This is a genomic window from Dolichospermum sp. UHCC 0352, from assembly GCF_009711925.1.
GTDB lineage: Bacteria > Cyanobacteriota > Cyanobacteriia > Cyanobacteriales > Nostocaceae > Dolichospermum > Dolichospermum lemmermannii.
Genome location: NZ_VIKY01000087.1, coordinates 1 through 41569, shown reverse-complemented (window position 1 = coordinate 41569; position 41569 = coordinate 1). Strand labels below are relative to the sequence as shown.

At 37.8% G+C, this 41569-nt stretch carries 40 protein-coding genes, 1 tRNA gene and 3 pseudogenes; 18 read left to right on the top strand and 26 right to left on the bottom strand.

The window, feature by feature from the left end; genetic code table 11:
- The 3 genes from FJR06_RS05975 to FJR06_RS05965 all read left to right on the top strand — a co-directional run.
- The coding region (locus tag FJR06_RS05975; protein ID WP_168651040.1) for a hypothetical protein at positions 1 to 206 on the top strand (206 nt) is incomplete at its 5' end.
- A gap of 108 nt (positions 207 to 314) precedes the next feature.
- Positions 315 to 1949 (top strand): GUN4 domain-containing protein, encoded by a 1635-nt coding sequence (locus tag FJR06_RS05970; RefSeq protein WP_254434391.1) that lies wholly within the window; start codon positions 315 to 317, stop codon positions 1947 to 1949.
- A 373-nt stretch (positions 1950 to 2322) separates the two neighbouring features.
- Positions 2323 to 3489 carry a pyridoxal phosphate-dependent aminotransferase gene (locus FJR06_RS05965; RefSeq protein ID WP_015078983.1) on the top strand — a complete coding sequence of 389 codons (1167 nt, stop codon included), beginning with the start codon at positions 2323 to 2325 and terminating at the stop codon, positions 3487 to 3489.
- 3 nt (positions 3490 to 3492) lie between these two features.
- On the opposite strand, the gene FJR06_RS05960 is transcribed toward FJR06_RS05965, so the two are convergent.
- From FJR06_RS05960 to FJR06_RS05925, 8 genes are all read right to left on the bottom strand, one after another.
- A complete protein-coding gene (locus FJR06_RS05960) occupies positions 3493 to 4767 on the bottom strand; it encodes a tetratricopeptide repeat protein (protein WP_168651039.1) in 1275 nt (424 codons plus the stop codon).
- Positions 4768 to 4899: 132 nt separating this feature from the next.
- Positions 4900 to 6777, bottom strand: coding sequence for an excinuclease ABC subunit UvrC (gene uvrC, locus FJR06_RS05955; RefSeq protein WP_015078985.1), 1878 nt, complete (start codon positions 6775 to 6777; stop codon positions 4900 to 4902).
- Positions 6778 to 7053: 276 nt separating this feature from the next.
- Positions 7054 to 8676: a TAXI family TRAP transporter solute-binding subunit gene (locus tag FJR06_RS05950; protein WP_168651038.1), complete on the bottom strand. Its 1623-nt coding sequence runs from the start codon at positions 8674 to 8676 to the stop codon at positions 7054 to 7056.
- 492 nt (positions 8677 to 9168) lie between these two features.
- The gene (locus tag FJR06_RS05945) at positions 9169 to 9924 is read right to left on the bottom strand and encodes a YebC/PmpR family DNA-binding transcriptional regulator (protein ID WP_168651037.1); all 756 of its coding nucleotides are present in this window, start codon (positions 9922 to 9924) and stop codon (positions 9169 to 9171) included.
- Positions 9925 to 10042: 118 nt separating this feature from the next.
- Positions 10043 to 10693, bottom strand: a complete 651-nt coding sequence (locus FJR06_RS05940; RefSeq protein ID WP_168651036.1) for a Uma2 family endonuclease — start codon at positions 10691 to 10693, stop codon at positions 10043 to 10045.
- A 37-nt stretch (positions 10694 to 10730) separates the two neighbouring features.
- Positions 10731 to 11756 carry a glucokinase gene (locus FJR06_RS05935; RefSeq protein ID WP_015078988.1) on the bottom strand — a complete coding sequence of 342 codons (1026 nt, stop codon included), beginning with the start codon at positions 11754 to 11756 and terminating at the stop codon, positions 10731 to 10733.
- 174 nt (positions 11757 to 11930) lie between these two features.
- Positions 11931 to 12578 (bottom strand): histidine phosphatase family protein, encoded by a 648-nt coding sequence (locus FJR06_RS05930; protein WP_015078989.1) that lies wholly within the window; start codon positions 12576 to 12578, stop codon positions 11931 to 11933.
- A gap of 33 nt (positions 12579 to 12611) precedes the next feature.
- Positions 12612 to 13778 (bottom strand): pyridoxal phosphate-dependent aminotransferase, encoded by a 1167-nt coding sequence (locus FJR06_RS05925; RefSeq protein ID WP_015078990.1) that lies wholly within the window; start codon positions 13776 to 13778, stop codon positions 12612 to 12614.
- Positions 13779 to 13888: 110 nt separating this feature from the next.
- Between FJR06_RS05925 and FJR06_RS05920 the strand changes: the two are divergent.
- Positions 13889 to 14137, top strand: a pseudogene (locus tag FJR06_RS05920) (DUF4351 domain-containing protein); the annotation flags it as partial.
- A gap of 182 nt (positions 14138 to 14319) precedes the next feature.
- On the opposite strand, the gene FJR06_RS05915 reads toward FJR06_RS05920, so the two are convergent.
- Positions 14320 to 14922 carry a DUF3318 domain-containing protein gene (locus FJR06_RS05915; RefSeq protein ID WP_015078991.1) on the bottom strand — a complete coding sequence of 201 codons (603 nt, stop codon included), beginning with the start codon at positions 14920 to 14922 and terminating at the stop codon, positions 14320 to 14322.
- A gap of 74 nt (positions 14923 to 14996) precedes the next feature.
- Here FJR06_RS05915 and FJR06_RS05910 point away from each other — a divergent pair, with 74 nt between their 5' ends.
- Positions 14997 to 15251: a hypothetical protein gene (locus FJR06_RS05910; protein WP_015078992.1), complete on the top strand. Its 255-nt coding sequence runs from the start codon at positions 14997 to 14999 to the stop codon at positions 15249 to 15251.
- 64 nt (positions 15252 to 15315) lie between these two features.
- On the opposite strand, the gene FJR06_RS05905 is transcribed toward FJR06_RS05910, so the two are convergent.
- The 4 genes from FJR06_RS05905 to FJR06_RS05890 form a co-directional block, all read right to left on the bottom strand.
- Complete coding sequence (locus FJR06_RS05905) at positions 15316 to 16146, bottom strand: Uma2 family endonuclease (RefSeq protein WP_015078993.1); 831 nt, start codon at positions 16144 to 16146, stop codon at positions 15316 to 15318.
- A 144-nt stretch (positions 16147 to 16290) separates the two neighbouring features.
- Positions 16291 to 17472: a pentapeptide repeat-containing protein gene (locus FJR06_RS05900; protein WP_168651035.1), complete on the bottom strand. Its 1182-nt coding sequence runs from the start codon at positions 17470 to 17472 to the stop codon at positions 16291 to 16293.
- A 211-nt stretch (positions 17473 to 17683) separates the two neighbouring features.
- Positions 17684 to 18217, bottom strand: coding sequence for a transposase (locus FJR06_RS05895; RefSeq protein ID WP_015078995.1), 534 nt, complete (start codon positions 18215 to 18217; stop codon positions 17684 to 17686).
- 130 nt (positions 18218 to 18347) lie between these two features.
- Positions 18348 to 19706 (bottom strand): NAD(P)/FAD-dependent oxidoreductase, encoded by a 1359-nt coding sequence (locus FJR06_RS05890; RefSeq protein WP_168651034.1) that lies wholly within the window; start codon positions 19704 to 19706, stop codon positions 18348 to 18350.
- A gap of 220 nt (positions 19707 to 19926) precedes the next feature.
- Between FJR06_RS05890 and ilvC the strand changes: the two genes are divergently transcribed.
- Together ilvC and FJR06_RS05880 are read left to right on the top strand one after the other, a co-directional pair.
- Positions 19927 to 20922 (top strand): ketol-acid reductoisomerase, encoded by a 996-nt coding sequence (ilvC, locus tag FJR06_RS05885; RefSeq protein WP_015078997.1) that lies wholly within the window; start codon positions 19927 to 19929, stop codon positions 20920 to 20922.
- 375 nt (positions 20923 to 21297) lie between these two features.
- Complete coding sequence (locus tag FJR06_RS05880) at positions 21298 to 21783, top strand: hypothetical protein (protein ID WP_015078998.1); 486 nt, start codon at positions 21298 to 21300, stop codon at positions 21781 to 21783.
- A gap of 258 nt (positions 21784 to 22041) precedes the next feature.
- Here FJR06_RS05880 and FJR06_RS05875 read toward each other — a convergent pair whose 3' ends face one another.
- Together FJR06_RS05875 and FJR06_RS05870 are read right to left on the bottom strand one after the other, a co-directional pair.
- A complete protein-coding gene (locus FJR06_RS05875) occupies positions 22042 to 23433 on the bottom strand; it encodes an amidase (protein ID WP_015078999.1) in 1392 nt (463 codons plus the stop codon).
- A gap of 188 nt (positions 23434 to 23621) precedes the next feature.
- Positions 23622 to 23694, bottom strand: a tRNA-His gene (locus tag FJR06_RS05870).
- Between the two features lie 120 nt (positions 23695 to 23814).
- Between FJR06_RS05870 and FJR06_RS05865 the strand changes: the two genes are divergently transcribed.
- Genes FJR06_RS05865 through cobA form a run of 3 tightly spaced genes read left to right on the top strand, consistent with a single transcriptional unit; the run spans position 23815 to position 25739 of the window.
- Positions 23815 to 24195, top strand: a complete 381-nt coding sequence (locus FJR06_RS05865; RefSeq protein ID WP_015079000.1) for a DUF4359 domain-containing protein — start codon at positions 23815 to 23817, stop codon at positions 24193 to 24195.
- Positions 24179 to 24991, top strand: coding sequence for a sirohydrochlorin chelatase (locus FJR06_RS05860; RefSeq protein ID WP_015079001.1), 813 nt, complete (start codon positions 24179 to 24181; stop codon positions 24989 to 24991). Before FJR06_RS05865 ends, FJR06_RS05860 begins: the two co-directional genes overlap by 17 nt.
- Positions 24984 to 25739: a uroporphyrinogen-III C-methyltransferase gene (gene cobA / locus FJR06_RS05855; protein ID WP_015079002.1), complete on the top strand. Its 756-nt coding sequence runs from the start codon at positions 24984 to 24986 to the stop codon at positions 25737 to 25739. The genes FJR06_RS05860 and cobA overlap by 8 nt, the downstream gene beginning before the upstream one ends.
- 204 nt (positions 25740 to 25943) lie before the next feature.
- On the opposite strand, the gene FJR06_RS05850 is transcribed toward cobA, so the two are convergent.
- From FJR06_RS05850 to FJR06_RS05800, 11 genes and pseudogenes are all read right to left on the bottom strand, one after another.
- The gene (locus FJR06_RS05850) at positions 25944 to 26756 is read right to left on the bottom strand and encodes an Rpn family recombination-promoting nuclease/putative transposase (protein ID WP_015079003.1); all 813 of its coding nucleotides are present in this window, start codon (positions 26754 to 26756) and stop codon (positions 25944 to 25946) included.
- Positions 26757 to 26835: 79 nt separating this feature from the next.
- Positions 26836 to 27261, bottom strand: a complete 426-nt coding sequence (locus FJR06_RS05845) for a type II toxin-antitoxin system VapC family toxin (RefSeq protein ID WP_015079004.1) — start codon at positions 27259 to 27261, stop codon at positions 26836 to 26838.
- Positions 27248 to 27487, bottom strand: a complete 240-nt coding sequence (locus FJR06_RS05840) for a hypothetical protein (protein ID WP_015079005.1) — start codon at positions 27485 to 27487, stop codon at positions 27248 to 27250. Before FJR06_RS05840 ends, FJR06_RS05845 begins: the two co-directional genes overlap by 14 nt.
- A 202-nt stretch (positions 27488 to 27689) precedes the next feature.
- Positions 27690 to 28618: pseudogene (locus tag FJR06_RS05835) on the bottom strand (IS982 family transposase).
- Positions 28619 to 29223: 605 nt separating this feature from the next.
- On the bottom strand, positions 29224 to 30240 hold the full coding sequence (locus FJR06_RS05830) for an adenine-specific methyltransferase EcoRI family protein (RefSeq protein ID WP_015079008.1): 1017 nt from the start codon (positions 30238 to 30240) through the stop codon (positions 29224 to 29226).
- A 12-nt stretch (positions 30241 to 30252) separates the two neighbouring features.
- Complete coding sequence (locus tag FJR06_RS05825; RefSeq protein WP_015079009.1) at positions 30253 to 31089, bottom strand: EcoRI family type II restriction endonuclease; 837 nt, start codon at positions 31087 to 31089, stop codon at positions 30253 to 30255.
- A 318-nt stretch (positions 31090 to 31407) separates the two neighbouring features.
- A pseudogene (locus FJR06_RS24245) lies at positions 31408 to 31644 on the bottom strand (site-specific integrase); the annotation flags it as partial.
- A gap of 9 nt (positions 31645 to 31653) precedes the next feature.
- Positions 31654 to 32238: a Uma2 family endonuclease gene (locus FJR06_RS05815; protein ID WP_168651033.1), complete on the bottom strand. Its 585-nt coding sequence runs from the start codon at positions 32236 to 32238 to the stop codon at positions 31654 to 31656.
- A gap of 196 nt (positions 32239 to 32434) precedes the next feature.
- The gene (locus tag FJR06_RS05810; RefSeq protein WP_015079011.1) at positions 32435 to 32827 is read right to left on the bottom strand and encodes a type II toxin-antitoxin system death-on-curing family toxin; all 393 of its coding nucleotides are present in this window, start codon (positions 32825 to 32827) and stop codon (positions 32435 to 32437) included.
- Positions 32824 to 33048 (bottom strand): AbrB/MazE/SpoVT family DNA-binding domain-containing protein, encoded by a 225-nt coding sequence (locus tag FJR06_RS05805; RefSeq protein WP_015079012.1) that lies wholly within the window; start codon positions 33046 to 33048, stop codon positions 32824 to 32826. Before FJR06_RS05805 ends, FJR06_RS05810 begins: the two co-directional genes overlap by 4 nt.
- A gap of 247 nt (positions 33049 to 33295) precedes the next feature.
- Positions 33296 to 34336, bottom strand: a complete 1041-nt coding sequence (locus FJR06_RS05800) for a response regulator (RefSeq protein WP_015079013.1) — start codon at positions 34334 to 34336, stop codon at positions 33296 to 33298.
- A 226-nt stretch (positions 34337 to 34562) separates the two neighbouring features.
- Between FJR06_RS05800 and FJR06_RS05795 the strand changes: the two genes are divergently transcribed.
- From FJR06_RS05795 to FJR06_RS05760, 8 genes are all read left to right on the top strand, one after another.
- Positions 34563 to 35498: an RluA family pseudouridine synthase gene (locus FJR06_RS05795; RefSeq protein WP_015079014.1), complete on the top strand. Its 936-nt coding sequence runs from the start codon at positions 34563 to 34565 to the stop codon at positions 35496 to 35498.
- Positions 35499 to 36115: 617 nt separating this feature from the next.
- On the top strand, positions 36116 to 36637 hold the full coding sequence (locus FJR06_RS05790) for a phycocyanin subunit beta (protein ID WP_015079015.1): 522 nt from the start codon (positions 36116 to 36118) through the stop codon (positions 36635 to 36637).
- Positions 36638 to 36719: 82 nt separating this feature from the next.
- Positions 36720 to 37208, top strand: a complete 489-nt coding sequence (cpcA, locus tag FJR06_RS05785; RefSeq protein WP_015079016.1) for a phycocyanin subunit alpha — start codon at positions 36720 to 36722, stop codon at positions 37206 to 37208.
- Positions 37209 to 37535: 327 nt separating this feature from the next.
- Entirely contained in the window at positions 37536 to 38396 is an 861-nt protein-coding gene (locus FJR06_RS05780; RefSeq protein WP_015079017.1) for a phycobilisome linker polypeptide, read from the top strand.
- 431 nt (positions 38397 to 38827) lie between these two features.
- Positions 38828 to 39067 (top strand): phycobilisome linker polypeptide, encoded by a 240-nt coding sequence (locus tag FJR06_RS05775; protein WP_015079018.1) that lies wholly within the window; start codon positions 38828 to 38830, stop codon positions 39065 to 39067.
- Between the two features lie 16 nt (positions 39068 to 39083).
- A complete protein-coding gene (locus FJR06_RS05770) occupies positions 39084 to 39914 on the top strand; it encodes a HEAT repeat domain-containing protein (RefSeq protein ID WP_168651032.1) in 831 nt (276 codons plus the stop codon).
- Between the two features lie 85 nt (positions 39915 to 39999).
- Positions 40000 to 40599, top strand: coding sequence for a HEAT repeat domain-containing protein (locus FJR06_RS05765; RefSeq protein WP_015079020.1), 600 nt, complete (start codon positions 40000 to 40002; stop codon positions 40597 to 40599).
- A gap of 37 nt (positions 40600 to 40636) precedes the next feature.
- The gene (locus FJR06_RS05760) at positions 40637 to 41473 is read left to right on the top strand and encodes a phycobilisome rod-core linker polypeptide (RefSeq protein WP_015079021.1); all 837 of its coding nucleotides are present in this window, start codon (positions 40637 to 40639) and stop codon (positions 41471 to 41473) included.
- Positions 41474 to 41569 lie beyond the last annotated feature (96 nt).

The following is a 41569-nucleotide window of genomic DNA, read 5'->3' as shown; positions in this document are numbered from 1 at the left end:
TAAATTCTCCCGAAAATCCTCAAATCACGACAGATATAGATAAAATTGTCGGGCTTTCTCATCAGGAAATGCACAAATTAACAACCTATTCATCACTTGGTACTGTTAGAAGTAAAGCCAGCAAAGGTAAATCTATTACTACTCAGGATGGCTCTACCTACCGCTATAATAAAGACTCAAAGGTGTTAAAATGGGTAAAAGATTAACAAATATTCATACTTTTGATAATCAAGCTTATGCGAACTAGACAGCAGAAACAACTAATTACTTACAAAAGTATTTCAATTTACAACCAAAACTATCAAGTACCCGTAATGAAAAATAACGGGGTAAAAATAGTTCAAAAAAAAATCCAAGAACGTCAAACCTTATTTAAAGAGGGTGTGCGATATCATCATCATCTTGGTGGACTAATTAAGCGAAAATCAGAAATTAGCCAGGGAGAAATTCTTGAGGAAATCCAATTATTTATTAATGACTATACACATATTATTGATTTTTTAGAAAATTACAAGAATAGTTATCATGATTTTTTATTAATCCTTACGGAAGATTTGAAAAAATTATTCAAACAAAAATATTTAGAAATAAAAAAAATAGAAGATGAAAGAAGTAATTTAGAACTTAAAAATCATCATAATCCGGCAATACTAGATGAACTAAGATGGGAGAAAAAAGAAAATTTTAAAGCAGTGTTACTCTTGAGTAATGCTTACTTTTTAATGTTGGAAAAAATCAGTTTAATCAGCGTAGGAATTACAAGAATTGCCGAAGATACACAAAATCAAAAAGAAATAGTCAAAAAAATAGTTAAAGACTTAGAAGTCTATCAAGAAATTTACGAATATCAAAGAAAAGCCCAGAAAATTCGTCAAGAAATAGCCAACATTGCCCATACTGCCATCAATCTCGAAACCTCTTTACAAGCATACTTTAGACCCTTTCAATCATTAATAGAAGAAGTCGTCAAAATAGATGAATATTTTTACGCAATTGTCGGAGATATTAAAAATTTAGGAGATAACGTTTTAAAGTATCAGTCAAATTTAGATCACATTGAAGTCAAGGAGGGTATTTCTGATACTTTTCTTGATTTTATGGTAACAAGTTATGAAAGAAAAGCTAGATTAAAAGATGCTTTTATTCAATCTCAATTATTAGATTGGCAAATCCATAATTTTGATTTGAACGAAAATAGTGTCTTTTTGGATCAAGGTATTGATTTAATATCAAACTATATATCTGAGCAATTCACCGACCAAGAAAACTTGCTCAATATAGCAGACATAAATTTTACTACTGTCGTTCCGCTATCTGCTGATAAAGAAACAAGATTGATGGGATTGGTGAATAATAATGTTACTTTGACAAAAGAATTTTTCAGCAATCAAGATATTGATTATACTCAATTACGGGATCTTCTAGCGCAGCATAGGTGGCAAGAAGCTGATATTGAAACCGCTAAATTAATGCTAACAGTCATGAAAAAGAATTATTGGAATGAAGTTTATCAGCAAGATATTGATAATTTTCCTTGTCAAGATATTCATAATATCGATCAACTGTGGGAACAATATAGTTATGGTTATTTTGGCTTTAGTATTCAACAAACTATTTGGAGCGAAATGGGTGGTCAAGTAGACTATGAAACAGAAAAGAAACTTGGCGATCGCCTTGGTTGGCGAAAAGAGGGAAACTGGTTAGAATATGAAGCACTAACTTTCAAATTGTCCCCGATGACACCGATGGGACACTTACCAGTCAAATGGTTACACTATGATCAACACAGTGCTGAATTAACCTCACAATCATCTACAGAAAACCTTTCCATGGCAGCTTGGCGGGTAAAATCTTGGTTAGTTCGGCAAATGCACTTATTCTTTTCTCGTGTAAAAAGCTGTCAGGACCTATGTGCGAATAACAAATTTGTTAATCGCAGAAAAAATTAGAACTAGATTTAATTTGAGGACAGTTAGGGTGCGGAAGGTGGGCTTAATCTATCTAGGTTTTCGGTTTATTCAGCAAGCCCTAATTATCGCATCTTGTCAAGTCTTGACATGAAGAATAATGGAAAAAGTAAAAATCTCCATCACAAATCAACATCCTGTAAATCCTAATTCTGACAATCCAAACAATTACTATATATGCGCGGACAGATTTCTACTCCTAACATAAGTGTAAACCAAAATTTTCGTCTTGTCAAGTCTTGAAGTAAATTAAATTGTCCATACCTGGGAGAGAAAAGAATTTAGAAAGGGCAAATATCGGATAGGATTCTGGGATATCCTTAGATAGAAAGGATATTGGCGAAATTAAAGTAGAATGAAGCTGGCAGCAAGAGTAAGTCAGGTAACACCCTCCATCACCTTAGCCATTGCAGCGAAAGCTAAGGCCATGAAAGCCGAGGGGATAGATGTTTGTAGTTTTAGCGCAGGTGAACCGGATTTTGACACGCCAGCGCATATCAAAGCCGCAGCCGCAAAGGCTTTGGATGAAGGTAAAACCAAGTATGGACCCGCCGCTGGTGAACCAAAATTACGGGAAGCGATCGCCCACAAGCTAAAAAATGATAATGGTCTTAATTATAAGGCAGAGAATGTCCTTGTCACCAATGGCGGTAAGCATTCCCTGTATAATTTGATTGTGGCACTGATTGACCCAGGTGATGAGGTAATTATTCCCTCACCCTACTGGTTAAGTTATCCCGAAATGGTAACTTTAGTTGGTGGTAAGTCGGTGATTGTGGAAACAGATGCTTCCACTGGCTACAAAATCACACCAGAACAGCTAAAAAAAGCTATTACCCCAAAAACCAAGTTATTTGTTCTTAACTCCCCTTCTAACCCCACAGGGATGGTATACACGCCAGGGGAAATTAAAGCCTTGGCGCAGGTAATAGTTGATGCAGATATCTATGTTGTATCTGACGAGATTTACGAGAAGATTCTCTATGATGGTGCAGAACATATCAGCATTGGTTCTTTAGGTGAGGAAATTTTTTCTCGCACCTTAATTAGTAACGGTTTCGCTAAAGGTTACTCAATGACCGGTTGGCGCTTGGGTTATTTAGCTGGACCTGTGGAAATTATCAAAGCCGCTAGTACCATTCAGGGACATAGTACATCAAATGTGTGTACTTTTGCTCAATATGGAGCGATCGCCGCGTTAGAAAGTTCCCAAGACTGTGTAGAGGAAATGCGTCAAGCTTTCGCTAAACGTCGTCAGGTAATGTTTGAAAGACTCAAAGCTATTCCGGGTTTGAGTACCGCTAAACCAGACGGTGCATTTTACCTTTTCCCTGATATCAGCAAAACCGGCTTGAAATCCCTGGAATTTTGTGATGCTTTATTAGCAGAACATCAAGTTGCACTTATTCCCGGTGTCGCTTTCGGCGCTGATAAAAATATTCGTCTTTCCTACGCTACGGATATGACGACAATTGAAAAGGGAATGGATAGACTAGAGAAATTCGTGCGTTCTCAGATTTAGAAATTACAACAAACCCATTTCCTTTAAACCCTGATGAAGTCTTTGTGCTTCTTCAGGGTTGTTTAATTCATGGAGAGAAATGGCATATTCAAAAGCTTCTAAACTACCTTGAACATCGCCAATTTTCAACAGTACAACCCCTAAATTTTGATAAGCTTCTGCATAATCAGGATTCAAATTAATGGCGTTATTATAGGCATCAATAGCTTCAGCAAATAATCCCATGGCTTTACATACCATCCCTAAATTATAATAACCAGTTACAAAATTAGGATCAATTTTTATGGCTGTTTCATAAGCAATTTTTGCTTCTGAAAAATTCCCCATATTTTTAAATAAATTTCCTAAATTATTATATCCTCCTAATTTTAAAAGCGGATAAATAGGCAATTTTACCGCAGCTTGATAATGAGAAATGGCTGAGGGCAAATTTTTTAAATTTGTATAAGCAATTCCTAAATGGTAATGCAATTCATACAAAATATCATAATTTATATCTTCATCAAAAGCAACTTCAACTTTTTGTGACTGCGAATATTTGAATTTACTTAATGGTTTTTTATCTTGATTAACCTGATTACCAATAATTTGATTTAATCCATGATTCAATAACTCCATACCTTCATTAATCTTCCCCATTTGCATATACAAAGCCCCCAACTTACTACAAACATAAGCATCATCAGGATGATTTGCCAAAAACTCTGCCATTGCGGCTGCGGCTTTAGCAGATTTATTCTGCTCATTAATCACAGCTTTTTGATAACCAGTATGGAGAATTGCTACCCCTGGTAAATAACCGATTTCCCAATTTGCTTCTTTGGCTAAAATTGCCATAACACTATCATCAATTAAAGCATGATAAGGGCGATCAAAATAGATATCTGGATGATGACGAAATAATCGAGAAACCAGAGAATAAGGTGATTGTGTTGAACCAACTTCTTGACGCACCAGATTAATAACTAAATATTCTTCTTTATTAATAGCCACTTCCAAAAAAGGAATAATTTCTGGTGTTAAAGTTTCATCAGCATCTAAAACTAAAATCCAGTCACCTGTGACATATTTTAAAGCCTCATTTCTTGCATCACTAAAATTATTATTCCATGTAAAATAATGAACTTTAGCCCCAAATTGTGCCGCTATTTGGGGAGTTTTATCAGTTGAACCCGTATCCAGAACTACAATTTCATCAACAAAATTTTTAACACTTCCTAAGCACTTTGGCAAGGTAGTTTCTTCATTTTTAACAATCATGCACAAGCTAATTTTCATCTGGTAACACTATGGTATTTACAACGTTGATTAATAATACAGAATGAATCAGGAGTCAAGACAACTGAGTAAAAAATTTCTTCCCTCTGTGTCCTCTGTGCCTCTGTGGTTCGTATCTCTTAAAAAATATATTTAAACAGGATGGAAATAATCATAAATATCTTGCGCTAATCGTAAACCAATTCCGGGAACTTCTGTTAATTGTGTAGTTGTAGCTTGACGAATATAATCAAGAGAGCGAAAATGCGCTAATAACAACTTTTGCCGATTTTGTCCTAAACCGGGAATTTCATCTAAATGCGATCGCTTGAGTTTATCACTTCTTTGTTGACGATGAAAACTGACAGCAAATCTATGGGCTTCATCTCGTAATCTTCGTAATAACTGGACTCCTGGCTGTTCTGAGTCTGTTTCTAAAGGTTTTGATGAGTGGGGTAAAAAGATTTCTTCTCGTTTTTTGGCTAAACTGACAACCCGCAAATCTGCGAATAGATTCATTTCCTGTAAAATACCCACAACAGCAGATAATTGACCTTTACCACCATCAATCATCATTAAATCAGGCCAGTCAGCATTACCCAACCTTGCTAATTTGGGATCTTCAATATATTTACGAAACCGTCTATTAATAACTTCCGCTAAACTGGCAAAATCATCGGAATGACCAATTTTAATATCAGGATTTTTAATTTTATAATGTCGGTAATGTTGTTTAGCTGGTAAACCATCAATAAAAACTACTTGCGAACCTACCGCATGAGTTCCTTGAATATGAGAAATATCATAACCTTCAATGCGTTTGGGTAAATCTGGTAAGTCGAGAATAGCAGCTAAATCTTGGGTTGCTTGCAGATTACTATCTCCCAATTTTTGCATTCTCTGTAATTCATATTGGGCATTTTTTTCCACCATTTCTATTAATTCTGCTTTACTTTGTCGCAAAGGGTTGGAAATTGTGACTTTTCTGCCTTTGCGTTCTGTCAAAATATCAGATAAGATCTCACTATCTGGTAAATCATGTTGTACTAAAATTTCGCTAGGAATTTCCACACTTTCCGCTGTTTGATAATGTTCCTCTAAAACTCGTTGTAAAATTGCTCCCGGTTCAGCGTGAGATTCAGCAACAAAAGCCAAACGGCCAACTAATTGACCAGCGCGAATTTGGAATAATTGAATATAGGCGTGTTGGTCATCGGCAGCTAAAGCGATCGCATCTCGTGATACAGTATCATCAGGTAAGGAGACTTTTTGGGCGGCATTGAGGGATTTTAAAGCTACAATTTGATCACGAATTTTTGCGGCATTTTCAAAATTTAATTCTTCGGCAGCAGTTTCCATTTGTGCTGTTAAAATATCAATTAGTTCCTGAGTCCTTCCTTGAAAAACCATTGCTACTTTTTGGACAATTTTTGCATATTCAACTGTGGAAACTAATTTTTGACAAACTCCAGGACAACGACCAATATCATAATTTAAACAGGGACGATCTTTAAATAAAGGTTGTGGTCTTTGTCGTAAAGGGAAAATCTTTTTACACAAATGGACAATTTCTCGTAATAAGCCGGAATCTGTATAGGGACCGTAATATTTATCTTTGGCTTTTCCTAATTGACGTTTGCGGGTAATGAAAATGCGCGGATATTCCTCTGACCAAGTAATGCAGAGATAAGGATACTTTTTATCATCTTTGAGTAAAACGTTAAAATAGGGCTGATGCTGCTTAATTAAATTGGCTTCTAGGGCTAATGCTTCAGCTTCTGTATCAGTGACAATAAATTCAATTTCTGTCACTAACTTGACCATCGTGTTAATGCGTTCAGTCTTGTTAGTGGAGTCCCGGAAATAAGAACGGACACGAGAACGCAATTTACGAGATTTACCTATATATATTAAGCGATCGCTGCCATCCCGCAACAAATAGACCCCCGGTTCTGGGGGAATTTCTCCCAGCCGATTTTCTAACCGTTCTGGGTTTTTATACAGTGGTAATATTTGTTCAGATCTAGTCACGGATGTATTTTACATAACTTTATAGTTTACCCATATTGATTTTAAACCATAAATTAAAAATACCCAGATCCCCGACTTCTTTTTTATTTTTGCAATAAATTATGAATTGATCCAGGAATTCGGGGATATTGATTAGTATTAAGTACGTTGGCGTTGAAAATTGTCGTTATAGCAAGGCAATAGGCAAGAGGCAAGAGGCAAGAGTAAAGAAGTTTTCAGCGATTTTACGTTTCTTTACACAGTTTGGTTTTATTGTGTTCACCTACTTATCAAAAGTTAATTTAATGATTGGTTCTTACTTTCGATAGAATCTCTGGTGGCTTTATATGCTTCAATAAAAGTCCGGAATGATTCTTGAGAAATATTTTCTAAGACTAAATCACTAACTACCTGCTCAAGAATTGTATCTAACTTTTGTTGAACTATTGTACTTTGATTTTGTTGTCCATATCGTAATAGTTTTACCACGATTTTTATATATTTAGCTGCATTTTCTCTTTGGATTTTTTCAATTGCTTGTTGAGCGATTTGTTTATCCCTTTCTATGGCTTCTTTAGTATTTTTATAAGCCTCGTTAAATGTCCGAAAAGACTCTTGGGAAATTCTTTCATCAATCAAAGATTTTGCAGCTTCATCAAAGGTTTTGTCAAGTTTTCTTTGTCTATCTCCAATCTGATATTGTCCTGCTTTCATTAAACTAATGGCTGATTTAATATATTCATCAGCTTCATCTTTTTTACTCTTCTCAATCCATAATTTGAGTTGACGAATCCATTGAAATGCTAATAAAAAAATTGTCAATAATAACCCGATATAATCTGCGTATTCCTGAATAAAAGATGGTTTATCTTTGTCATAAAAAGCCGCAGCCCCAGGATGTAAGAAAATATCAACACCACTATTTTCTTTAGGAGGACTAATACTAGAAATCAAAGGTTTAACTTCAGCATTATCTATTTCATTAGCTATTTCTTGACGATTTTCATAAATTGTCTGAATTAATTTTCTGATAATATTGGCATCTACTTGATCATTTGTTAATAGCAATCTTGATATTGCTACTGTAGGTAAATTAGTATTAGGAACAGGATAATTGCCTCTATATGCACCTTGAGGAATTATCGCAGATTCAAAAGCAGGTTGCTTGATTTTCATTGCTTCTGCTTGAGGAATTGATATTAATTTTCCCTGATGCTTATTAACAAGATCAGCAATAGATTTATTACCTATAGCCCGAACACGAAATACAGCATCAGCTTTATTTTCCTGAAAATCTTTATCTGCAAGGTCATCATTATAGGCAGGAATAGGTTTACCATTACTATCTAAACCTGTAATCTTAAAGTCTTTTTCACTCAAATCAAAATGCTTTGCTACTGTTAGAAAAGACTGATATTGTCCACCGGTAGCAGCTAAAGCAATAGTCTTGCCTTTAAGTTGTGTAAATTGATTGATTTGAGGATTTTTTACAACCAACTGAAAAGTATCTTTATACAATAAAGTTACTGTTCTTATATTCGCTTTTAACTGAGAACTTACATTACCAATTTCCTCAGCAGCAACATCTACTTGAGCCATTGCTAACTGAGCTTTTCCTGTTGATAACATTTCTATATTTTGAGTTGTTCCTCTAGTTTCTTCTACTTGAATTTGGATATTAGTTCTGCGTTCAATTACCTTTTTAATAGCTTCACTGATAATATAACTTTCTCCTGTTTTATCTCCAGCCGCTAGAGTCAGGTGAGGTGGTGTGAGATAATTAACAATATTCCCAACAATGATCACAACCGTACCAAAACTAGCAAACCCAAGTCCTAAAAAAATTAGCCTAGAGAAAGGATCTAGAACTAAAAAAAATTGCAAAAAGTTGGTTTGATGATTGTTTTTAGCTGTTGACATATATGCAAAATAGTGTATTTACCAAGGATTAGATACATACTTTTATACAATAACAGAGATTGATATTCCAGATTTTATAGTATTTTTTTCACTATCCAGTGGTAAGACTGCTGAAAATAATCTTTTTACCACTAATTGCTGACCGCTGATAGCTGCTATATCATAATCGTAGACAAGTAAATACACTCCATAGGAAGATGCAGAGAAATAAAAGTAGATTTACATTAATCCTGGTGTGTCGAATAACTGCTTTTTATGAGGGTTTAGTATAAAGCTAAACCTTTTTTTATTGAGGTATTGCGGCAGGAATAGGAGTCAGAAGAAAGAATGATATAGAAATTAAAAAAGTGCTTGATTTTTTAATTGATACACATACCATAGATAGATGAATTTCAGGATTAATTCCGGTAAATTAACCAACTATGGTAAACACTTGGTATATATGGGCTTGGTAAATCGCCAAGCCTTTTTTATGAAATTTAAGGTTTAGCCCTAATTCATAATTAATTCCATTAAACCATCAGCCATGTCAAAATTAGCTGTCACATTTTGAACATCATCTAACCCTTCTAGTGTATCAATTAATTTAAGAAGAGATTTAGCCTGATCTACATCTGTAACTTCTACCTGATTACCAGGAAGCCAACGTAATTCTATATCTGTGACTTTAAAACCTTTTGTTTGTAATGTTTGGCTAAGTTTCTCTAAATTCCCTATGGCTGTAAATACTTCAACTGTTTCCTCGGCAATGATTTCATAAGACTGGGCATTTCCTTCTAAGGAAGCTTCTAAAAGCTGTTCTTCATCAATTACACCCTCAACTACACAAACTCCTTTTTGGGAAAACATCCAACTTACACAACCTGTTTCTCCCAAGTTTCCGCCATTTTTACTAAAAGAGACGCGCAAATCCGCCGCAGTCCGATTCCGGTTATCTGTGAGGGCTTCAATTAAAATCGCAACACCCCCTGGACCATAACCTTCATAGCGAATTTCTTCGAGGATGTTGTTATCACTGAAAGTACCTGCACCTTTAGCTACTGCCCTATCAATATTATCATTAGGAATGCCCGCAGCTTTGGCTTTATCAATGGCTGTGCGGAGTTGAAAATTACCTGCTGGATCTGGTATACCGTTTCTTGACGCAACAATTATTGCCCGTGATAGTTGGGTAAATATACTTCCCCTTCTGGCATCTACTACGGCTTTCTGACGTTTAATATTTGCCCATTTACTATGTCCTGCCATAATTAAAAAAAATATTTATTCTCTATTCAAACATAAAATATCTAGGAATTATACATTATCTTTGAAAAATTCTCAGTAGTGTATGGTAAACATTGCCCATCCTACCTGTAGTTTTTACTTAGATGTGCTGAAATTGGCTTAACAACCAAGCACAAACTTGACTATGATCCATTTGTCGAGTTTTTCTTAATGCTTCATTTAGTAGAGAAATTTGTAACCCTGGTAATACTTGAGATTCACTAATTCTTTTACTGCCACCATTTTCAATCATAAAAGGGATAACCTGGACATTCTGCACATCGAGTACCCAATATTCGGCTACACCTAAATCTTCATACATCAGGCGTTTTTCCCCTTTATCATCAGCTAGGGAACTACTCGCAACTTCAATTACTAAATCTGGTATGGGATAAATATCTAAATTAACAATGGAAGTTCCATAGGGAATAGCATTTGCTTTTTCAGCAATGTAATAAGAAACATCTGGTTGGACTTCTTGAAATCCTATTTTTCTGTATGTACAATTATCTTTGCTATTAAACTTAATTCCCTTCATAGTCGCAAATAGATTAACAGCAAAAATAATAATACTATGGTCGCTGGCATGATCATTTCCGATTGGTGGCATTTCTATCCTCATTTTTCCATTGTGATAATAGCCTTTGGCTTTTTGATGGGCATAATTTTCAGTAACTTGAATATATTCATCCCAAGTTGCTGTTATCCAAGTGTTAGTTAGTAATTGGGTTGACACTTCAGTGATTATCATCTTTTGGTACTCCTGAATATTTCACTGTTCTTGCTATTTATAACCTAGAGGCAGACAAAGCTGCACCAATTAATCCAACTTGTTGATTAAGAATTATATGCACGGGTATTTCTTCCAGTAAAGAACCCATTCTCCCTTTTTGGGTAAAATTCGTGAGGAAACTACCATTTTGCATTAAAGGGAGGATTTTGGGAGCGATACCACCAGCAATGTATAATCCGCCATAGGGGAGGAGTTTGAGGGCTAGATTGCCGGCTTCGGCACCGTAGGCTTCTACAAATAATTGCATGGTTTGTTCGGAAAGGCGATCGCTTTTTTCCAGCGCCGCACTCCCAATAAATGCCCCAGGATCAATGGTTTTTTCGGCTTTTCCGGCTTCTTGTTCCCAAGTTCTGACTGCTTGGGCAATTTCTGGTGATTCGGTGGCTATTTTCCTATCTCGTAAAAATTGGTAAATGGAGGTAATTCCTAACCCGGAAACCACTCTTTCTACAGAAACTCGTTGAATATTATGTTTATCTACCAGATATTTCAACAGTTGAAATTCTAACTCATTCCGGGGGGCAAAATCTGCGTGTCCACCCTCGGAAGGAAAGACTTGATATTGATGATCCTGTTTAATCAAAAATCCCTGGCCTAATCCAGTTCCTGCACCGATTACAGCCATTGGTGCTGCTGGTTGATATTTACCAACTTGTAAAGTTAGTAAATCCTGTTTTGTTAACCCAAAAATGCCATAACCAACAGCCGCAAAGTCATTAATTAGGGAAATTGACAAAATACCCAATTCTTGAGTTAACCGATTTGTATCGAGAAACCAGGCTAAATTGGTCAACTTGGCGGTGTTTTCCACTACTGGTCCAGCGATCGCAAAACAAGCCTTTTCTGGTGTGCTAGAATTAGCTGTACTCAAAAACTTTTGCACTATAGGAACTAAATCAGGAAAATCTCCACTGCGGAAACTTTCCTCATACAGAGTTTTTAACTCTAGTGTTTCCGAAAGTTCCACCAAACGCAAAATAGTTTTTGTTCCGCCTATGTCTCCGGCCAGTAGCAATGTCATAAAATTTATCAGTTAGTAAGTTACTTTTGCCCAGTTGTAGCGATATGCACTTGAATGAGATACAGAATCTACAGTAAAAGCCATAAGTTAAAAGTCTCTTAACTCCTGACTCGGTGACTCGGTGACTCCTGCTATAGCGTCAGTGGCGATTTAGAGAAAATCCCCATTAAATATTTACACAAATCGCACCAATTCTTCAATTTTTGTCAAATGGGATGTATCTCCCTTTAGTTCTAGCAACCATTCTGAATCTTGACGGACAACTTTTACCAAAGAACATAGAGAAGCTTTGACTTCATTTTTGGCTATGTCACCCACAAATCCCATTGCTGCACCCAAGACAGACGCGCCATGTGCCACCAATAGGATATCATGGGGGAAGAATTCAGTAGACAGACATCTGGCAGTTTGCGCCGAACGTTCCCGCACTTTTTCATGAGTTTCGGGGTATTTTGCGGCTATACGTGATGTGTAGCTAGTATCAATTCTGGGAAATAATTTGACTAAAGCTGAAGTTGAGAGTTTTTCGGGTTCTTCAGTCATCCATGCGGGATTAAGCCATTCACTCAAACCTATTTCTAGTTTAATCTGTAAATCCAAAACTTCAGCGATCGCATTTGCCGTTTGGATAGTTCGCAAAAATGGAGAAGCAAAAATATGGGTGATTCTTTCCCCTTTGAGTCGTTTTGCTAACTGCTGCGCCTGAATCATACCATCATCGGACAAAGGTGGATCATACCGTCTTTCGGCGGTCAGAAACCAATCGGGATATACGAAATCAAGGCGGTTAGCGTGTCTTGCTATCCAAACTATTTGACTCATGGAGAAATACAAGTGTTAATTTTTGTTATGCGATTATAATACGATAGTTTGCAAACCTTTGACTAATCTTTCTATACCTGCTTTAGCTGTATCTGCTGGTAACGCACCATAAGCAACCCGCAAATAACAGCCATCTTCCATCCCAAAGGTTGTTCCCGGAATTACCGCTATTTTATATTCTTGAATCAGTTTTTTCACTAATTCCAAATCATTCATTTTTGTATGCACTTTTATAAAAAAGTAAAATGCACCATTAGCGGGTGTAATTGTACATAAATTTTCCAGAGATTGCAATGCGTTAATTACTATTTCTCGAACTTTAGCAATTGTCCCAATATGATCTTTTAAATAATCATCTTTTGCTTGTAAAGCCCCCAAAGCTGCATATTGAGAAACCACAGGTGGACAAATTAAAATAGTATCTTGAACTTTTTTCACAGCAATTAATAAATGTTGAGGAATTACCATATAACCAATTCGCCAACTAGCAAAACCATAAGCTTTCGACAAACTAAAAAGAGAAATTGTATATTGATTACTGCCCGTAAATGCCCCCGGAGAAATATGTTTTACATGATCATAAGTAAAATATTCATAAGCTTCATCACTAATATGATAAATTCCCCTTTCTCGACAAATTTCATTAACTTGTTTTAATGCTGTTTCTGAATAAATAACACCCGTCGGATTATTTGGAGAAATCGTCACTACTGCACGGGTTTTATCTGTAATTGCAGCGGCTATGGCTTCAGGAATTAATTGATAATTTGCATCTGTCGCCACTAATACCGGATGACAACCTGCCATTTTAATCGCCATTTCATGATTAAAATAGTAGGGAGTATTTAAAATAATTTCATCACCAGGAGAAGTAATTGCTAAAATAGCATTTATAAACCCCATATTGCTACCTGCTGTCACCACAATAGCATTTTCTTCATTGATATCAATATCATTAAATATTGATAACTTTGCCGTTAAAGCTGTTAATAATTCAGGAATCCCGACAACAGCTTGATAAAGATGATTTTTAGGTTCAGCAAGAAATTTTGGTAATAGTTCCATTGCTGTATCTGGTGGTTGATAGTGAACCACACCTTGTCCTAGAGAAATTGTTCCTGGAGAGTTTTTTATTAATTCTCCCACCACCGGAATAATTGGCAATTGAATCGTTTCCATTCGTGATATTTTATAATTCATAACTCGGGAAAATGTATGTTTAGTATGTACAGTAATAAAGAATTAACCGCAGATAGAAGATGATGGACGCAGATAAACGCAGATAATTTTGTACATGGATAGACTAGGAAATGATGTACAAATTTGAAAAACTTACTTTAAGGGAGGTTGAAGTCATGCTAGGAATTTCACTAGAAAGAAGTCGCGCTTACAGAGAAATTAAACAAGAAGGAATAGAACAAGCTACTTTCAATCTAGTTATTCGACAGTTAACAAAACGGTTTGGAGAATTATCGGCAGAAATACGCGGTTCTATTTCGGCTTTACCTTTACCTGTCATGGAAAATTTGAGTGAGGCATTGTTAGATTTTACCAAATAGCTAAAGTTTACTAAAGTAAACTAAACAAGTTCAAAAACTTTCTAGTTCTTTTAGTCATCTTCAGATGACTTCTGCTATGAGACTGGGAATTCATTCCTAGTCGGGTTATGGGTTTTACGTTAAGTTGACACCATTAAGCAATGCTAAACCCCTACGTAAATCTTAATTACTTCGCTGTACATCTATTGATAGTTTTTAGGAATACCAACTTGTGATAAACCAGCAATTACTTTCAAGTTTTGACAACGAATTAATTCACTAAAATTTAAACCAGAACGCCCTTCTATTGTTCCTACTGCTTCAATAGCTGTTAACAAATGTTGGGCGGCTTCAGTTTCTGAATAACCTCGTCTTTGGGCGATTCTAATAGCGACTGTATCAGCAGTTAATTCTGACTCCTGGGATTTATTCGTGCGCCAAATCCGGATAGCCGCTACAGCACTTAATCCCCCGGCTATTACCACACCTACCACATCCCCCTGGACTGCCTCCAGTATTCCGCCTACAAGCCCTGCTAACACCACACCTTGATAAATATTAGGTTGTAACCATTTCACCCCTATTAACCAGCTTACCCTCTGTAATAGGAGTAAATCTCGTTGGGGTTTTGTCAACCGTCTCCATAAGTCGAAATTAATATATATTGGTCTTGCTTGACTCAATGGCAGGGGAAAAGCCGCATCTATTACCTGTTTTTGTTCTGGTTTACTGACGATTTTAGTCATCATTCGCCCAGAAGCGGGCATGACATCCAACAACCGACGAATTTCAATATTTGGTTCCATAACATCCATTGTTAGTCATAATTATGTATATTCAATGACTACTAAGATTACACTCTATTCCAGTTTATATTTATATGGACGCTTTTGATCCCAATCCGCCAGAATGGACTAATCAAGCCGTACACGCCTATCAATTCCATTGTCCCAAATGCCATGCTGGTAGTCGAGAAGCCGTTAATGTGTGGTTAAATAGAAGGTCTCCTGTCAGTACCCCAGAACGTCGTCGGAAGTGGCAAGAATTTTACCATTGTCATTGCGGTTATGTCTGGTGGGCTTGGAGTAATGATAGACCACCGACGGATTTATCTAAGGAAAATCAAAATAATTAACTGCTTTGAGGCAGAGCCTCTATGGTGGCATTCCCAGTCGGAGACTGGGAACGAGAGATTGTATTTATTCTAAATCTGGTTCAACACCAAGCGATCGAAGTTGGGCAATTAATCTTTCGGTTTTTTGCCTTTCTTGTTCTAACTTTTGCCTTTCTTGTTCTAACTTTTGTCTTTCTTGTTCAGCTTTTTGTCTTTCCTGTTCAGCTTTCTGTCTTTCTTGTTCAGCTTTCTGTCTTTCCTCTTCTGTGCTGGTTAATATCCAATTACCGTCTTTGTCGTACCAACGTAACCAAGGCATTTCGACGGTTTTATAACTTCCTTGCCACACTCCTAAACCTAATTCTATTTCGGGAATCCAAAACCGAAAATCTGATAAGTCTACTTCAGCATAACGAGCGCCAGTTAACTGAAACATTCTAAATTCAGATTTATAACGATCAAAGATGGCGTAATAGGGTACTCTTAAAATTTGTTCGTAAACTTCCCATTTACCAGGAGGTTTTTCGACATCTCTTAATATTGTCCCTAAGTCTTCTTTTTCTGTTCCTGGTGAGAGTAATTCAACAATAATATGAGGATTAACTGCTTCTTGCCAAACTACATAACTTAAACGTAAATCTCTTTTTTCATAAAGAGAGGGAACACCTAAAACTGCAAACCAATCTGGACGTTTATACCATGAAGGATGACGCAAATCATAATAAAGATTCAGATCACTTCCTGTAAATATTTGGTCCCTAGGATAGTCAGGTGGACGGAATGTTTCTGCTAATAATTGTGGTTGGAATAAATGAAATTGATCTGGCAAACCAGGTTGATCTTGATCTTCGCTAGGAAGATCATACATTGTCGGTAATGTTTCTTTAGGGGAAAGTGGCGGATCTGTTTGATACATTCTTAACAATCCTAAAGATAGAATTTCTATTTCTATTATGTAGTAATATGATTCGGTTTAGAAAATGGTAGCGACTGTTTTGAATATTCGGTTTTGTGGGTGAGAAAGTCTTGTTTATTGAAAATTTACAAGAATCAAATCTTCCTAATTATGAATTGACCCATCTGGCATTGTAGCGCCTGTGAGTATCGCTCCTTTGAGGTCGGCTTCTGTGAGCAAAACTTTTGTTATCCAGTCCGGTTCCAAGCGGTAGGCTCCTGTGAGGTAGGCTCCTGTGAGGTAGGCTCCTGTGAGGTCGGCTTCTGTGAGGTTGGCTCCTGTGAGGTCGGCTTTGTAGAGGTTGGCTTCTGTGAGGTTGGCTTCTGTGAGGTCGGCTTCTGTGAGGTTGGCTCCTGTGAGGTAGGCTCCTGTGAGGTCGGCTTCTGTGAGGTTGGCTCCGAAGAGGTAGGCTCCTCTGAGGTTGGCTCTTGTGAGGTTGGCTCTTGTGAGGAAGGCTTCTGTGAGGTTGGCTCCTGCGAGGACGGCTTCTGTGAGCTTGGCTCCTGCGAGGACGGCTTCTGTGAGGTTGGCTCCTGCGAGGACGGCTTCTGTGAGGTTGGCTCCGTAGAGGTTGGCTCCGTAGAGGTTGGCTTTTTTGAGGTTGAATCCACTAATATTAACTTTAGTTAAATCAAGATATTTATTTTCTAAATCTGGGTGTTTACGTTCTCCAATCACAGTTAAACACGCTCGAATAGAAATTCTAAGTTCTAGGAATTTTTTTTGATCTTCTGGAGATTGTGACTCATTTTCTTTTATAATAGGTGCATTCTGACGGACAAAAGCTGTCAGAACTTCCATAATTGTCCATTGGTCTGGTTCAGAATCTCTCGCAATTCGTTCTAAAGTATAAATTCCACCTAATATAACTTCAGGTTTATCACTCCCAAGCTGTTCAATAGCCTTAGAAAATCTTTCTGTAATTTGTTTTTGATTTGCAGTCTCTGCATTTTGATTTGCAGCCTTTGCATTTTCATTTGCAGCCTCTGCATTTTTATTTGCCGCGTCTGCATTTCTATTTGTAGCCTTTGCAGTCTCTTCCATAGCCTCTGCACGTCTACCTGCAAAGTAAACATTAACAATTACTGCCCCTCCACTAATGAATAAACCTAATACTTTAAGACTTTCAATAATATATTCATATTTGTTTTCTAATAAATCTTTTTTGTCAGTAATTAAAATCATTGAGATGAAATAAACTGTAACAGCAACAGCTATCAAAAACAAAAATATACTTCCAGTTATCGCCCAATTTTTAATAAAATCGTTTTTATCATCTGTGAACATAATACAATTTCTACTCCCTGTGTAAAATGGCTTTATTAAGTAAGCAATGCAAGATACAGACATTTTAGCACATCAAAAAGCAAATACACTAGAACAAGAAAAAATTTTATTGTTAAAATAACCTTAAATAACGGCAGAAAAATTAAAATTTATTCTTCCTCGTTCCTAGTCTCTGACTAGGAATGCTATCAAGAGGCTCTGCCTCAATATCTCACAAATCAATCAATTCCACCTCTAATAAACTCGGCAATTCCATATAATTCCGGTAACTAGAATAACGCCAATGAGCCGGATCATCAACATACCCACGTCGCACCGGATTATTATGAATATATTCTAATTTTTGGATAAACATTTCTTCATTAGCAATTGCTTGGGGATGAAAACCTTCTTGCCACAGTTGATAATCTTGTTTGATCTTGTGTTTTAATTTATGAAATTCTAATTGATTAAGTATATATTCAGCATTATTTTTCTGGAGTAAATCAATAATGGAACGAGCCGTAAATGATTTAAAATTCCCTATTTCTTTAGATAAGTTTGCAGCCGCAGCGATGAGATGAAGATGATTTTCCATAATGACATAACCATATAATGTCAAACGCTGCTGACGTTGGAGAAAGTTGAGGGAATCTATGATAATTTGGACAAGTTCAATATTGCCAAATAATGGCATCCAATTTACTAATGTGCAGGTGAGGAAATGCGGTTGAGTTCCTAATACATGATAGCGGCTGCGTCCCATTGTTTCATTTAATTTGGTAGATGTGGTGATTTTATTTTAATATGAGAGGCAGTTTTTTAATAATAATGAGGGAATATGGGAGGCAGAGCCTCTAGAGGGCATTCCCAGTCAGAGACTGGGAACGAGGGAACTACACATTCAACGGCTTTTTGGTGACAATTGGCGTGTGATTATCACTATTTGCAATTGGTACAGGGGCAATAGTTTCCTTACCTGTAATTAATCTCGCGCCACGATTGCGGGTAAAATAACTCCACAACCATTGAATCATCACAACTAACTTATTATCAAATTCAATCAAGAAGTAGATATGAATAAATAACCAAACAAACCACGCAAAGAAACCTCTGAGTTTGATAAATCCTAAATCAACAACTGCGGCGTGTTGCCCAATCATTGCTAAACTACCTCTATCCACATATTTGAATGGACGTAATGTTTCACCTTTCAACCGTTTTTGAATGAGTTTAGCCACATATTCGCCTTCCTGCATGGCGACTGGTGCAACTCCCGGTAAAGGTTTATCATTTTGATGGGCAAAATTTGCTAAGTCACCAACTACGAAAATGTTGGGAAATCCTTTAATACTTAGGTCTGGTTCAACCATAACACGACCAGCGCGATCGCTCTCAACTCCCGTCTTATCTGTCAAAACTTTCCCCATTGGTGAGGCTTTCACACCCGCAGCCCACAACACGGTTTTTGCAGCAATTTCTTTAACATCATCACCTTGCTTAATCGTCACAATATCATTTTCAATATGTGTAACTAAGGTTTTGGTTTGCACATCCACACCCAAAGCTTTTAAAGATGCTTCCGCTGTGTGGGATAATTCCGGTGCAAAAGGTGGGAGAATCCTGTCTAAACCTTCTAACAATAAAACTCTGGTTTCTGCGGTGTCAATGTTGCGGAAATCTTCTGTCAGGGTTTTAGTTGCCAATTCAGCGATCGCTCCCGCTAATTCTACCCCAGTTGGACCACCACCAACAATTACAAAAGTTAACAAGGCTTGGCGTTTTACCGGATCACTTTCGCTTTCAGCCGCTTCAAATGCTGAAAATATCCGCCGACGCATCTCAATGGCATCTTCTACAGTCTTTAAACCCGGTGCAAACTCTTCCCAGTTATCCTTCCCAAAATAGGAATGCTTCGCCCCTGTAGCCACAATTAAAGTATCGTAGGGGACAGATTCCGCGCCTACCATCACATTTTGGGCGGTAGTGTCAATATCATTCACCTCACCCAACAGCACCTTTGTATTTTTGCTCTTGCTGAGAACAGACCGCAAGGGAGAGGAAATATCCGCTGGGGACAAAGAACCTGTAGCGACTTGGTACAGCAGTGGTTGAAAGAGATGAAAATTGCGTTTATCAATCAGCGTGATTTGCACATTGGCTTTAGCCATAGACTTAGCGGCATACAATCCACCGAAGCCACCACCAATAATCACGACTTGATGAACCGGTTTCTTGTCAGATAGATCAACCATAAAAAATATTTCCTTCCATTACAGGGCTGTAACTATTCTTAACAAATTTGTATCAAAATTATCACAATTATTTCTGTTTATCTTGAACTTCTGAAAAAAAAATAAAAGTATCTACAGATCCCCGACTTCTCAAAGAAGTCGGGGATCTGATAGTCCGATTTGCGATACAATCGTAAGTCTGCCAATTTCATGACAGCCTTTATAAACAGGAGATGCTTCTATGGCACGTATGTATTATGATGAAGATGCTAATTTAGACCTTTTAAAAGGTAAAACCGTTGCTATTATTGGTTATGGTTCTCAAGGTCATGCTCACGCGCTGAATCTTAAAGATAGCGGTGTTAATGTCATTGTGGGATTATATCCCGGCAGTAAGTCCACAGCTAAGGCCGAAGCTGCTGGCTTGACTGTAAAAAATGTTGCTGATGCGGCCAAAGCTGCTGATTTCATCATGATTTTATTACCTGATGAAGTCCAAAAAACAATTTACAAAAACGAAATTGAACCCAATTTAGAAGCTGGAAACGTTTTAGCTTTTGCACATGGTTTTAATATCCATTTTGCACAGGTTGTACCTCCTGCTGATGTTGATGTCGTCATGGTTGCACCTAAAGGCCCTGGACATTTAGTGCGTCGTACTTATGAACAAGGACAAGGTGTACCTGCGTTATTTGCAGTTTATCAAGATGCCACTGGTCATGCCCGCGATCGCGCTATGGCTTATGCTAAAGGTGTTGGTGGTACACGTGCCGGTATTTTGGAAACTACTTTCCGGGAAGAAACCGAAACCGATTTGTTTGGGGAACAAGCAGTATTGTGTGGTGGTTTGAGTGCTTTAATCAAAGCCGGTTTTGAAACTTTGGTGGAAGCAGGTTATCAACCAGAACTCGCTTATTTTGAATGTCTGCACGAAGTCAAATTAATTGTGGATTTGGTGGTAGAAGGTGGTTTAGCGACAATGCGTGATAGTATTTCTAATACTGCCGAATATGGTGATTATACTCGCGGTCCTCGCGTTGTTACCGCCCAAACTAAAGCGGAAATGAAGAAGATTCTCAGCGAAATTCAATCTGGACAATTTGCGCGGGAATTTGTCTTAGAAAACCAAGCTGGTAAACCTGGTTTTACTGCTATGCGTCGTCAAGAAGCTGAACATCCTATTGAGGCTGTTGGTAAGGATTTACGTGCCATGTTTAGCTGGTTAAAGAAAGCGTAGTCCAATTTTGGATTTTAGATTTTAGATTTTGGATTTGAGAGACGGAAATTTCGTGTCTCTCAAATTTAATTTTTGCAAAAATTAAAATATTGTATCTATAACAGGCAATGCCCATCTTATAGGCATACAAAATCACATCTTCAATAATCATGTAGAAAGCTAAAAAATCGGTTATTTCATTTGCATAAAATCTCTGAGTAATGAAATGATAGAGTTATAATTGAGTTACCAAATTATTACAGTTGCTGAGAAATATTATTGGTGTGGGCTGTTATTGAAATAGGATGAAATTAGTAACGCAACATGATCAAGGATTTTGGTGCGCTACGCTATCATGATTCTACAGCCAATGGAATAATCTCTGGAGTGTAGAAAATGGAATCTCTAATTTCAACTTTCACCCAAAATTTAGATTTTTCCGAATCGGAAATAACAGCAATACTTTCCACACCGTTAAATGAGGTACTAAATTCACCGGCTCTGAAACAAGAATTAGACAGTTTAGATATTAGCTTACTCAAAAAAACCTTACCTACAGCCGGTGCGGTATTGGCTGAACATTTACCACTTTTTTATGATTGGCTAAAAAACGAGTTAGGAGTTGAGCGTGTTCCCGACAGTCCAGATCATACAACAAAATGGGTGGTTGGTTTTCTCAATAATCAAGAAAGTATCAATCACTTAGTTGAATTACATCGTCCCGTACCCCACGCAGCTTTAGAACAAGCTGTTCCCCGGTTGGTGGGTTTATTTGATGGTGTGGAAGATGTGAAAGTGCGTCAAGAATGGGAAAAAGCAGTTGCCGCACTTTGTTTAGTTTTAGTAGTAGATGCCCGTGAACAGGAAAAACTGGCTAATTAATTGGAATTTATAGTCCGAATCAGGATTATTAAGATTAAATGATTAATAGGATTTAGTATGCAGATATTTGCAAACTTTCTGTTTTTCAGATTATTTCTCTGTCTGAATCAGGATGCTCAGGATTGAAGGATTAACAGGATTCAATATGCAGATATTTGCAAACTTTCTGTTTTTCAGATTATTTCAAGAATAACAATCCTGTAAATCTCTAAATCCTGTAAATCCTGATTCAGACATTTTATAAATCCTGATTTTGACTTAAAGTGCTGGACGATGTTGAATCCAAGGGTTAGCGGCTTCTAATTGCGCTGCTAAACTAATTAAGGTAGACTCAGCCGCAGGTTTACCAATTAACTGTACACTTAGGGGTAAACCATGACTATCGAAACCGACAGGAAGGGCGATCGCAGGTAATCCGGTAGCATTTGCAACAGGACAAGGCGCGACCCAATGGGCAATTTTGGCAAATGTTTCTTCCGCACTCAAATCTGCCCATTCACCGACGCGAATGGGAGAATGGAGATAAACTGGTAATACCAATACATCTACAGTATCAAAAAATGCGATAATTTGCCGGGAGACAATTTGCATTTGGGAAAGTGCTTGCAGATATTCAGCTACAGAACCATTTTTTGCTAATAACCATTGGTTTAAAGGCTGTAAGGCTGGCGAAGGAATTCCTGCTGCTGCTATTCCAGCTTGCCAAACTACTATAAATGGTTCAATTAAACTACTAAAATCTGGGTATTTTTCCTCAACTTGATGTCCAAATTGTGCTAATAACCCGACGGTTTTTAATACTCCTTGTTTACAGTTAGCGTCAGCTTCTCCAAAGGGCAGAATACTGGTACTAAAGGCAATTTTCAGACTATCTAATTTGACTTGAGTTGCAGAGAGAAATGATGGTTGCGGATTTGGTAGCCAATAAGGATCACCTGTGACATAGCCAGAGATCACATCTAACATAGCCGCTGCATCAGCCACTGTGCGGGCAAGGGGACCATCCACCGCAATGCCCCCCAAGCGATCGCCTACAGGGGCTTTAGAGACCCTGCCTCTGGCTGGTTTGATGCCAACAACACCACAGCAAGCCGCCGGACCACGCACTGAACCACCACCATCTGAACCTTGGGCAATTGCACTTAATCCCGCTGCTACTGATGATGCGGCACCACCACTAGAACCACCAGGAGTATAGCCTAAATTCCAAGGGTTTCTCGCTGGGGGAAATCCCGCAGGTTCACTGTAAGGATAAGAACCTAATTCCGAAGTTGCGGTTTTACCAAGAATAATAAAACCAGCTTGTTTAATTCTGGTAACTACACCATCATCATGATTGGCAATATTATTTAACAGTGCCGAATTTCCGTAAGTACAAGTAACACCCGCAACCGCACTTAAGTCTTTAATGGAAATTGGTACACCAAAAAATGGCGGTAATTCTGAAGTCGTTGTCAGTAATTCTGTTTTGTTTTTAGCATCAGCAATGGCTAAATCTGCCGTGACTGTAAAATAACTTCCCAGTTGGGGATTTAAGCGTTCGATTCTTTCTAAATATACTTCCACCAACTCTAGAGGTGACACTTCCCGCAGACGGATTAATTGCGCTAACTCTAAAGCTGGGGTAAAAGCTAAATCATTGTTATTCATAGATATAAATTTGCCAACTTCACTTGTGACTTTAGCAGGATTTTTGAGAATTATCGCTATTGGACTTATTGCAAGAATCGGAAAAGTTGACAGGAAAATACTCTCCTTTTCCCGAATTCTACAAAAGGTCTAATTCGTGTTTTTATACTTTACAACAACTCTGAACTTACAGAGTCATAATTTAATAGGGCGAACGATGGGGATCGAACCCACGAATGGTGGTACCACAAACCACTGCCTTAACCACTTGGCTACGCTCGCCATTCACTCTGTGAGTATAGCATTACCTCCAGAAAATAATCAAGCTTTTTTTAGCAGAAATTAGATAATTTTCTTGGTAGTGTTTAAAAGACTAATAAATATACCAGTTCAGGCTAGAATATGAAACCTTTGACTATTCTTATATGTGTAGGAGCAGCGAGCGTTACCGTCCTGGGAGCAATTATGGCGAAAACTAACCCCAATCAGGGTGAATATGAACAATATGCCGTTCAAAAGCTGACAACATATTTAGAAGCTGATGTCTGTCACAAAACACCAAGTTTCTTGGAAAAATTAATCAAAGTTAATTGTCAAGAATTGCTTCAATCCGCCACACCACACATCAAAGAACTGATTACCACCACAACTAACCGACAAGACTATATAATCTTTAGTATTTACCGCACGGAAATCAAACTTGATTCTTGGATACCAGGATACAAATTTGAAACAGTGGGAGCATTGAATCAATTTTATACTTACAATGCTGAAGAAAAATAAATTAGCATCTTTCTCCTGTGTTTCTCAGTCCCCCAGTCCCCAATCCCCAAATATGCAAATTAATAAAATTACAGCTTATCTTTTAGTGTCTCATGGGAGTCGTGATCCTCGTCCAGATATTGCTATGCAGCAATTAGCGGGAATGTTAAGTGAGATATTACCCCAAGGTGAAAATTTCGTAGGTGTTGCTACCCTAGAGGCTAATATCCAACCTTTACACCTGCAAATTCAAGATTTTGCTCATCGTGTTCAGGCTTTTGGTTGTCAAAGGGTGCAAATTATCCCCCTATTTTTGTTACCGGGATTTCATGTCATGACTGATATTCCCGCAGAAATCGCCCTTGCAGAACAGGCTATAACTGAAGGAATGACAATAGAATTGCGTCCTTATATTGGTAGTTATCCTGGTTTAGAAAAGTTTTTCGCGGGGATGATGACTACGATTAAAGCAGATGTATCTATTATTTTGGCTCATGGTAGCCGACGGGCTGGTTCTCATACCCCTGTGGAAAATATAGCAGCTACGGTGGACGCAGTTACAGCTTATTGGTCTGTCCCTCCCAGTTTAGAAGTCAGAGTACAGGAATTGATAGCCGCTGGTTATGGACGAATTGCGATTTTCCCCTATTTTTTATTTACAGGTGGGATAACTGATGCGATCGCTCTGGCAGTAGAAACGCTAAAATTACAATTTCCATCAGTCAGTTTTCAACTCGCACAACCATTAGGAACAAGTCGAGAATTTGCGAATTTAATCGAGAATTTCATCAAAGAAGAGGACAAAGTTTTTGGGTAAAGTTTATTTAGTTGGTGCTGGACCTGGAGATCCTGGACTCATGACTCTCAAAGGAAAGGGTTTATTAGCCTGTGCAGATGTGGTTATTTATGATGCTTTGGTAAGTCCAGAAGTGCTGGAAATGATCAATCCTGAAGCAGAAAAAATCAATGCGGGTAAACGCATGGGTAGACATTCACTGTTACAGGAAGTCACTACCCAATTACTGATTGAGAAAGCGGAGAATAATGCCATAGTTGTTCGGCTTAAAGGTGGTGATCCTTTTATCTTCGGTCGTGGTGGTGAAGAAATGGCGGAATTAGTAGCCGCCGGGATTTCCGTGGAAGTTGTGCCAGGGATTACATCAGGAATCGCCGCAGCGGCCTATGCTGGTATTCCTTTAACCCATCGTCTTTATAGTTCTTCTGTTACTTTTGTAACTGGGCATGAATCCGCCGGTAAGTATAAACCCCAGGTAAATTGGCAAGCCATAGCGCACGGTTCGGAAACTATCGTAATTTATATGGGTATTCACAATTTACCCTACATTATTGAACAGTTTACTCTAGCTGGGTTGAGTTTAGATACACCTATTGCTTTAATTCGCTGGGGAACTCGGCCAGAACAGGAAGAATTAATTGGTGAATTGGGGACAATTGTAGAACAAGTGGAAGCAAAGGGATTTCTTGCACCGGCAATAGCTGTAATTGGTGCAGTCGTTAAAATGCACGGTATATTATCTGATTCTGTACAGGAAAAGTTTGGTTAGGGTTAGAGGTTGTTTGATAGCGAAGCGTGGCGTTAGCCATAAAGTATCAGATGAAACCCATAATCTCCAAAAACCTAACCCCCCTGCCCCCCTTCCCTACCAGGGAATGGGGTTTTCAAAGCCTCTCCCCGCGTCGGGGAGAGGTTTGGAGAGGGGTCAATTTATACATTCAAAACTTTTCAAACATCCTCTTACACATCCTTTTTATTTGTCCTTTGTGTTGATATTCTGTTGTTGAATAATCTCGCTAATTTCTGCCAAACTTAAATTTAAAACCTGTGCGATTTGTTCTCTAGTTAAACCCAATGCTATCAAACCAGGAACTGCGTCTAACTTGGCTTTGTGTTCACCTTCTTCTATTCCCTCTTCTTTTGCTTCTTGATAAAATCGGGTTTGTTTTAACTCACTTAATCCAAACATGGCTTCTATTTCCTCCCTATTCATTCTTGGAAACTTGTAAATTAAAATTGTCTCGATGATTTGTAATACTTGTTGCTGTTGCAGTTGAGAATCTATTTCTTGTTTAGTTCTGGTGATTAATTCTCTAGCTTGGGTAATGGAATTATCTGGGTTAGCGATGATTAGTTTTATTGTAGCAATACCAATGGGTAAAGATGTTGTTTCTGCTAATTCATCGAGATAAATAACTCTAACTCGTTGACTCGTAAAAAATTCCTGATAATGCTGAATATCTTGTGTATCTATGCTGCGGGTTGGATAGATAACTACAGCACTCCAGTGATTTTTGGGGTTGTTTTGGCGAATGTAAAGAAATATTTCGCTAAAAAGTCTATGGTAGAGATCCTTGTCTGATTGAAATTGTACTTCTAAAAAGTAGATGGGGTTATCTGTATTTTGGTTAGGTAAGAAAACTCCATCTATTCTCAAGGCTGTTTGTTTGACTTCAACTGATGAAAATTGATAAAGTTCGGCTAGTTGGGGAGAGTTACCAATCAGTTCAAAAAATATACTAGGTATTTCTTGAAACAATCGGTAAAATATGCTGTCTGTTTTCATTTTAAAAAGGTTTATTACATTTTATTAATGCAGCCTACAGGATTAGCGATCGCTTCATGTTCGAGATGTAGGTACTAAGTCATAAAAACTCATGAAATAGGTTATCAAAGGGTTCTGTATTTTTCCAGCGATAGGTGTTAAAGTCTCGATAATCAACTGATAAAATTTGTCCATGACCTAATTCTTCTGCCAGAATAACGAGAGAGGCATCGGCTAAATCCATCGGTAAATCTTTATATTTTTCCATTAGTTCTTCAATACGCTGGCAATGATGTTGTTTGAGATCAAATATTTGTAGCTTTCCTGTGGAAATTTTATTAATAAAGATTTTTGGAGCATCTATTCCTACTCTTTTTTCTAATAGATAGCACGTTTCTGTGACGACACACCAGGTTGTAATAAATTTCTGATTAGCTAAATCTTGAAATCGTTTTTTGGCGGATATATGAACTGCATCTTTTTTATTAGCAAGAGCTAACCAAAAGCCTGTATCAACTATGATCATATTTTTGATTAAGTTCACGGTCTAAGTAGTTTTTATGGTTTTTAGAGAGGTCTGTTTCAGCTCCTATGCAACCGATAAAATCTGACCAGTCTTGCAAGGAATTTTCTGAGGATTTCTGTTGATTCTGAAGGTAGCGTTTTTTTAGGACTTCTACGAGTTCGACTATGATTTGTTGTGCATCGGGAGGAAGAGACGCAATATCTTGTTGAATTGTATTTAAGTTCATAATTTGATTTTGGTGTTTCCCTGATTATAGTTTAGCAACAAATGTTTTTACTAAACCACCTGAGTTCGATATAAATAATCATCCTGAAAACTAATTATATCAGGCTTTTCTCAATTAGCAATGATTGTTGACAATAAATAAACAAGAGAAAACAATCCAAAATTGAATATTTTGGACTCATAATTTAATTGCATGAAAATAATTAAATTAATAAAGCTGGTAGAGAAGTTACTTCATGTTTATCTAATTTTAAATAAGGTTTTTTATCTTGCCAAGTATAAGCAATTAAACCAGTGGTCGGTGAGCGAAGCCGAACCGCAATAATATTAACCATAAAATTAGAAATACTGCGATGACGAGAATGAACAACTTGGGAAATATTTTGATAGCCTGCGTGGCGTAGCCATAGTTGGTCGTTGACAGTTTCGATTAAAGCTCTTTTTCTTAACATAAATTTTTCCCACAATTCAACTAATTTATTCTTCATATTCTTCTTAAAAGGAGTAATTAATTTCACATCATTTTCCAATAGTTTCTGAAATAAACTTTTAGAAATATATCCTTTATCTCCAAAAAGTCTTCCCCATAAATTTTGTGCCAAAGTAGGAACTGGTTTCCGGTCATCAACATTTCCGGGAGTAACTTGAAAAGCTAATAATTCGCCTTGTTCATTAATAATTAAATGAAGTTTAAATCCAAAGTACCAATCCACAGAACTCTTGCCCCAGCCCGATAAGCCACGGAAAACTTTATTTCTTTTTGCTCTTTTATTATGACAAATATACCCATGCTGTCAATAAAAGAGATGCCACTACATTGACCTTTTCGACTATTAAGATAACAAATTAAAGGCAGTAAAGCATCAGGCATTAATTCAACAAAGCGATTATAACTCACTAAAGATGGAAAATATCTGTGGTAGTTTGTTAAAATGCTTTTTTGATAATAGTCCTGAAAATTACGATAACTTGATTGGTGAAAATGAACAATAATAGTCATGACTTCACTTAAACATAAGCGACTTTTTCTTTTTCTTTTTTGTGACTGGCTCGAAATTAGTTCTGAGTTCAATTTTGCTTCAAAATCCCAACAGAAATCATCTATTGCACAAAATAATTGTTCTAATTCCATTGTCCATTTTCCTTGCTCAAACAACTACTTTATTCTTAAATCTTTGGTGCAATCTTGAGAATGATTAATAATGTTATTTAATGGTTTTTAAGAAAAATTTACAATTTATATTATTTATTCCCAATCAATTGTCAACAACCGAAAATTATTGACAACCGCTAAAAATTTATTTAATCCTGAAACTCTTTCCAGTCAACACTTGTAAGTTATTCTCTTACGTCGAACTCAGGTAGGTTCAGCATAACAGCTTCGCCATCAGGGGCGCGAACGGATATTGAAAAAACACCAACGATATGGAGCAACGCCCCAAAAAGTTATTAGAGCCGGTGTAAGATGTTATCGCCCTTTCAGTTAATTTATAGTTTTCAGTTCTTTTTTAGATATTATATCGTTAATGTTGGGTTTCGTTCCTCAACCCAACCTACAAGATCTGCGATCGCACTAATATTAGCGATCGCAGTTAATCTCAGTTAAGGAAGCACAAGACAATGGATTTTGAGCGAGATCGCTTTTCCCAAAGATGTTTAACGGTGAAGTTGTAAGGTGCGTTACATTTCATTAACGCACCCTACAGGATCAAGTGAACTGCTTGCAGCAGCGCTTCGCTATCGCACTTGTGGTATTCCTCTATTGTTAGATAATTCAGTCAATATTCGTTTATTCTTGATTAGAATCCTAAAATATGGACATTTTCCATTTATTGACAAATCTTTTTCATCATTCCCTTTTCTAAATTTAATTATTTCAAACTGATCGGGATTGAATTTATGTAGAAATGTTATAGGTACACCCATAAATCCTTTGTAGTCTAATGGTATGTCTTGTGTTTTATTCACATTAATACCATCATAGTTGTCATAATGGGGATATTCAATTTCGTTTCCAAAATATCTCTTTGTGAGAGTAATACCTTCGTGTCGTTTAAAAGTGTCTAAATTAGTTAACCATAGACAATTGTTTGGAGAAACTATTCTATTTCCAGAGCTATCAATCCTAGTCTCTGTGCCATAGAGTTCATAGTGTTCGGGGACAATAAAACCTGAAATACCTCTACCAAGGTTTATTCCTAACCACGCCTTGTTTTCCTTAATTAACTTAAATATTTCTTTATAGGTGATAGCATTAATATTGCCAATTATTAAGAATTTTTTATCGTATTTAATTAATTGAGCCACATACTCCCTAAATAATGAAAATGGAGGATTAGTAACAACAATATCGGATTGCTTTAATAGTTCGATACTTTCAGCACTACGAAAATCGCCATCACCTTTAAAATGAACGATGTCAGTTGAACTTGGTTTAATTCTTTCTCCCTCTACACCTGTATATTCAAAGAAAAAACCATTTTCAACTTCTTCGGTATTAAACAAATCCCTTTCTTGTTTTCTATAACAAGCTGTTATTAATTTTTTAATACCCAATTCTGCGAAATTTGATGCGAAGTAATTAAAAAAATTGCTAATCCGAGCATCATCGCAATTACAAAAAACTACTTTATTTTTAAAATGACTTTTATAATGTTTTAACTCATTTTCTATATCTGAAAGCTGTGTATAAAACTCGTCATTTTTGTTTTGTTTTGCTTTTTTCAACAAAGAGTGCTGTACTTTTCTTGCCATTATCAACCCGTATTATTCGTTATTGGTAATTTGGTTAAATATTTCACTACCTAATGCCTTAAGAGAGGACTTAGACACTTCAATCATAATATCAAACATTTTTTTTGCATCCCATTTTTCTCCATTTCCTTGTGTATAAATTGAAGCTGCTTGAAGCATAATTGTTTTATCATGATGCTTAACAAATTTATTTTTACACAAATTAGTGTTAATTGGCATTCCATAATTTGCAGAGGTCAATCTATCTAATCTATTTAGCATCCCTGAATCATAATCAAGAGTTACCACCCTTCCATCAGGTCTTTTAATTGAAATAGTTTCAGTTAGAAAATTTGACCCTTCCAGAAATAAGATGTAGGGAAAATGGGATTTAGATAGCATAAAATTAGCAATTTCTGATATGTTTTTATGAGATCTTTCTATTGCATTACCAGCAGCCATCAAGTCTTGATTATTATCTGTACCAACTAGTTTTCCTTTGTGGATATTTTCAATGTCTTTCCCTTGATGTTTAGCTTCCGTTACAAGCACCACCCTCCAATTACCGTTATCGTCTTTTACTTGAATTATTCCACCATCAGGTTTAATACGTGAATTTGGCACAAAAAGTGTTTGTCCTAATTGTGAATCAAGTTTCTGTAACGCTTCGTTTATTTCTTTTTTACTTATGCTTGTTTTGTATTTAAAAGATAATTGAGGAAATTCCTTTTCAAGCTGTTTAATTACAAGGCGTGAAATTTGTCCAACTGCTATATCGTGGGACTTTGCTTCCTTTCCAAATATACCAACTACACCTTGAGACTCTTTATGTTGATTCGTTAATCTTTTTGATTGATTTTTTTTAGACATATTGTTTCTTTACTATTACCTCATTTTTACTTAAAACTTTTGGTACTTTGTTCTCTTTATGTATGACTATGTATTATACAAAAATTTTCTGTATAACACTTTTGAATACAGGTATCTAGTAAACATTACAGGCGATTCTTGTCAAGTTATGCAGAATTTGTCTGCATAATACACCCGTGTAATGAGATTATATAGAATTTTTCCGTATATCCCTTGGTATTATCCAGAATTTTTCTGTATAATGTCCTATGGAACAACGTCCTAAAAAACTGCTAGAGCAGGTACAAGATGTGATCAGGCTCAAGCACTATTGGATTGTTAGACATTCTCCAAAAATTTAAACTTTTCCACCTCCAACTTCAACCTTTCATTCTCCATCCTTAACGCCAATATTTCATTTTTCTGCAACTCAATTAACGACTTTTGACTAATTACCTCACCAAAGGCTTTTTTCCTATTTTCCATCCCAAATCATCTTTGATAAGTCTTTGTATGTTCATCAACAGTATGACCTAAATTATCTGCTGCTGCTTTCATCGCTATTCCCTGAAGATTCTGTTATTTTTATCCTGTAACTTTTATCCCTGCTCTAAATTCCCGCAGTGCTTGAGCATGATTTTCTATATTAATACAACCCATCAATAAATCTACATCTAAACTCGGTAAAAGTTGCGATTTACTAACAGCTTCATACCCCTCATTTCCTAAACTATAAAACAATAATTCATCATTAATCCAAAACCAAACTTCAGGAATTTGTAACCGTTTATATGCTTCCAGTTTATCAATTCCTCCACTACTAATAACCACCTCAATCACTAAATCAGGGCGTTTTCTATTCGCTCCCAATTCATAAGATTCATCACCTTCTTTTTTAACTTTTTCAAATTCATTTTCTAAAGTAACAGAACCAGTAGGAGTAAAATCTAACTCCAAAAATTCTAAATAAATTTCTAGTAAAGCCCCAATACGTTCTTTGATAATTTGATATTTCTTACTTGGGTTTTTCCGAATCTCCAAGACTCCATCTAAAAAAGATAACCTTACCCCTGGGCGCTCAATTAGCTGTTCAACAGCTTTAAATTCTCTCCAGGTTAAGTCGCTAATTAAAATTGGTTCTGCTTCTCGTTCAATGAGTGTAGTTATCATAATTTAAACCCAAATTTAGAGATTGAATTTTGCTCAACGGGAGATAATATAAAAACAGAGTCTTATGAAAAACATCATGCAAGCATACAAACTCAAAGGAAAAATTGATCAATCTGGTAACTTGCTGATTACCGAACCCGTGAATTTACCCCCCCGGAAATGTGGAAATAATAGTCTGGTAAACTACAAATACCCTTTAATATTGAATAGAATTTTCTTGAAGCCATTCTGATATGGTTTCTTGACTTTCTTGGCCGTTTGCTAGTCGTTCCATTATTAAAACAACTTCCGGTTCTGGAACATCCAACGAATATCCATTTAATTCCAGAAAGATAGCCATTACTACGAAAGCTACCCGTTTATTACCGTCTATAAAAGCATGATTTTTAGCAAATCCATAACCATAAGCCGCTGCTAAATCAAATATACTGGGTGTAGGTTGACCATAAGCAAGTAAATTCTTTGGTCTATCTAAACTAGCTACAAACAAACTGTTATCTCGCACACCTGCAAGACCACCATGCTGTATTAATTGGTCTTCATGTATAGCTGTAACAATTATTTCATCTAACCAGAAAATTCCATTCATTTCCCTAACTCATGAAGTGCATTTCTGTATTTTGTGCTGACTTTTTTGTAGGCTTCCATTGCTTTTTCAAAATCAGGATTACAAGAAGTTATCATAACACCTGCTGGGGTTTCAGTGACAAATACGCTGTCTCCTTCTTGAACTTTAAGTTTTTCCAGGGCTTCTTTAGGTAATGTTAAGCCCAAGGAATTTCCAACTCTACGAATTTTTAAGGTGTACATAAGTTAATAGCTTCTTTATCAGAGTAATACTATTGTAATAACATATTTTATGAACCACCCCATATTAGTTCCTTGAAGATGTGGTTTTTTACTTTAGTCAGTCACTTAGTGATAGATGAAGATTACACTGGATAAATGTAATCCTCAATATTTCCCGATTGTAAGCTGTTACGCAGCTAAATTTGATAACCTTTTATTGATAGGTATTGTCATCCTGTCAGGGTTTATTAACCTGAATACTGAATTTTCACACAATATGTTGAAAAATTATTTTCAGTAAATCTCCTTGGGAAAAAGGCTTTTCTAAATAACCATTAGCTTTCACAAACTTAGCTTTGGCTTTATCTCTTAATCCCATTCTTTCAGTCATCAAAATCACAGGAGTATTTTTATAATGCGTGTGCTTCCGTAATAAAGAACAGATTTCATAGCCATTTAAATTAGGCATTTCTACACTTAGTAAAATTATATCTGGCTGCGCTCGCAGAATTTCCATTAAAGCTTGGGAAGAATCCATGAATTTCAGCACAGAAAATATTTGCTCATCTAAAAAATTTTCCACAGCATTTAATATGCTATAATCATCGTCCACACCCAAAATACTGTATTTCTTTCTAGCAGTAACTTGAGGGTTAATCGGCTGATTTATATGTGGTTCAGAATCAACTTGCTCAGAATTATTTTTGGGTAATTGCTCCTGAGATGTGCTATGTAAATTTGACTGATAATGATTTTCAAAATTCAAATTTTCCTGAACATCAACCTTTACCCCTGATTGAGATTGTTCCACTAAAGTTCTTAAATTCAAATGACAAAATTTAGGCAGATTATCTAAAAAAGTATGAGGAACAAATTCATAACTGCCATATTCTAAATTCAGTAATGGTTGTAAAACCTCCAGCGCCAATTTTTCAATCAGCAAAGCAGCCTGGACGTGACTAATATATTTTTGATCAACTAACCAACAAATTGCTAAGTAATCTGGATTGGGGATTGATTGATTCTCAATATCTTTTTCAAAAATCATCCGTACCTGTTCGTTGATACCCATAGGAAGAGTAGAAATTTGCTGACTTAATTGCTGTAAATTTCGGTAAAGAGGTTCAAACATTTCCTCAGAGTAACCAGCGTAAATTAACTTACCCTGATCCATATATATTGACCATGCACCCGACTCGCTAAAGACTTGTAAACAACCAGTAAAAGAATTATTAGTAATCTTCTTTAATAAAGTAATTGGTTGTAGCTTTTGGAAAAATCTATATCTACTAATCGGAATTGTATTCATACTCTGAGATTGATCATTAAAATTTTCTCTCATGATCATTTAATTACTGGATTTTACAAAGGTTTTAAATTCTAATTCTTGAATTCTTACTTTTAGGTTACTATAGATTTTTTAGAGAAATAAAAAAGTATGTTAAACATAATATGAAAAAATGAAGTCTAGAGGTTTGACCCGAACACCTCTAATTTTTAAGCTCAATGTTTCTTAAATCACCCAATACCTAATCGTGTCTGCAATTAATAATATCCAAGTTACCGAAAATAGCGATCGCCTAGATCGTTACCTATCCCAAGAGTTATCAGATTTATCCCGTTCTCGCATCCAGCAGTTAATAGAACAGGGTCATGTCCAAATTAATAATCTCATCTGCACATCTAAGAAGATTAACCTGAAAACAGGCGATCTCATTACCCTCGAAATTCCCACCGTTCAACCTTTAGCAATAAGCGCCGAGAATATTCCTCTAGACATCCTCTATGAAGACGACGAGTTAATTATTATCAATAAACCCGCCGGTTTGGTTGTTCACCCCGCACCAGGCCATCCTGACGGAACTTTAGTTAATGCTATCTTGGCACACTGTCCCAATTTACCGGGAATTGGTGGCATTCAGCGTCCGGGAATTGTCCATCGTTTGGACAAGGATACAACGGGAGCGATTGCGATCGCTAAAACAGACCTGGCTTATCAACATCTACAAGCACAACTACAAGCAAAAACCGCCAGAAGAGAATATTTAGGTTTAATTTACGGAGTCCCCAAAACAGAAACCGGAAGCATAGACTTACCCATTGGTCGCAATCCCCAGGACCGCAAAAGAATGGCCATTGTTTCTATAGAAGATGGTGGACGTAATGCTGTCACCCATTGGCGAGTAAAAGAACGCTTTGGAAATTACACATTAATTCACTTTCAACTAGAAACAGGCCGGACCCATCAAATTCGCGTCCACAGTGCCAAAATGGGTCATCCTCTCGTTGGCGACCCCATTTATAGTTCTGGTCATTCCCTCGGCGTAAATTTGCCAGGACAAGCATTACACGCTTGGAAACTCCAGCTACAACATCCCGTTGCTGGAAATTTGGTGGAAGTGACAGCACCCCTTCCCCGCAGCTTTGCAACTTTACTGGAAGTGTTGCGCCGTCGTAGTGGTCTTTATTAAGAATTTCTGCAAAAATAGCCATTTATTCTCAATTTGTGAATATAGCTTTTTTAGTATTTATATCCCCCCTGGGGGGAAAAAGTAGCAGGTTTTCCAAATATTTAAGAATGTAAATTTAACAATTCTTAACAAAACTTAGCTAAAACTTATACAACAAAAAACTGCTGTAATCCATTTATGATAGTGAGTTTCTGGAAAATTAAAACAATCTTTAACTGCTGAATATTGCGATTGTTGTCAAAAAATGTAAAGTTGTGCAACAAAAATATTGACTTTTTATCAGATGTAATCCTTGTATATAAAGGATTTGAGCTAGTTTGTAGGCGATGATCTTATTTATTCATAATTTGTAACAAATAATGGCTCTATGGCATTGTATAAACATAAACTGTAGGGGTTAAACAACAGGAGAAAGTTGAAAAAAGCAGGCAATTCAGCAGGTTTGCCAGTTTCTCAAAAAATTCCCCTTGACTCTCATAATTTCTGGTTTGTAAACTGTAAACTAGTAGATGAGAGGACAGAATGAGAGACGCTTTGATTTGACTCCGTTGCGAACAGATCCAAATTAGTTTTAATTTAGACATCTCTCAACTAAGTAATTTAGGAGATTAGAGTCCATGACATTAGATGTATTTTCCAAAGTTGTTTCCCAAGCTGACGCTAGAGGCGAATTCCTCAGCACCGAACAACTAGATGCTTTAACCGCAGTTGTAGCTTCCGGCAGCAAGCGTTTAGATGTTGTTAACCGCATTACCAGCAACGCTTCCGCTATCGTTACCAACGCGGCTCGTTCTTTGTTTGAAGAACAACCCAACTTGATCGCTCCTGGTGGAAACGCTTACACCAACCGTCGTATGGCTGCTTGTCTCCGCGACATGGAAATCATTTTACGCTATGTAACCTACGCAGCGATCGCTGGTGATGCTAGTGTTCTTGATGACCGTTGCTTAAATGGTTTGCGCGAAACATACCAAGCTTTGGGTACTCCTGGTTCTTCCGTAGCAGTTGGTGTTGGTAAAATGAAAGAAGCAGCGATCGCTATCGTTAACGATCCTAACGGTATCACCAAAGGTGATTGCAGTTCTTTGGTTTCTGAAGTTGCAAGCTACTTCGACCGCGCTGCGGCTGCTGTTGCCTAACAATTCATTACAAATTAGCTCGAATCTTAATTGAGCTTTTCCCAGTAAAACAAGCAAGAAACTATCTAGGAGATTTTCACCAATGAAAACACCAATTACCGAAGCAATCGCATCTGCTGATACCCAAGGACGCTTTTTAAGCAACACCGAATTACAAGCAGTTAATGGTCGTCTAGTTCGTGCTGCTGCCAGCATGGAAGCTGCTCGTGGTTTGACAGCTAACGCTCAAAAATTAATTGACGGCGCTACCAGTGCTGTATACAGCAAATTCCCTTACACCACCTCTACACCAGGCAATCAATTTGCAGCTGATAGCCGTGGTAAAGCTAAATGCGCTCGTGACGTTGGTCACTACCTCCGCATCATCACCTACAGCCTAGTTGCTGGTGGAACAGGTCCTTTGGATGAGTTCTTGATTGCTGGTTTGACTGAAATGCACGCAGCTTTCGACTTATCTCCTAGCTGGTACGTAGAAGCTTTGAAATCTATCAAAGCTAGTCATGGTTTGAGCGGTCAAGCTGCTAACGAAGCTAACACCTACATTGACTACGCAATCAACGCTCTTAGCTAGATAGCGTCATGCCCGGAGAGGGATACAATTGTTAGATGGAGTTACCCCTCAAGGGGTTTGCCAGTTATTCATGGGGAGTCACTGCGTAAGTTGGAAAATATTCCGACGGGGAATTAAGTGACGTTAAGACCGTACATGATCACTCTGGTTCACCTAGCAATTGGATCTGGCTCCGGGCATAGTTTTATCTACAAATAAAATAGGTCAAGAGGCAAGAGGCAAGAGGCAAGAGGCAATAGTCAACTGACCACTGACCACTGACCACTGACCACTGACCACTGACCAAGCTTTATTCAGCCAAAATTCGGCACAATAAAGGGGAAAAATATGGCAATTACAACAGCAGCTTCCAGACTGGGAACAGAGCCTTTTAGTGACGCACGCAGAGTTGAACTGCGCCCTAACCCCAGCCGCGAAGAAGTCGAAGCGGTAATTCGTGCCGTTTATCGGCAAGTCTTAGGGAATGATTATATATTGGCATCAGATCGTTTGATTGGTGCAGAATCACTTCTCCGTGATGGGAATTTAAGCGTGCGCGAGTTTGTTCGCAGCGTGGCTAAATCAGAACTCTACAAAGCTAAATTCTTCTACAACAGTTTCCAAACTCGGTTAATTGAACTCAACTATAAACATTTGTTGGGTCGCGCACCATACAATGAGTCAGAAGTAACTTATCACTTAGACTTATATATTAACCAAGGTTACGACGCGGAAATTGACTCCTACATTGATTCTCAAGAATATCAAAACAGCTTTGGGGAAAGTGTTGTTCCCTACTATCGCGGTTTTGATTTTCAAGCAGGACAAAGTGCCGCCGGTTTTACGCGGATGTTCCGTTTATATCGTGGTTATGCCAACAGCGATACTGCTCAAGTAGAAGGTTCTAAATCTCGTTTAGCGCGGGAATTAGCTAGTAATAAATCTTCCTCAGTTGTTGGCCCATCTGGTAGTAACGATAATTGGGGTTTCCGTGTATCTGCGGATAACGCTCCTAAGCAAAATCTCGGTAATGCCGTAGGACAATCGAATCGCACTTACCGTGTTGAAGTTACAGGCATTCGCAATCCTGGATACCCCAGTGTCCGCCGTAGCAGCACAGTATTTATTGTCCCTTACGAGCGCCTTCTAGACAAAATGCAGCAAATTCAGAGAGTTGGCGGCAAAATTGTCAGCGTAATTTCCACCTAAGATCCGGCGCTGTTCACAAAAATATCGCGGGTCGTGTGGAAGCCACTTGGCTTCAGACAGTGGAGGAAACACGCCACGAGTGGTTTTAACCACCGTGAAAATGATAAAATTAAACTGTGAGTAGGAATAATCATCTACGTATTGAAGTGTTTTGTAAGGAGCAACCCCTGATTTACCTCGTACCTGCACTGCAACTCTGGGTAAACAAGTAATGGGAAAACATGGAGCGTACCGAACTGGCTTGTGATGAACTCGGAAAGCATTAATTGAATCCTAAGTAAGCGCAATTGCAATACTTCTCGTGCTAGTAGTTGTTTTGAGCGTCTAGGGGGATATTTGACTATCCCTTTTAAGTTAAATCTTAGAGAATCTGCGTGTCTTCAGACCGCAGAGTGTCAACGACAAAACTCATCATAGGAGATATAGAAGTAATGTTCGGTCAAACCACACTTGGTGCTAGTAGTGTTTCTTCATCTGCCAGCCGCGTATTTCGTTACGAAGTTGTCGGCTTAAAGCAAAACCAAGAAACCGACAAAAATAAATTCGACATTCGCCGCAGTGGTAGCGTATTTATTACCGTACCCTACGGACGCATGACTGAAGAAATGCAGCGGATTAGCCGTTTAGGTGGCAGAATCGTCAAAATTGAAGCTTTGACAGTAGCAGAATAAGTATAACTTCCTGGCAATGATAGAAACCAGTGGAGAAGAATATTCTGCCCAGAATGCACCAAATCTGACACCAGAGATAGCTATTGCTAACCTGCAATCATCAGATTTAAGTCTCCGCTATTATGCTGCTTGGTGGTTGGGTAAGTTCCGAGTCCGTCAGCCAGAAGCCATAGACGCGCTCATTGCTGCGCTAGAGGATGAATCTGACAGAACCGAACTGGGTGGTTATCCCTTACGGCGTAATGCTGCCAGGGCGCTTGGTAAATTAGGCAATTTAAAAGCCGTACCAGGTTTGATTAGGTGTTTAGAATGTGCTGATTTTTATGTCCGCGAAGCAGCAGCCCAATCTTTAGCTATGCTTGGAGATAAAACCGCATTACCAGCCCTGATAAAACTGCTAGATGGGGGAGTTGGCCAAGCCGTACAAGTACCTGGTTTTCCCCACCTTGCCCAGCCCTATACAGCAGTATTAGAAGCCTTGGGAGCTATGGGTGCAACTGAGACTATTTCCCTTGTGCAGCCTTTTCTCCAGCATTCTGTGCCTCGATTGCAATGCTCCGCCGCCAGAGCCATGTACCAACTGACACAAGACTCTATTTATGGCGAGTTATTAGTGAAAACTTTGGCCACAGGTGATTTGAAAATGCGTCGCGTTGTTTTGGGGGACTTGGGGGCAATTGGGTATTTGGCCGCAGCAGAAGCGATCGCCCAAGCGCAAGTGGAAAATAGCTTTAAACTTATCGCTTTGAAAGGATTATTAGAGTATCAACTGCCACAACAGTCTGATACTTTTGGTATATCTGAACAAGCTATCCGAGTCATGAATCTCATGGATTCACTCTTGTAGTCAGTAGTCAGTTGTTAATTGTCAGTTGTAAAACTACTGACCACTGACCACTGACCACTGACCACTGACCACTGACAACGGAAAAATGGATGAACTAATTCGGGCTATTACCGTAGCAGACACACCTTCCCAGATGGTGACAGCAGTTAAAAATCTGGCAGCAGCCAAAGATCCATCGGCAATTCCGACCTTAATTGCTGTCTTTGGTTATAACAATCCAGAAGCAGCCATAGTGGCAGCAGCAGCATTGACGCAGTTGGGAGGAATAGCAGTTCCACAATTGCTAGACCAAATTGATGATTATAACTATGGCGCACGGGCTTATTCGATTCGCACTCTCGCAGCGATCGCAGATCCCCGTGCTTTGGATATTCTCATCTCTACAACACTCACTGATTTTGCCCCCAGTGTTCGCCGTGCCGCTGCTAAGGGACTAGGAAATCTACATTGGCAGAAGCTAGACATTTCCGCCAGTCAAATAGCCATCAACCGCGCCCTAGAGACACTTCTCTTTATCTGTGAAGATACAGACTGGTCAATTCGTTATGCTGCTATTGTTGGATTACAAGCTTTAGCAAAAGTAGCTCTAGTCCAATCGCCTATTCTTGCTAAATTTCAATTAATGCTGACTAACGATCCTGAAAAAGCAGTTCGCGCTCGCGTTCAGTTGGCCTGTAGCCAGTAAACTGATTTATATACCATATAACAAGGTAAAAGTAAAGATGTCAATACCACTACTAGAATACGCGCCCAAATCGCAAAACCAGCGAGTAGAAGGTTATGAAGTCCCCAACGAAGACACCCCAACTATTTATCGCTTAGATCGGGCTACCTCAGATCAAGATATTGATAGCATCATCTGGGCTGCATACCGCCAAATTTTCAGCGAACACCTGATTTTAGCCAGCTATAAGCAAACCGCTTTAGAATCACAACTGCGAAATCGGGCAATTACCCTGCGTGATTTTATCCGGGGTTTAGGTAAATCAGAGGTTTACCGCACCCAAGTAGCAGATACCAACTCCAACTATCGCTTAGTTGACATCACCTTAAAACGGTTCTTAGGCCGGGCTGCTTACAACAAAGCCGAAGAAATCGCTTGGTCAATTGTCATTGCGACCAAAGGTTTACACGGTTTTATAGATGCTTTATTAGAATCAGACGAGTATTTAGATAACTTTGGTGATGATGTTGTCCCCTACCAACGTCGTCGTTTTGGTTCACGCCCCTTTAACCTGGCTAACCCCCGTTATGGTTCTGACTGGCGCGATACCCAAAACATTCGCGAAATGGCTGGCCGTTCCTACTATAGCATCCGCACATCAGGACAACTAACTACAGCAGATATCCGTCGGGCAATTCCTGCCAACTTCTTCATTATGGCTGGGTCTATTATTACCAACGAATGCAACTACCAACGGAGTTTGGCCACTGCCCAATCTTTTGTTAGTAGCAGCGAAATCCCTGATACAAGCAGAGATCATCAAGAACAACCCACAATTAAACCTGTAGCAGTTTCTTTACCTTATCGTTATATTCCTGCTAACGCCAAAAATTAGTTATTGGTGATTGGTGATTGGTGATTGGTAATTGGTAATTGGTAATTGGTAAAAATAACCAACAACCAACAACTGTACGGGCGAAGCATTTGGAGA

Coding starts and splice junctions, on each gene's coding strand:
- FJR06_RS05765 (WP_015079020.1), top strand. CDS start 40,000: ATGGATGAACTAATTCGGGCTATTACCGTAGCAGACACACCTTCCCAG.
- cpcA (WP_015079016.1), top strand. CDS start 36,720: ATGAAAACACCAATTACCGAAGCAATCGCATCTGCTGATACCCAAGGA.
- FJR06_RS05875 (WP_015078999.1), bottom strand. CDS start 23,433: ATGAATAACAATGATTTAGCTTTTACCCCAGCTTTAGAGTTAGCGCAA.
- FJR06_RS05960 (WP_168651039.1), bottom strand. CDS start 4,767: ATGAAAATTAGCTTGTGCATGATTGTTAAAAATGAAGAAACTACCTTG.
- FJR06_RS05840 (WP_015079005.1), bottom strand. CDS start 27,487: ATGAACTTAAATACAATTCAACAAGATATTGCGTCTCTTCCTCCCGAT.
- FJR06_RS05890 (WP_168651034.1), bottom strand. CDS start 19,706: ATGGTTGATCTATCTGACAAGAAACCGGTTCATCAAGTCGTGATTATT.
- FJR06_RS05880 (WP_015078998.1), top strand. CDS start 21,298: ATGGAATCTCTAATTTCAACTTTCACCCAAAATTTAGATTTTTCCGAA.
- FJR06_RS05970 (WP_254434391.1), top strand. CDS start 315: ATGAAAAATAACGGGGTAAAAATAGTTCAAAAAAAAATCCAAGAACGT.
- FJR06_RS05895 (WP_015078995.1), bottom strand. CDS start 18,217: ATGGGACGCAGCCGCTATCATGTATTAGGAACTCAACCGCATTTCCTC.
- FJR06_RS05790 (WP_015079015.1), top strand. CDS start 36,116: ATGACATTAGATGTATTTTCCAAAGTTGTTTCCCAAGCTGACGCTAGA.
- FJR06_RS05825 (WP_015079009.1), bottom strand. CDS start 31,089: ATGTCTAAAAAAAATCAATCAAAAAGATTAACGAATCAACATAAAGAG.
- FJR06_RS05850 (WP_015079003.1), bottom strand. CDS start 26,756: ATGAAAACAGACAGCATATTTTACCGATTGTTTCAAGAAATACCTAGT.
- FJR06_RS05810 (WP_015079011.1), bottom strand. CDS start 32,827: ATGAATGGAATTTTCTGGTTAGATGAAATAATTGTTACAGCTATACAT.
- FJR06_RS05830 (WP_015079008.1), bottom strand. CDS start 30,240: ATGGCAAGAAAAGTACAGCACTCTTTGTTGAAAAAAGCAAAACAAAAC.
- FJR06_RS05915 (WP_015078991.1), bottom strand. CDS start 14,922: ATGGAACCAAATATTGAAATTCGTCGGTTGTTGGATGTCATGCCCGCT.
- FJR06_RS05800 (WP_015079013.1), bottom strand. CDS start 34,336: ATGAATACAATTCCGATTAGTAGATATAGATTTTTCCAAAAGCTACAA.
- FJR06_RS05910 (WP_015078992.1), top strand. CDS start 14,997: ATGGACGCTTTTGATCCCAATCCGCCAGAATGGACTAATCAAGCCGTA.
- ilvC (WP_015078997.1), top strand. CDS start 19,927: ATGGCACGTATGTATTATGATGAAGATGCTAATTTAGACCTTTTAAAA.
- FJR06_RS05925 (WP_015078990.1), bottom strand. CDS start 13,778: ATGAATTATAAAATATCACGAATGGAAACGATTCAATTGCCAATTATT.
- FJR06_RS05905 (WP_015078993.1), bottom strand. CDS start 16,146: ATGTATCAAACAGATCCGCCACTTTCCCCTAAAGAAACATTACCGACA.
- FJR06_RS05900 (WP_168651035.1), bottom strand. CDS start 17,472: ATGTTCACAGATGATAAAAACGATTTTATTAAAAATTGGGCGATAACT.
- FJR06_RS05815 (WP_168651033.1), bottom strand. CDS start 32,238: ATGATAACTACACTCATTGAACGAGAAGCAGAACCAATTTTAATTAGC.
- FJR06_RS05760 (WP_015079021.1), top strand. CDS start 40,637: ATGTCAATACCACTACTAGAATACGCGCCCAAATCGCAAAACCAGCGA.
- FJR06_RS05860 (WP_015079001.1), top strand. CDS start 24,179: ATGCTGAAGAAAAATAAATTAGCATCTTTCTCCTGTGTTTCTCAGTCC.
- FJR06_RS05965 (WP_015078983.1), top strand. CDS start 2,323: ATGAAGCTGGCAGCAAGAGTAAGTCAGGTAACACCCTCCATCACCTTA.
- FJR06_RS05845 (WP_015079004.1), bottom strand. CDS start 27,261: ATGATCATAGTTGATACAGGCTTTTGGTTAGCTCTTGCTAATAAAAAA.
- FJR06_RS05930 (WP_015078989.1), bottom strand. CDS start 12,578: ATGAGTCAAATAGTTTGGATAGCAAGACACGCTAACCGCCTTGATTTC.
- FJR06_RS05935 (WP_015078988.1), bottom strand. CDS start 11,756: ATGACATTGCTACTGGCCGGAGACATAGGCGGAACAAAAACTATTTTG.
- FJR06_RS05865 (WP_015079000.1), top strand. CDS start 23,815: ATGAAACCTTTGACTATTCTTATATGTGTAGGAGCAGCGAGCGTTACC.
- FJR06_RS05950 (WP_168651038.1), bottom strand. CDS start 8,676: ATGTCAACAGCTAAAAACAATCATCAAACCAACTTTTTGCAATTTTTT.
- FJR06_RS05945 (WP_168651037.1), bottom strand. CDS start 9,924: ATGGCAGGACATAGTAAATGGGCAAATATTAAACGTCAGAAAGCCGTA.
- FJR06_RS05770 (WP_168651032.1), top strand. CDS start 39,084: ATGATAGAAACCAGTGGAGAAGAATATTCTGCCCAGAATGCACCAAAT.
- FJR06_RS05940 (WP_168651036.1), bottom strand. CDS start 10,693: ATGATAATCACTGAAGTGTCAACCCAATTACTAACTAACACTTGGATA.
- FJR06_RS05775 (WP_015079018.1), top strand. CDS start 38,828: ATGTTCGGTCAAACCACACTTGGTGCTAGTAGTGTTTCTTCATCTGCC.
- FJR06_RS05780 (WP_015079017.1), top strand. CDS start 37,536: ATGGCAATTACAACAGCAGCTTCCAGACTGGGAACAGAGCCTTTTAGT.
- FJR06_RS05805 (WP_015079012.1), bottom strand. CDS start 33,048: ATGTACACCTTAAAAATTCGTAGAGTTGGAAATTCCTTGGGCTTAACA.